This is a genomic window from Kitasatospora sp. NPDC001119 (assembly GCF_053598475.1).
Genome location: NZ_JBSFKI010000042.1, coordinates 1 through 56,299, shown reverse-complemented (window position 1 = coordinate 56,299; position 56,299 = coordinate 1). Strand labels below are relative to the sequence as shown.

The following is a 56,299-nucleotide window of genomic DNA, read 5'->3' as shown; positions in this document are numbered from 1 at the left end:
GCATACGGTAAGCCCACAACGCGCCTGCTGAGGAGAGCGGGAGGGGGAGCAGTTCGAGTGTTTACACAGTCTTCGCTCGCACAAAGGTTTCGAAAGTAGGAAAGACGGACATTCCGGCGACCGGTTCCGGACAACCTTGGCACCCCGTCAGTGGTCGAACGGCAGCCGGACGGAGGCCCCGGAAGGCCTTGCGGTGACCGGCCGGTGGACGGTCGGGGGCCCTGCGGAGAAACTTTTCCCGGACAGGGCGTGCGCGGGCGCATTCGAGCCCCCGCCGAGCAGGCGACGGGGGCTCGTGAATGTTTCGGGAATAAAATTCCCGTCAGCTCTCCGGGGCCCGGTTCAGGCCCGCGACCTGGGCCGTCGGCCCGATGGCCGGCCGCTGATCAGGCGGCGGCCCGTCGCTGGTCCGGGTGTCGGCGCTCAGTGCGACTGCAGGGCCTGGGCCTGTGCGGGCAGGGCCGGCTTGCCGATCTCGGAGGTGCAGAAGGAGCACCGGGTCGCGGCGGCCGGGATGCTGCTCAGGCACTCCGGGCAGTCCACCTTCGCGGCCGGCGCGGGCTTGGCCGATTCGAAGCGGGACTGGAGCTTGCCGACCGGCAGCACCACGGCGAAGTAGATGACGGCGGCGGTCAGGACGAAGCCGATGACCGCGTTGACGAAGAGGCCGTACGGGAACCGGGTGCCGGCCACGTCGAAGGTCTTCTGGGTGAAGTCGCCGACGGCGCCGGACGCGACGCCGACCAGCGGGGTGAGGAAGGCGCTGACGAACCCGGTGACGACGGCGGTGAAGGCAGCGCCGATCACGATGCCGACCGCGAGGTCCACCACGTTTCCGCGCAGCAGGAAGCTGCGGAATCCCTTGAACACCGGGTGACTCCAAATCCGTACGGGGGAGGGGGAGATGGGGCGGCACGGCGGGTGCCGCCCCAGGCCGGACATCCTGCCGAGCGGGCCGGGCCGAGGTCCAACCGCGTTCACCCGAATCGGGTAACCGCCGCGGCGCCACGCGTCCGTGGGCCCTGCGGGGCGGGGACGCTCCGCGTACCGGCCTTTCCCCGGTCGAACAGCCGAGCCAGTCGGTTGGTCGACCGCTCCAACTCGCCCCTGTGGCACCGCGTGTGGCGCCGCATGTGACACCGGCACACGCCGGTCCGGGGCGGCGCCGACCCGGCGCGACAGGGTGGACCGGAGCGCGGCAGGGGGCGAGACGGGGCGCACAGCGGTCGCGTACGGCGCACGACGGCGGCCCCGTGGCGCACATCCGGTGTACAAGCGCGGGCGGATGGGCCACCATCAGGTTGCGCGAAGGGGATGTACCGGGCGGAGCACTGTGCCAAGGTCGGTCCATGCCCGACCATTTGTCGGCCGATCCGGCCGGAAACCGTCCGCGTGTCCTGCACCTGATCAGCGACTCACGCCGGGGCGGCGCGCAGAACTTCGCCCGTGACCTCCACCGGGAACTGGGCCGTCGGGGGCAGTCCTCCGCGCTGTGCGCCCTCGCCCCGCACCCGGCCGTCCCCTCCGGCCCCGGCGGGGCGGGCCGGGACTCCACCGGCCCCGGTTCCGCAGGCCGGGGCCCCGATTCCGTAGGTCCGGGCTCCGGGTCCGCGAGCCCGGACCCCGAGGCCGCCGGCCGGTCCGCCGTCGACTGCTCCGCCGCCGGGCTGCGCTCCGCCGCCGTGCTGGGCCCCGGCCGGCTGCACCCGAGCACCCTGCGGGCGCTGCGCTCCGCGTCCCGCGCCGCCGACGTGGTGCTCGCCCACGGCTCGGACACCCTGGCCGCCTGCGCCCTCGCCCTGGCCGGGACCCGTACGCCCTTCGTCTACGTCTCGGTCGGCCACCCGCGCTACTGGACCGCCAACCGGTTGCGCCGGGTGCGCGGCGGCGCGCTGATGCACCGCGCGGCCGCCGTCACCACGCTCACCGACGAGGCGCGCGTCGTCCTGGAGGAGCAGTTCCGGCTGCCCGACGGCAAGGTGCACGTGATCCCCAACTCCCGTGCCGCCGAGAGCTATCCGCCCGCCGACGGCCGGGACGACCGGCGTGCCGCGCGGCACGCGCTGGGCCTGCCGGCCGACGTGCTGCTGGTCGCCTGGATCGGGGCGATAGCCCCGGAGAAGCGGCTCGACCTGGCCCTCGACGTGCTCGACCGGCTGCCCGACGTCCGGCTCGCCGTCGCCGGGGACGGACCGCTGCGCGAGTCGCTGGCCCGCCACCCGGCCGCCGCCCGCGCCCACTTCCTCGGCCCGCTGCCCGACCCGGCCCCGCTCTACCGCGCCGCCGACGCGCTGCTGCTGACCAGCGACAGCGAGGGCGTGCCCGGCGCGCTGATCGAGGCGGCGCTGGCCGGGGTGCCCGCCGTGGCCACCGACGTCGGCTGGGTGCGCGAGGTGGTCCGGGACGGCGCCACCGGCGCGCTGGTCGCCCCCGGGGACCCGCTCGCCCTCGCCGAGGCGCTGGGCAAGGTGCTCGCGGTCAACCGGGCGGGCCTCGGCGCGGCGGCCCGGGCGCACGCGCTGGAGCACTTCGAGCTGGGCGCCGTCGTGGACGCCTGGCAGCAACTGGTCGCCGAGGTATGGACGGCGGGTCCGGAGGCCGCCCGCTGACCGGGGCGGCCAGGCGGGCCAGGGGTGCCATGCCGACCGGGGTGGCCGGGCCGACCCCGTCGGGTGGCCGGCCCGTCCGCGCGCCCAGCCCGGCTACGCCGTCCGGGCGAATCCGGCGCGGCCCGTGCGCAGCAACCGGCCGGTAGCGAACCGCCGCCAGCACACTGCCCGGTGTGAAATCGAAGTCGCTGCTGCGGTCCACCGTCCTGCTCGCCGTCGCCGTCGGGATTGCCGCGTCCCCCGTCCAGGCCGGCGCGATCACCCACCAAATCCCGTTCGGGGGCGCCCAGTTCGTCAAGCTCGACCATCCGCAGCCGGTCCGTGAGAGCGTCCGGACCGAGGCGGTCGAGTTCTTCTGGTACGACTGCAGCCACTCCCAGGCGCTCGAACAGCCCCTGCAGGCCTGGGCGGAGAAGCACCGCGCCGATGTCGCGCTGCGCCGCATCCCGGCCGTCTGGCCCGGCAGTCCGGACGAGGCCGCGCAACGGAGCCACGCCCGGATCTTCTACACGCTGGAGCGCCTCGGCCAGGTCGACCGCCTCCAGGTCAGCGTCTTCCGCGCCGTGCACACCGAGCGGGTCGACCTCACCACCGAGGCCGCCGCCACCGACTGGGCCGCGCGGCAGGGCGTCGACGCCAAGGCGTTCGGCGAGACGTACCGCTCCGCCGAGGTGACGCGGTCGGTCGAGGAGGCCGCCGCCGACTTCACCCGCTACGGCGTCAACGAGCTGCCGACGGTCGTCGTCCAGGGTGAGTACCGCACCTCGCCGACCCAGGCCGGCGGGGTCGAGGCGATGCCCGAGGTGCTCGACCACCTGGTGCAGCAGGAGCAGGCGCGGGGTCACTGAGCCGGTGCTCCGGCCCTCGCGGTGACAGCGGATCAGCTCGCTCATGTGCCCTGCCCGGCAGGCGTCTTGTTCGAACAGCATCTTGCCTAACCATTCACATGCTGTTTAATGGTTAGCATGAGCGAGCTGATGATCCCTCACGTCCACCACCGCCACGTCGACGTCGACGGCCTGCGCGTCTTCTACCGCGAAACCGGACCGCTCGACGCCCCCGTGCTCCTGCTGCTGCACGGCTTCCCGTCCTCCTCCCACCAGTACGCCCGGCTGCTCGACGCGCTCGGCACCCGCTACCGCCTGATAGCCCCCGACTACCCGGGCTTCGGCCACAGCGACAGCCCCGCGCCCGACGCCTTCACGTACCGCTTCGACGCCCTCGCCGATGTGATCGAGGGCTTCTGCCTCGCCCTCGGCCTGGACCGCTTCGCGCTGTACGTCTTCGACTTCGGCGCCCCCGTCGGCCTGCGCCTGGCCACCCGGCACCCGGAGTGGATCACCGGCCTGGTGGTCCAGAACGGCAACGCCTACGAGGAGGGACTCTCCGACCAGGCAAGGGAGTTCATCGCGAACAGGCGTGGCGTGCCGGGCGCGGAGCAGGCCGCCCGCTCGATCCTCACCCCGGACGTCACCCGCGGCCAGTACGAGGGCGGCACCGGCGACCCGAGCCTGGTCGCCCCCGACGGCTGGACGCTCGACCAGCACTTCCTCGACCTGCCCGGCCGCAAGGACATCCAGGTCGAACTCGCCCTCGACTACTTCTCCAACGTCGAGCTCTACCCCGCCTGGCAGGCCTGGCTGCGCGCCGACCAGCCGCCCACGCTGGTGCTCTGGGGAGTGGGAGACCCGTTCTTCACCGAGGCCGGTGCGCGCGCCTACCTGCGCGACCTGCCCGGGGCCGAGCTGCACCTGTTCGACACCGGGCACTTCGCGCTGGAGGAGAATCTGCCCGAAATCGCCCCGCTGATCGACGACTTCCTCGCGCGGATCGGGAAGTAGCCGACCGGTGCGGGGTGTTCGGGGGCGGGAGGCTCAGGCGGTTCGGGCGTGTTCAGAGCCCTTCGGCGTGCTTCAGTCGCGGCGCAGCAGGTAGGTGACGAAGCCGAGCGTCCCCCGGTAGCCGTGCAGCCACCCGGTGCGGTGCCGGTCCGCCGCCTCCCGGGCGGCAGCCGCGTCCGGGTGGTCCGGGTGGTCCAGCGCCCACTCGGCCAGCGAGCCCGTCCAGGCGAACTCGTACTCGTCCCACTCCTGTTCGGTGCTGACAAGCCCGAACACCGGCGTCCAGCCCTCCGCGAGGACCCGCTCGGTGGTCGTCGCGAGATCCGCGAAGTCCTCCCGTGCCGCGCCCAGTCCGTCCAGCGCCGCCCCGGACGGCTCGCGCTGCCAGAACCCCTCGCCGACCAGCAACCGGCCGCCCGGGGCCAGGAGTTCGCGGGCCGCGGCGAGCGTCGGCAGCAGGCCGCCGAACGCGTGGGTGGCGCCGACGCACAGCACCAGGTCGAAGGGCTCCTCCGCGGTGAACTCCCGTGCGTCCAGGTGGTGCAGGCCGATCCGGCGGGCCACGCCCAGTGCGGCCGCGGACTCCCGGGCCCGGGTCAGCGCCGCCGCGTCCAGGTCCACGCCCGTCGCCCGCCAGCCCGGGCCGGCGGCCAGCGCCCGGAGCAGCCAGGCGCCCTCGCCGCAGCCCAGGTCCAGGGCCCGGCCCTGCTCCGTCCCGGCCATGGCACGGTCCAGCAACCGGGCCACCGAGCCGTCCGCCAGCGGGGCCGCGATCGGGTGGTGGGCATGGGCGAGGCGGGAGATCTGCTGACGGTCCATCCGAGCAGTATGGATCGGGGCGGTGCGGCGCGCAGCGGGTTTCTCAGGCCCGGGAGTACGTCCGTCCCTTCCACGCCGAGCCCCGGCCCCGCCAGTGCTGTACGGCCGAGTCCACCGTCATCAGCAGGTACAGCCCCGCGGTGAACGGCAGCAGCAGCACGGCCGCGGCCGGCTGCCCGTAGTACCGGACCATCGGCAGGTACGTGCCCGCCATCAGCGCCCACGCCGCCCCACCCGCCGCGGCCACCGCCGGCGAGCCCGCCACCAGCCCGGCCACCGTCGCCACCGGCGGCACCAGGTACACCAGCGCCAGCCCCAGCACCGTCCCGAGCAGCAGCGCCGGCGAATGCCTGAGCTGGGCGTACGCGCTGCGCGACACCATCCGCCACAGCTGCTCCAGCCGCGGGTACGGACGCACGCTGTCCACGTCGTCGGCCAGACCCAGCCAGGTCCGGCCGCCGGTCGACTTCACCGCCCGGGCCAGCGACACGTCGTCGATCACCGCGCCGCGGATCGCCGCCACCCCGCCCGCCCGCTCCAGCGCCTCCCGCCGCACCAGCGAACAGCCGCCGGCCGCGGCCGCGGTCCGGGCACCCGGACGGTTGCTCCGGCGGAACGGGTACAGCTGGGCGAAGAAGTACACGAAGGCCGGCACGATCAGCCGCTCCCAGCCGGTCTCCACCCGCAGCCGGGCCATCTGGGACACCAGGTCCAGGCCGTTGCTCTCGGCGGCAGCCACCAGCTCGGCCAGCGAATCCGGGCCGTGCGCGATGTCGGCGTCCGTCAGCAGCAGGTACTCGGCGTCCGGACCGGCCAGCTCCACGCCGTGCCGCAGCGCCCACAGCTTGCCGGTCCAGCCCGGCGGCAGCGGGGGAGGGGTGGTGACGGTGAGCTCCAGCCCGTCGATCGTCCGCAGCTCCGCCGCCAGCGCGCCGGTGTCGTCCGAACTGTGGTCGTCCACCAGGATCACCCGGGCCCGCCCCGGGTACTTCTGCGCCAGCAGCGTCGGCAGGCTCACCGGGACCACCGAGGCCTCGTCCCGGGCCGGCACCACGACCGCCACCTGCGGCCAGCGGACCGGCGGGCGACGCGGCGGCAACCGAACGTCGGTGCGCCAGAACGAGCCGTGGCAGCACGCCAGCCAGAGCCAGACCAGCAGGGAGAACGCGGCGATCCACAGCAGGACGGTCACCCCGGCAGTCTGCCGCAGAACCGGGCCCGACGGGCGGATCGACTAGAGTCTTGAGCCGTGAAGATCGCACTGATGGACTCCGGAATCGGCCTGCTGGCCGCCGCCGCCGCCCTTCGGAAGCAGCGCCCGGACGTGGATCTGGTGCTCTCTTCCAACCCGGCCTCGATGCCGTGGGGGCCCCGTACGCCGGAAGAGGTCACCGAGCTGGCCCTCGGCTGCTGCCGGGCCGCCGCCGCGCTCGAACCCGACGCGCTGGTGATCGCCTGCAACACCGCCTCCGTCCACGCGCTCGCCACCCTGCGGGCCGAGCTGGAGCCCGGGCTGCCGGTGGTCGGCACCGTCCCGGCGATCAAGCCCGCCGCCGTGCGGGGCGGCCGGGTCGCCATCTGGGCCACCCCGGCCACCACCGGCAGCGCGTACCAGCGCGGGCTGATCCGCGACTTCGGCGGTTCGGCGGACATCACCGAGGTCGCCTGCCCGGGCCTCGCGGACGCGGTCGAGCACGGCGACGACGAAGCCGTCACTGCCGCCATCGCCGACGCCGCCGCCCGGACGCCGGCCGGCACCGACGCCATCGTGCTCGGCTGCACCCACTACGAACTCGTCGACGACCGCATCCGCGCCGCCGTCGCCCCGACCGCTGCCCCGGGGCTCACCCTGCACGGCTCGGCCGACGCCGTCGCCGCCCAGGCCATCCGCCGCGTCGCCGACCCCACCCGCACCGGCACCGGCACCCTCACCGTCCTCCACGCCGGCACCCCCGCCCACCTTCCCCCGGCCGCCGCCCTCTACCCCCAGGGCAACGCCCTCGCCACCCTCATCGGCTGACCGCGCGAGAAGTCGGCCCGGCCGACTTCCCACGCAGCTCGCTCCCTGAAGGCCTTCTGGTCGGTCGCACGAGAAGTCGACCCGGCCGACTTCTGGTGCAACGACTGCCCCGAACCGCCCCGCCTCCCCAAGGTGAGCGTCTGGTCGCCATGGCCTCTACGCGCATAGAGCCGCTGGGCATGGGATCCGGCCCGCCGACAGTCGGCGCACGGGAAGTCGGTCTGGCCGACTTCCCGCGCAACGACCGCTTCGAGCGGCACCACCCCCGACTCAAGCGGCCAATCGCCCCTGGACTCTACGCGCATAGAGTCCCCGGATGCGGGCTCGTGCCCGGCTTGCTTGCATGGGAAGTCGGCCCAGTCGACTTCCTGCGCCATGCCTGGATGCAACGGCTGGGCAGCCCGGCTCCTGGAGTCTGTTGGTCGCTAGCCCTGGGCTTGCTGGTGCACAGGAAGTCGGCCCGGCCGACTTTTCGCGGAGTCGCTGCTTCGAATCGCGCAGAAAGTCGGCCGGCCCGACTTTTCGTGCAGCGAGCGTTCCGGGCTTCCCGGCGGCGTGCAAGAGGTTGGTCCGATCAAGCTTCGGTGCCGCGCTGGGATACTGCGGCTATACGGCCCGCGCCCCGAGTCGGTTGATTGCCAGCCCGGGTCCCGCCTGCGCGCGCGAGAAGTCGGCCAGGCCGACTTCTCGCGCAGTGGACGCGCCTGGTCCGGCCGCGCCTTCTTCGCGTGGCGAGCGGCCGGCCGTTGCGGCTTCTGTGTGAACGTGGCGGGGCGAGCCAGAAGTCGGGCGGGCCGACTTCCTGTGTGGCGGCCGGGCTCGCCCAGCCCGTTGAGCATGCACTCGCTGAAGCCTCTTGGGGCGAGCCAGAAGTCGGGCGGGCCGACTTCTGGGGTGGGTTTGTGTCGGAAGTCGAGTGGGTGGAGGGACTTTTTGCGGGGGCGGGGGTGGCATTCCGGGCGCCCGAAATGACTTGGCTGGGCACGTGAGAAGTCGGCCTGGCCGACTTTTGGTGCGGGATTGGCTCGAGTGATTGGTTGCTTTGGGGATGGGCTGCCGGGGTGCGCGCCGCACAGGAAGTCGACCCGGCCGACTTCCTGTGCGGCGTGATGGCGCTCGTTGCTAGGCGACGGCCTGGCGGCGCCAGCGGCGGTAGGCGGGTTCGAGGCCGGAGAGGATGGTGTCGAAGCGGCGGGTGCTGGTGGTGGAGTCGACCTGGAGGCGGCTGATCTGGAGGGGATGGGAGGGGAGCCGGGGGCCCAGGCGGTGGTCGGAGAGGAAGCCGAGTCGGTAGCCGAGCTCCTGCAGGACGGTTTCGGCGCGGACGTCGTGGCCGCCGTCCGGGTAGGCGAAGGCGATCGGCGGTTCGCCCAGCCATCGGGTGAGGGCCTCGTGGGCGCCGGTGATCTCGGCGCGCACGGTGTCGTCGTCGCAGCGCCCGAGGCACGGGTGCCCCTGGGTGTGGTTGCCGATCGCGACGCCGCCGTCCCGCAGGGCGAGCAGGTCGGCCGGGGTCAGCTGCTCCTGGCGGGGTGGCCGACGGTCGGCGCTGACCCGCAGTTCGTGCAGACTGCGCCGCCGGTCCGGGTCCGGCATGGCCTTGAGCCGCCGGAGCAGCTGGGACGGGTGTCCGCAGTCGAGCGAGCGGGCCCGGCCCCCGTGCCGGGCGAGGAAGTCGGCCTCGTGCCACCAGAACGGTCGTTCGGTGCCGATGAGCTCCGAGATGACGAACGCGGTGGCCGGAATGCCCCGGGCGTCGAGCGCGGGCAGGGCGTGGGTGAGGACGCTCCGGTCGGCGTCGTCGAAGGTGACCAGGACGCTCCGGGGCGGCAGTGGCCGCCGTTCGGTCACGGCCTGGAGGACCGCGCCGAGCGAGACCGGCGTGGCGAGCCGCTGGAGCCGGTCGAGCTGGGCGCCGAACGAGCGGTGGTCGGTCACCCCGTGGTACGCGAGCACCGCGAGCCGTTGGGCGGCCAGGGCCCGGAACAGCGGCTGGACGGGGGCGAACCGCAGCCATTCGCCCCGAGCGTCCTGCTGTTCCGTGTCGACGGCCGCCCGGTGACGGCCCCCGCCGTCCAGGTGCGTGCCGTGGCGGTGCTCCTCGCGCCGACGGTCGCCGTGCAGGAGATCGCCGCCGAGCTGATCGCCGTGCAGGTGGTCGCCGTGCGGACGGTCGGTGGGCCGGCCGGTGCCGTGCCGGTCCGCCGACCACCCGACGGTCAGGGGCAGCGCGCGCATGCGGGGTGCCGGCCGGGCGCGGGCCATGGAGATCGATGTACTGGACTGGGACTGCGGCACGGTTCCCCCTCGTTCGCCGAGCGGCGTGGCGGTACCGCCGGAGGACGGAGCCCGGCCTCCGACTCCAGGGGCGGCGGCTCCGCTCCTGGATATTCCTGTTCTCGGTGGGGGGTTCACACCCGTCCCTCGAACGGCTCCTGGATCACTCAATGCCATTGAGACCGCTGCACCGGACGGATGGTTGTACCGGGGGGACGAGGATTTTTCGTGGACTGATTGTGGAGCCGGAATGCACGCCCGGACGCCTCGGACACACTTCGGGGCGGGCCCGGCGTGCCGCTGACCAGCCCGGATCCCCCGGTTGCGCAGCGTGTCCGGACCTTCACTCCCTGCGGGCTGCCACCCGCGCCGCCCCGGGGTACCTTGGGCTCATGGCAGATGCGGACCGTGACCCCTTCCACCTCCACGGGGCCTCCCGGATGGCTCGCGCGTGCAGCGGCGGAGCCCTGGTCACCCACCAGGTCCCGCTGACGGTGGTGGGCCTGGCCTGCCTGGCGCTCGGCATCGTCGTGGCCGTGTTCGTGCCGGACAGTGACGGGCCGGCCTGGGCGATGGCGGTCGCCGGTTGTCTGGCCGCGGGCGTCCTGCTGCTCGGCCGGATCGCCTTCGGCGTGTTCCGCGACCGGCGCCGCGCCGCGCTCTGACGGCGCCCCGGCCGGCGTACCGGCCGTACGGTCGGCGGGTTCCGTCCGGGCGTTGCCCCCACCCGTAACGTCGATCGCTCTCGGAATTCCGAAACGGCCAATCGAGCGAAATTGGTCAGACCGACTGAATATCGTCCAGTCGGACAATCTCAGGCCCTCTTCTTTCACCATTCCCGGACGACAGCTTCATCCCGCCTCTACTGTGAAGGCGTTCTTCCGGCTCGAAGCGCCGTGGAGGTGGAGCGATGAGCGGTAGACCGGATCGCGCCGCGGCCGTCTCATGAGACGCGCCGGCGACCTCGCCGTCGCCGCCCTGGCCGCGGTCGTCGCACTGCCGCTGGCCCTGCTGATCGCCGTCCTGCTCCGCTGCGGCACCGGCGGCCCGGTCCTCCAGCGGCAGATCCGGACCGGCCGGCACGGCCGCGAGTTCCAGCTCCTGCGCTTCCGGACCGGAGGGGACGGCCGGCTCACCGCTCTCCTGCGGCAATCGGGCCTGGACGAGCTGCCGCGGCTGTGGAACGTGGCGCGCGGCGACATGGGGGTGATCGGGCCCCTGCCGGTCGGCCCGGACCAGGCGGCGCACTACTCCCGCCGGGAGCGCGGCCGGCTCGCCGTCCGGCCCGGCCTCACCGGCTGGGCCCAGCTGCAGGCCCTGAGCCGCGGCCGGACGCCCCGCCCGCTCAGCCGCCCCGAGTGGACGGAGCTCGACCTCTGGTACGTCGAGCACCGTTCGTTCGGGCTCGACCTGCGCATCCTCGGCCTCACCGTGCTCGCCCTGCTGCGGCCCGACACCGGCCGGGCGCACCGGGTCGGCCCGGAGCCGCCCCGATAGGCTGCGGCCCATGGCCATTCCCCCCTTCCTCGCCGAGCTCCGCGCCATCGTGGGAACCCGCCCGCTCTGGCTGAGCGCCGTCGTCGCCGTCGTGCTGGACGACCGCGACCGGGTGCTGCTCGCCCGCCGGGCCGACGACGGCCGGTGGGCGCCGGTCGGCGGCATCCTCGACCCCGGGGAGCAGCCCGCCGACGGCGTGGTGCGCGAGTGCGAGGAGGAGACGGGGGTGGTGGTCGTGCCCGAGCTGCTCGCCTCCGTCACGGTCTCGCCGCAGGTCACGTACCCGAACGGCGATGTGACGCAGTACCTGGTGCTGACCTTCCGCTGCCGCGCGGTCGGCGGCGAGGCGCGGGTGAACGACGACGAGTCGCTGGACGTCGGCTGGTTCGGGCTGGACGAGCTGCCGCCGATGATCGAGAGCGAGCACGAGCGGCTGCGCCACGCGCTGGAGTGCGAGGGCCCGGCGGTCTTCACCTGGGAGGGCAAGGAGCGCCCCTGAGCCCGGGGGCGGGCCCATCACGGCCCGCCGCAGGTCCTCAACCACCCGCCCGCGCCGGTCAGCCCTTGTACTGCCGGTAGGCCTCCTCCGCCGCGTCCAGCACCGCGGCCAGGTCCCCGCCCGCCGTGGCGGTGGCGGTCGCGGCCACCGCGCCCTCGACGAACGGGGCATTGGCGAACCGGACCGGGAAGGGCAGCCCGTGCTCGTCCGCGTCGGCCAGCAGCGCGCGGACGGTGGTGACGGCCCCGCCGAGGTCGGCGAGCACCACCACGCCGTGGCCCTGGTCCACCCGCCGGGTCGCGGCGGCCACCAGGACGGCGCTGATGCCCGGTCCGTCCGACGGGTCGCCGCCGGTCGCCGCGACCGGCGCGGGGGAGTCGGATCCGGTCAACGCGAGCGCGAGGGAGCGTACGGCGGTGGCCAGTTCCTGGCTGTGCGAGACCAGGACGATCCCGACCCGTCCGTGCGTGGCGGTCCGGGCGGGGGTCGGCCGGGGCAGCTGGGTGGGTGAGGGAGGCGTCCGGGGTGCCGGGGGATGGGCCGAGGGGGCGTCGGAGATGGGGATGACGTCGGCGCGGGTGCCGTCCCGGCGGCTCATCGGCTGCTCCCTCGAACGGGTCGGTCGGTGGATCGTTCTGGCAAGGCGCGCTCGGTCGAACCGGTTGTCCCGGTCGGTCAGGGCGGAGCGGCCCGGGCCCCGGCACCTCCCGGGCCGGGCCGGGGAAGCGGTCGTACGGCGCCCTGGCAGCACTCTGGCAGCTGCCCGCCGCCCCCGCCGGTCGGGACACGCCTCGACCCGTCCTCCGGCCGCACCCGTCCCCGCCCGGAGGAGTCCTCGTCAACCCGCTGACCGGGGCCGGGCGGTGTGGCTAGGCTGGCCCAGGAACGCCGTCGGGAGGAGATCGGTCAGTGGGATCCAACAGCGGGACGGACACGGAGGTCAGCGTGGTGCAGCCGGATCTGGCGCCGAACGGGAAGCCCAGGGTGGACTTCACCGGGGCGGAGTGGCTGTGCAGCAGCCAGGGCGTCGGCGACGTGCAGATCGCCTTCGTGGACGGCTACATCGGGATGCGGGACGGCCGCCAGGAGGACGGGCCGGTCCTGGTCTTCACGCCGGGCGAGTGGCGGGCCTTCGTGCTCGGCGCCCGGGACGGCGAGTTCGACCTCACCTGAGCCGAGGCGCGCGGAGCCCGTCGGCGCCGAGCCGGCGCCCGGCACCACGGGAGCGGACCCCCGGTCGACGGGGGTCCGCTCCGTAGACGATCTTTCGGGTCCGAAACATCACAACTGATGATCCATTGAGCGTGCCCCGTCAGAATTTCTGTTGACTGTTAGACAAGCGCAGCTCAGAGTAAGAGCACGGGCAGACGCCGTGCCCACCGCCCCCACGCGGCCAGACACGGCGCCTGCTGTGCGGCCCGGCAGTACTGCCAGGCCATCCTCCCAGTCATCCCCTGCGCACCGGGGTGCGTCGGCCGGTCCCGGCCCCGAGATGGGGCCGGCAGTCGCCGGGAGGTTGGCGCCGAAGCCGAGAGCGACTCGGATGACGGCACCGGTGCTCGGGACCCGCACGCCCCCACGCGGCGGCGTCCCGAGCAGATCCACGGGAGCGACGGGCCGGGGCCCCGCGGATCTGGCTTGTGAAACTTGGAACTGTTGGCTTGTGTGTTCGTGCTGTGTGCGACGACGAAGCTGGGTGCTCGGCGGTTCGGCACGACAAGTGCACAGTGAGGGAAACGCGTGTAGGGCCGCGTTGCGACATGCCGTCCCCCCGGAGGGTGAAACCCAGAACGGCTGTCGTGCTGAACCGAACGTAGCCCGGACGGTTGCTCAGAGTCAACATTGGTCTCTGAGCGTCGATCTCCCGGCCACCCCCCGGCGGTGCCCCACCCACCTCGCGAACGCGGTGTGCCGGACACGTACGATGTTCCCATGTCTTTTCTCCGCCGTCGCTCCGGACAGCCCGCCGGCCCGGACTTCGACGTGCTCGCGATGGACCCGGGCGACTGGCCCGGTGACTTCGGTGCGGCCATGATGACCGGCCCGGACGGCTCCTGCCAGGGGATTTTCCTGCGCTACGACCTGTTCGGCGGCAGAGGTCCGGCGATGTTCATCGGCAACCTCCCCGAGGGTTCGCCCGCCCGGGAGACCGGCGACGAGGTGCCCTTCGAGGTGCGGCAGCTGCTCGCGGCGCTGGAGAACGACGAGCCGGTCGAGTTCGTCTCGGCCGAGGACTTCCCGGTGATGCTCGGGGACGACCTGCTGATCGTGAAGAAGGTCAAGGTCAGCGAGGAGCGCGTGTTCTGCGCCCAGTTCGGCCGCAGCGACGGCGTCCTGGTCACCGTCGCGTCCTGGGACCGACCGATTTCGGACGACCTGTATCAGCTGCTGAAGCCGCTCCCCGCGGACATGTTCCAGCAGGGCTGATCCCGCCGGGGCCGGCCGGCTCCGCCCGGGGGTCGGACGCTGCTTGACGGTATCGATCAACGGTTCGTACAGTCGCGAACATGCCGTGCCGCCTTCCGCTGCTGACCCGTCGCAGGCATCTGGACCTGCGGCGCACCGCCAGCGCGGCGTGTCCGGGCCGCTGAGGGGGGATTCGTCCCCCGGCGGCGGGCGATCGGCCGGGTGTCCGGTCGGCGCCGGGACCAGGGGCGGGCCGTGAGCCGGCCTCCGGGGCCGCCGATCGCCACCGCGCGCCCGTACGGCGTGCCGCCCGCACCTGCCGAGCCCACGCTGCCGCCCGGAGGCACAGCATCATGACCACTCGCGCCGCCAACCGTTCGACCGCCGAGCGTTCGTCCGAGGACCACGCGTCCGACGACCGCCCCGCCGACAACCGTTCGCCTAGGAGCGCGTCCGCCGGACGCCGTTCGCGGACCGCCGCTCCGCCGGCGGGTTCCGAACCGACGGGTTCCGGCCATCTCGAATCCACCGGTTCCACACCCACAAGTTCGGCCCCCGTCGGCGCGGCACCCGACCGGAGCGCGGTCGAGACCGCCCTCGCCGGACTGCCCCGGGTGGTCGACCTGCTGGCCGCCCGCGCCGAGGAGCACGACCGCGACGCGACCTTCCCGTACCAGGGGATCGAGGCCGTCCACGAGGCCGGACTGCTCACCCTCACCGTCTCCGAGCGGTACGGCGGTCCGGGCGGAACGCTCGCCGACACCGTCCGGGTGCTGTCCCGACTCGGCCGCGGCGACGCCTCGGTGGCCGTGGTCACTGCCTTCACCCTGCTCCAGCACGCCGAGCAGGCCCGCCGGGCCGACTGGCCGACGGCGGGCTACCGGCGGCTGCTCACCGAGTCCCGGCGCGGCCCGGCGCTGGTCAACACGCTGCGGGCGGAGCCCGGTGCCGGGGCGGGCGAGCTGCCCGGCACGGTCGCCCGACGGGACGGCGACGGCTGGCTGCTGACGGGCCGGAAGACGTACTGCACCGGAGCCGAGGCGCTCGCCTGGATGGCGGTGACCGCGCGGACCGACGAGGAGGAGCCGCGGATCGGCACCTTCCTGGTCCGCGGCGAGAGCGAGGGCCTGGAGATCGACCCGACCTGGGACCAGCTCGGGCTGCGGGCCAGCGCCAGCCACGACGTGGTGCTGGACGGGGTCCGGGTGCCGGGCGACCTCGCGCTCGGCCTGACGAACGGTCGCCGGACGGCCCGTCAGAGTGCCGACGCCGACGCCGAGCTCTCGTCGGCCTGGCACGACCTGGCCCTCTCCGCCGTGGCGATCGGGGTCGCCCGGGCCGCCGAGGCGTGGCTGATCCGCTTCCTCAACCAGCGCACCCCGGCCAATCTGACCGAGCCGCTCGGCACCCTGCCCCGCTACCGGACCGCCCTCGGCGAGATCGAGGCCCAGCTGATCGGGGCCGAGGAACTGGTCGAGGGCCTGGCCTCCCGGGTGGACCGGGGCGACCAGGAGGCCGGCGCCCGGACCGGTCCGGCCCACCTGCTGGCCACCCGGGCCGCGACGGCGGTGGTCCAGCAGGCCGTCGCCCTCACCGGCAACCCCGGCCTGAGCCGACGTCACCCGCTGGAGCGCTACCTGCGGGACGTGCTCAGCAGCCGGGTGCACCTGGCCCCCGACGAGACCGTCCTGGAGGCCGCCGGCCGGGCCGCCCTGGAGCGGGGCGCCCGGCCGTAGGGCCCGTGGTCGAACTCCCGGGCCCGGCGGGTCCTGACGGTGGTCCGACGGGCCCCGACGGTGGCTCAGCGGGTCCCGACCGCGGCGCGGACGGCCCGGCGGGCGAGCGCCGCGTCGTCGTAGAGCCGGCGGATCATGATCCGCTGCTCTTCGCCGGCGCCCGGCACGTCGTACAGCCGGATCTCCCGCATCAGCACCAGCACCAGGTTCACCAGGAACGCGTCCCGGGCCAGCGTGCCGCCGCTCTGGGCGAGTTGGCTGATCTGGCGGCGTGCCGCGGTGTCCCCGGACAGGACGCTCCAGAGCACCGCCAGGTCGTAGCCGGGCAGGTACCAGCCGGCCTGCTCCCAGTCGACCAGCACCGGTCCGGACGGCGCCAGCAGCATGTTGCTGAGCAGGGCGTCGCCGTGGCAGAGCTGGAGCGGGGTGCTGCCGAGGCCGTGCAGCAGGCCGCGGAGGTCGCCGGCGTCCCGGTCGGTGAGCTGGCCCACCGAGTGGTAGCGGGAGATCTCCAACTGGTAGTCCAGGCGCGGCTGGAAGACGTCGGTCGGCGGCCGCCACAGGTTCAGCGTGCGGACCGCGGTGAGCAGCGCCCGCACCTCGCCCGGGGTGGGCGCGTTGACCGGGTGGCGCTCGCGGGCCGCCGGGCGCCCCGGGACGCGCTCCATGACCAGCACGCACCGGTCGTGGTCGGCCGCCACCAGCCGGGGCAGCCGCACCGGCGGACGGTGCCGGACGAACGCCCGGTAGACCGCCACCTCGTGGTGGAAGTCGGCCACCAGCTGCTCGAAGTACTCACTCCGCACCGCCTGCGGCGCCAGGCACTTGGCGACCACCGGGGCCCGCCCGATGGTGCCCGCCACCAGGATGTGGCGGCTGCCCTCGCGCAGGACCTGGCGCGGGGTGAACGCGGGACATATCCGCGAGACGCCCGCGAGCGCCGCCCGGACCGCCGGGGTCTGGAGCGCCGACGGGTCGATCCGCTCCGGGCCGCCGCCGACGGGCAGGCCGGGCCGCCGGGCCCGCAGCACCTGGCCGTCGGCCTGCCGGGCCAGCGGCATCCGGCCGCCGCTCGGCAGGGCGGTCTCGGGGGCCCGCAGGCCCAGCGCGGTACGGCCGGCGGGGCCCAGCGCCGTACGGCCGGTCGGGACGACCCGGGTGTCCGTGGCCCGGCCCTCGGCGCCGCGCGGGACCGCGGGACGGCTCGCCGGGGGCACGGCCCTGGGGCCGGTGCGGCCGGCGGCTGCGGTGGGGGGGCGCAGCGCTGGGCGGGTCGCGGTGGGCGTGGGGGTCGTCGCTGAGGAGTACATGGGCTGAGGGAGGTCCCTTCCGGTCCGTCGGCGGGTGCTTGCCCCGCGGGGGCGGGGGAGGGCCGGTGCCGTGTGCTTCCTGGCGTGACGGCGGCCCTGCGGGTGGTGCGGTACGTCGTGCGGTGCGCTGCTCCGCGCGGTACCCCGTAGCGGTGCGGTCGGTGGTGCGCGGGCGCCGGGCACGGACGCGGGGTCAGGAACCCCTGGTCGGCGGTGCTCCGGCCGTCCGCACCCTGGGGAATGCGGTCGGCCGGACTGCCGTGGCCGTGCCCGGCGCTCCCGCGCCACCCGGCCGCGCCACCCCCTCGGGTGAGGACCGGGAGCGCCCCGTGCCACCGTCGGGGGACAGCCCCGACGCTGGTGGGACACCGCCCGACCCGGGGGGCGAGGTGGCGCACCCCTACAACACACCCGTCGGGCACTGGCTTAGTAGTCTGGCGGGCCCTGGCGAACGGTGGCGAATGCTCGCCCGGCACTTGCCCGAGCCTCTAGCCTCGGATCAGCCGAGGAACCTGGGGGCTTCGTTGAGCAGGGAACCCAACACCCGACTGGCCGACCTGTTCGTCCTGACCGGATGGTCGAAGGGCGAGCTGGCGCGGCTGGTCAACCGTCGGGGTGCCGCGATGGGGCAGCTGCAGCTGTCCACCGACACGTCGAGGGTACGGCGTTGGATCGAGCAGGGGGAGATCCCGCGCGATCCGGTGCCGCGGGTGCTGGCGGCCGTGTTCACGGAGCGGCTCGGCCGTGTCGTCACCACTGAGGACCTCGGTCTGGAACGACACCGGCCCACCAGGTCCGGAGCGGACGCGTCCGCAGCAGTGCCATGGTCGCCGGATCGAACAGCCGCGGTCCTCACCGAGTTCACGGGAATGGACCTCATGCTGAACCGACGTGGATTGGTGGGCGCCGGAGCCGCGCTCACGGCCGGGGCGGTCATCGCCGACTCGCTGAAGGGCTGGCTGGGCGGGGACGCGGTCGCGTACGCGGCCTCCGTCCCCGGGCCGCGACAGGCGGTCGCCGGGGGCGGAGCGCACCCGGCGGCGGACGTGTACGACGCGGGCCCGGTCGGGCTCGACGAGGTGGAGTCGCTGGAGCACTCGGTACAGGTGTTCCGGGCCTGGGACGCGGCCCGCGGCGGCGGGTTGCAGCGCAAGGCGGTGGTCGGTCAACTGAACGAGGTCGGCGGCCTGTTGACGCACCGGCACGCACCCGCGGTGGAGCAGCGGCTGTGGCTGGTCGCGGCCAACCTGGCGGTGCTGGCGGGCTGGATGTCGCACGACGTGGGGCTGGAGCCCACCGCCCAGAAGTACTTCATGATCGCGGCCGACGCGGCCAAGGAGGCCGGCGACCGGCCACGGGCCGGCGAGGCGATCTCCCGGGCCGCGCGGCAGATGGTGCACCTGGGCCGGGCCGACGAGGCGCTGGACCTGATGTCGGCGGCCAAGGCGGCCGGCGGCCGGCTGCTGCCCAGAACGCGCGCCATGCTCAACACCGTCGAGGCGTGGGCGCACGCCTCGATCGGGCACTCCCAGGACACCTACCGGCTGCTCGGGGAGGCCGAGGACCTTTTCACCGAGGAGGCACCGGAGCCACCGCCCTCGTGGATGCAGGTGTTCGACGAGGCCGAACTGCGCGGCATGCAGGCCCTGGTGCTGCGCACGCTCTCCGAGCACGACCCGGGGGCGGCCCCCGAGGCCCGCCGGCACGCGGAGCGGGTGATCACCCTGCGGGAGGGGACCGGGCAGCTGCGGTCGGCGCTGTTCGACCGGATCACCCTGGCTTCGGTGCACCTGCTCACCGGCGAGCCGGACGCGGCGCGGTTCCAGGCCAAGATGGTGATGAACCTGATCGGCCAGAACTCCTCGCACCGGACCTGGGACCGGCTGCGCGAGATGTACCGGCTGACCGCGCAGTACCGGGGGCTGCCCGTGGTGGACGAGCTGCGGGAGGAGCTGGGCCGGGCGCTGCGGGCGGCGGACGCCAAGAACCGGCGCCGGTTGACCTGACGGGCCCGCGGACGTACGGGCCCGGGCCGGGCCTTCGGGCGCGGTACGGCGGGGCGGGGGTTGTGGGCTCGGGGTGAGAGGGGCCGTGCGCTCAGTGCGGCGGGGCCGGGCGGAGCAGCATGCGCAGCGCGACGACCGTGCCGTCGGTGCCGAGGACGGGCTCGCCCGCGCACTCGACGCCGTCGTACCGCCCGTCGGGCCGGCGGACCCGCAGGGTGCCGGCGGCGCAGCGGCCGTGCACCAGGGCGTCGGTCATCATCCGCCGCAGCAGTGGCCGGTCCGCCTCGGGCAGGCGGTCGGGCAGCCGGTCGAGGCTGAGCGGGCCGTGGCCCGGCTCGCAACCGAGGAGGAGGTAGGCCTCCGGGCTCCACTGGATCCCGTCGGTCAGCAGGTCCCATTCGGCGGAGCCGATCGGGCCGTCGTCGGTGATCGCGTCGTGGTCGCCGCCGGCGCCGAGGTACGGGCCGGTCGGCTCCTGGGCCGTGCCGTCCACTCTGCCGTCCGTTCCGCTGTCGGCGTCGCCCGCACTGTCGCCCGTGCCGTGTCCGCCCGGGCCGCCGGCGCCGACCGTGACGCCGTTCGCCGTGCCGCTCCCGGCGCTCGCCGTGCCGCCCCCGCCCGCCGGGGCGCCGTCCACGTGGGCGGCTCCCGGCGGGCGGGTGGCGCCTAATGGCATGTTCATGGCGGACCTATCGCTCGGTACACGGCCCGCGGTGTGCGGGCCGTTCGGACAGTGAGAAGACTGTCGCACAGCGTTGTCACCCCTGTGGGTGATTTCGACAGAACGCGGGCAAAATTTCCGCTGGCATATGCCACTGTGGCCGGAGCCGTCGTCGCCCTGTGTGCGGACGGGGGCCCGAGGCGGTAACCTTCGGTGATTCCGGCGCCCGGGCGCCCACCGCAGTACCGACCAGAGACCCCGGCGACGGAAATCCCGTTGCCACTCCGACCGCCGCAACGGATGCTGACCTCATGTTCGAGCCAGTGATAGCACCCAGTGCCAGCCTCCTAGGCCTCCTTCAGCGAGGCCGTGGTGACGGGCAGCTCCACGCGCTGGCCGCCGACCGTGCCGAGGCCATCGCCGCGCTGGAGGAGTGCGTCACCAGGGACCCGCGAGCCGACTGGCAGGTCGAGAGCCGCTCCCTCTACTACGCGCGCATCTACATGGACCTGGAAGCCCCCCTCGAGGGCATCGAGGACCACCTCCACTCCGCCGAGGACCTGGTCACCGACGACGAGAGCCGCACCGGCCTCGCCCTTTCCGTCCTGGGCCACCTCGCCGCGTACGGCCGGCGCGACGCGCTGCTGATGCTGCGCGAGTACGCCGCCACCGGCGCCAACTGGGCGTGGGCCCTCGACGAGCTGGCCCTGCGCGACGACGACCGCGGCCTGCTGCTGCTCGGCACCGCCGTACTGGACCACTTCGAGCCGGGCCCCGAGGGCGACGCCGAGCTGCGCGAGTTCATCCGCAACGCGTACGAGCCCCGGCCCTGGCGGCTCTGGGCGGCCTACCACCCCAGAGTGGCGGCGGCCAGCGAGCAGTCACCCTTCGACCTGTGGCAGCGCCAGATCAACCGCAGCGGGGTCACCCCCGGCTGGTCCACCGCCGACGTGCTGGCCTGGGCCGACCAGGGCGAGCTCGGCGGCCTCGGCGCCGGCGCCTTCCTCGGCCGGCCCGACGCCCGCCCGGAGCCCGTGCGCGGCCCCGACTCGCCGTCCGGCCCCGACGCGGTGGACCGCCGCGCCGCCGCGGCCGCCCGCTGCCTGACCGCCGTGGTCCGGCCGGAGGACCGCCCGCTGCTGCTGGAAGCGGCCCGCGACGGCCTGCCCGGCGCCCGCCGGGCCGCCCTGCGCCACCTGGTCGAACAGCGCGACCCGGCCGCCGTTGAACTGATCGAGGCCGCCGCCGCGGACGTGGACGACCGGATCGTCCGGGCCGCCCTGGAGCTGCTCGGCCGGATGCGCGGCCCCGAGGTGCTGACGCACGCGCGCCGCTGGGCCGACCCGGCCAGCGGCGGCGCCGACAGCGCGCTCGGCGAGGCCGCCGTCCAGCTGCTCGCCGACGCCGGGGAGCCGGCCGACGCGCCGCTGGTGGTGGCCGGGCTGCGCCGCTGGATCTCCGTGCGCGGGGTCAGCGGTACCGGGCTCGGGTCGCTGGTCGACGGTGCGGGGCGGCTGGCCGCCGCCGACGCCGTCCCGGTCCTGCGCCACGTCTACGGGGAGGCCGCCTCCTCCGAGCTGCGCGGACGCGCCGCCCAGGCGCTGGCCGCGACCGACGTGCACTTTCCCGAGGGGCCCGCCGTCGAGTGCCTCTGGGACTGCGAGGAGTCCACGCGTGAGCTCGCCGCGCGCCATGTCGCCACCACGGGCGACGCGCGTGTGCTGGAGCGGTTGCGCAGGCTCGCCGCCGACCCGGCCGAGGAGGCCGAGGTCCATGCCGCCGTACGCGGCCGACTGACCGCCGCCCGGGAGTTCGGGCGTTAGGGTCCACAACGTTCGGTGGGCCGGGACACCGTGTCGGTGTCCCGGCCCACTCGTTTCCGCGGGTCCTGGTTTGTGGAACCCGGTTCTACTTCACCGCGCCCGCGTCCGGAGTCAGGACGCCGCCGACAACCAGTCCGATGATCAGAACGCCGAGCAGCACCCGGTAGACGACGAACGGCAGGAAGCTGTGCGTCGAGATGTACTTCAGGAACCAGGCGATCGCCGCGTAGCCGACCAGGAAGGCGATCACGGTGGCCAGGATGGTCGGCCCCCAGGCCGGGGCCGGTCCCTCGCCGATCTTGAACAGCTCCAGCGCCCCGGAGGCGAGCACCGCCGGGATGGCGAGCAGGAACGAGTAGCGGGCCGCCGCCTCCCGGCTGTAGCCGAGCAGCAGACCCGCGCTGATCGTGCCGCCGGAACGGGAGACGCCCGGGATCAGCGCCAGTGCCTGGGCGAAGCCGTAGACACCCGCGTGCGGCAGCGTGAGGTCGGTGATCGGACGGGCGTGGCGGACGGCCCGGGTGCGGTCGGCGAAGGCCAGGATCAGGCCGAAGACGATCAGCGTGGTGCCGATGATCCGCAGGTCGCGCAGGTGGGTCTCGATGGTGTCCTGGAACAGCTTGCCCAGGATGCCGATCGGCAGGGTGCCGATGATCACGAACCAGCCCATCCGCGCGTCCGGGTCCGAGCGCAGCGCCGGCCGGAACAGGGACAGTGCCCAGGTCTTGATGATCGAGGCGATGTCCCGGCGGAAGTAGATCAGCACCGCCGTCTCGGTGCCGAGCTGGGTGACGGCCGTGAAGGCCGCACCCGGGTCGTCCCAGCCGAGCAGGGCCGAGAAGACCCGCAGGTGGGCGCTGGAGGAGACCGGCAGGAACTCGGTGAGCCCCTGGATCAGGCCGAGGACGGCCCCGTGGAACCAATCGATCACCGGGCACCCGCCGGGGGTATCCGTCGGGCGAGGGGCAGGGGCGGCATGGGCGGGTCCTTGCGGGTCGGATGGGCGTGCGGGACCACCGTGACCCGCCCGGCCCGCGGGCCGCGCGCGAGCCCGGCGCGCGGCTGATGGTACGGGGTGAAAGTGACAGTTCTTTGTTCACCCTTTGTTCCGGCTTTGCGCACAGGGCCCCTGCCGCTCCGGCGGTGGCCGGGAGCTACAGCACCGGCCGCGCCCGGACCCAGGTGCGGTCCGCCGTCAGGTAGCGCTCGACCACCAGACCGGCCTCCGCGAGCGCCCGCTCGAACGCCTCGGTGCTGAGCGGTCGGGACAGGAAGGTCTGGGTCCAGGTGCCGTCCGGGAAGACGTACTCGAACCGCACGGAGTTGACGCCGTCGCCGACCGGCGTGGCGGAGACCAGCCGGGCCCGCCCGTCCGGGCCGATCGAGCTCTCCCTCGGCACGTTCCGGTGCCAGTCCTCGCCCTCGCGCTGCACCAGTACGCAGCCGTCCTCGGCGACGTGCCGGCGGCAGGTCTCCAGCAGGCCCCGGCGGACCGTCACGTCACCGGCGTGCACCAGGAAGGAGGCGAGCATGACGACGTCGAAGCGCTCGCCGAGGTCCAGTCCCTCGATCGGGCTGCGCACCGTGCGGACGTCCGGGCGGACCCGGGCCAGCATGTCGGCGGACTCGTCCACGGCCGTCACGGTGAAGCCCCGGTCGGTCAGCGGGTGCGTCATCCGGCCCACGCCGCAGCCGAGTTCGAGGATGTGCGCGCCGGGCGGCACCGCCGCCTCGATCACGTCCGGGGCGTCGCCCGCGGGGAGGCGGGTCCACACTTCGACGGCGCAGCCGTCCGGGGTGATCGCACCCTCGCCCGTTCCGTCGTAGCCATCGCGTCGTTCGTCTGCCATGCCGTTCATCGGAACACGGAGGGGTGGGCGGGGGAAGAGGGCGTCGGCGGGTCCGCGCGGGCCGCGGCGCGTTCGGGGCCCGGGCTACCGGGGGCCGTCCTCCAGGTCGGCCAGGGTCGCGTGCAGCCAGGCGAGTTCGGCCTCGGTGGTGGCGCGGGCGACGAGCAGCAGGCCGCGCCGGAAGGGGTCGTCGAACTCCTCGGCGCCGATCGGGCGGTCGCCCTCGTAGAAGAAGCTGGCCGGCTCGGCGAGGAAGGCCAGTCGGCGGCGGAGCACGGCGGCCTGGGCGGCGGGGTCGGTGAGGTGCCGCAGGAAGGCGAGCAGGGTGAACCAGCGGTTCTCGTCGCTGACGTCGAGCGGTTCGGGCTCGCGCAGCCGGTCGAGCAGCGCGGCGCGGCCGGCCCCGGTGAGGTGCAGGGTGTGCCGCGGCGCGGCGGCGCTGCCCGGCTCGGTCTCGCGGACCAGCAGGCCGTCGGCCTCCAGACGCTTGATCGCGGGGTAGAGCGTGCCGTCGCTGATCGGTCGGACGTGCCCGGTGAGCGCGGCGAGGTGGCGGCGCAGCTCGTAGCCGTGCAGGGGGCGGTCGTACAGGAATCCGAGGATGGCGAGCTTCAGCATGGGGCCACTCTCTCAGATCCGTCCCTCGGGGCGTTGGTATCTCGCTATCGCGATACCTCGTGTTCGAGGTATGGTTCTGCTCGTCCGCCGGAAACCCCCGGGCCGGCACCCCGAGCCGGCCCCCAGGAATGAGGAGCGAGTGAGCATGCGCGAGGCCCCCGTCACCCCGAACGGCGACCGGATCCGCTGGGTCGAGCTGCCCGGCGCCGAGCCGGTCCGGCTCTACCTGCACGGGCTCGGCTCCAGCTCGCCGGCCTACTTCGCGGCCGCCGCCGCCCACCCGCTGCTGGCCGGGCGGCGCTCGCTGCTGCTGGACCTGCTCGGCTTCGGCCTCAGCGACCGGCCGACGGACTTCGGCTACACGCTGGAGGAGCACGCGGACGCGGTCGCGGCGGCGGTCGCGGCCGCCGGGCCGGACCGGGTCGAGGTGGTCGGCCACAGCATGGGCGGGGCGGTCGCGATCGTCCTCGCCCGGCGGCACCCGCACCTGGTCGAGCGGCTGCTCCTGGTGGACGCCAACCTGGACCGGATCGACCCCGACCGGCGCCGCCCCGGAAGCAGCGGCATCGCGGCCTACGGCGAGGAGGAGTTCCTGGCCGGCGGCCTGGGCGAATTCGCCGAGCGGGTCGGCCCGTTCTGGTGGTCCACCATGCGGCTGGCCGGCCCGGAGGCGCTCCACCGCAGCGCCCGCCACCTCGCCCGGGCGACCGAACCGACCATGCGCGAGCTGCTGCTCGGCCTCGACCTCCCGCGCACCTTCCTCCACCCGGCGGCGGACGGCGAGCCCACCGGCGCCGACGCCCTCCGCGCGGCCGGCGTCCGGGTGGTCGCGGTGCCGGACTGCGGGCACAACATCATGGTCGACAACCCGGACGGCTTCGCGGCCGCCGCGGCGGAGGCGCTCGAACAGGGGTGAGCGGGGTCGTGGGTCGCCCGGTGCTCCCGCTCAGCGCTCCCGCAGGGGCACGAAGCGCACCGGCGTCCCCGGCCGGGCCTGGGCGGCGGCCGCGAGGTCGGCGGCCGGCACGACGCCGATCACCGGGTAGCCGCCGGTGGTCGGGTGGTCGGCCAGGAACACCACCGGCCGGCCGTCCGGCGGAATCTGCACCGCACCCAACACCATTCCCTCGCTGGGCAGTTCGCCGTCCCGGGCGCGCGCGACCGGCGGGCCCTCGGTGCGCAGCCCGACCCGGTTGCCGGTCGGGGACACCAGGTACCGGTCGCGGCCGAGGCGGGCCACCGCCTCCGGGGTGAACCAGTCCGCGCGCGGTCCGAGCCGCAGCCGCAGCACCAGTTCGGCCGGGGGAGCGGGCAGCGGCACCAGCTCAGGCCGGGCCCGGTACGGCGGCGGGGTGCCGACCGGCAGGCGGTCCCCGGCGGCCAACGGGGCCGGCCCGAGCCCGGCGAGCAGGTCCGTCGAGCGGCTGCCGAGCACCGGCGGGACGTCGATCCCGCCCGCCACCGCGAGGTATCCGCGCACCCCGGCCGTCGCCGCCCCCACCTCCAGCAGCGCTCCGGCCGGCACCAGGACCGGTGCGCCCCAGGCGGCCGGCCGGCCGTCCACCCGGACGGGCGAGGGCGCACCGGTGACGGCGACCAGGACCGCCGCGACGGCCCGCAGCGCGACCCCGCCGAGCGTGGTCTCCAGCCCGGCGGCCCCGGGTTCGTTGCCCACCAGCCGGTTGGCCGCCCGCAGGGCCGGCTCGTCCAGCGCCCCGGCCCTCGGCACCCCGAGGTGGGCGACCCCGCGCCGCCCGAGGTCCTGGACCGTGGTCAGCGGTCCCGGCCGCTCCACCACCAGCTCGTTCAACTCGTCTCCCCCTCAGGCCCGTTCCGCGGTGAAGCGGACCCGGGTGCCCGGGGCCAGCAGGGCCGGGGGCTCGCGGTCGGCGTCCCAGAGGGCGAGCGCCGTGCGGCCGATCAGCTGCCAGCCGCCGGGGGAGGGGTGCGGGTAGACGCCGGTGTACGGGCCGGCCAGGGCGACCGAGCCGGCCGGGACGGAACTGCGCGGGGTGGCCCGGCGCGGCACCTCGTACGGCGCCGGGAGGCCGGTGAGGTAGCCGAAGCCGGGGGCGAAGCCGCAGAACGCGACGACGTACTCGGGCCCGGTGTGGATCCGGACGGCGGCCTCCACGGAGACCCCCCACAGTGCGGCGACCTCGGCCAGGTCGGCGCCGTCGTACACGGTCGGGACCTCCAGCAGCGGTCCGCGCGCCACCCCGGCCGCCGCCGCCGCCGTCGGACGGGCGGTGCGCAGCAGGGCCGCGACCGCGTCGACGTCCGCGACGCCGTCCAGCAGCAGGGTGCGCGCGGCCGGGACCAGTTCCTCCACCGCACCGAGCGCCCCCGACTCCCGGCGCTCGCTCAGCCAGCCGTACAGCGCGGCCACCTCGGCCGTCCCGGGCAGCTCGACCAGCAGCGCCCGCTCGCCGACCCGGCGCACCGTCCCCGGTGTCACGTGAAGGCCTCCACCCGGACCCCGGCGGAGGCCAGGGCGCCGCGGATCCGCCAGGCGAGCTGGGCGGCGCCGGGGGTGTCGCCGTGGACGCAGAGCGAGCGGGCCTCGACGGCGATCCGCTCGCCGCCGGCGGCCTCCACCGTGCCGTCCCGGGCGATGGCGACGGCGCGGGTGATCACCGACTCGGGGTCGTGCACCACGGCGTCCGGCTCGCGGCGCGGCACGAGGGTGCCGGTACGGGTGTACGTGCGGTCGGCGAAGGCCTCGGCGACCACCGGGAGCCCGACGCCCTCGGCCACCTCCAGCAGCAGCGAGCCCGGCAGGCCGAGCACGGGCAGCGGCCCGTCGCAGACCGCGCCCGCCCGCAGCACGCCGGCCACCACGGCCTCGGCCTGCTCGGAGTCGCCGACCACCCGGTTGTAGAGGGCGCCGTGCGGCTTGACGTAGGAGACCTTGGAGCCGGCCGCGCGGGCGAACACCTGGAGGGCGCCGATCTGGTACGCGATCTCGTCGGCGAGCTCCTCCGGGGGCACGTCCATCGCGCGGCGGCCGAAGCCGGCCAGGTCGCGGTAGGAGACCTGGGCGCCGATCCGGACGCCGCGCTCGGCCGCCAGCGCGCAGACCCGGCGCATCGTCGACGGATCCCCGGCGTGGAACCCGCAGGCGACGTTGGCGCTGGTCACCACCGACAGCAGGGCCTCGTCGTCGGTCAGGGTCCAGCGTCCGAACCCCTCTCCGAGGTCCGCATTGAGATCGATCACCGCATCGGCCACGCCCGTCCGCCTCCCAGCAGCTGTTGAGCCAGATGGTAGGGCCTGCGGATGAAGGCCGTTGCCCGTGACCCGGAGCCCCGCGGGCGCCGCGGCGTGTGCCCGGGGCCGCACGCCCCGGGGCGGCGCCGCGCGGGGTCGCGCCGGGGTGCGAGCCGGGCGCGCGGGCTGCCCGGGCTCAACCGGCGGTCGCCGGCCCCCGGAACGCGCGCTCCAGCGGGCGCAACGCCCGCAGCACGACCAGGAGCGGGATGACGCCGAAGACGCCGAACGACATGTCGATGAATCGCCATGCCAGCGGGATCCCGCGCAGCGGGCCGCAGATCAGCGCCAGCGGGATGACGGCCCCGCAGGCCAGCACGGCCCAGCGGATCACCCAGATGTTGCGGACCGGGTCCTTGAGCGGCCCCCAGAAGGCGGCGGCGATCACCAGGTGGGCGAAGGCCAGCCAGTCGGTGCCGTAGGCCAGGAAGGGGTACCGCGCGTTGGTCTCGGCGACGCCCGTGTGGACCCGGTCGATCCAGGCCGTCACGCCGGGGAGGTGATCGCTCAGCGGGGCGGCCGGGCCGGCGGCGAAGTCCGCCAGCCAGCGGGTCTCGGTCTCCAGCGGGAACGCGGTGAGACCGCTGAGCACCAGGCAGACCAGGAAGAACCAGAGCCACCGTCGGACCTTGCGAAGGATGACCGCCGAGTCGCCGTCCATCTCGCACACCTCCATGCCGAGCATGCCGAAGTGCAGGCGGAGCCTTGTCCCGCCTGCGCGGAACCGACTCTAGACCTATCTTTTGAACGTGTTCAACTAGCCTTCGGGGTGGGTGGGGCGAGGAGGGGAACGGGCGGGGTGGTCGGGGGCACGCGGGGGTGGGCCGGGGCCGGATCGGGGGCTGGAGGGGGACCGGCCGCGTCGGCGGGAAGGGTGGCCGGGGCCGGCCCCGGCCGGAGTCGTGCAGGGGACGCGGCGGCACTGCCCCGCTCCGAACGCAGCGGTGCCCGGGCTCCGTGGAACCCGGGCACCGACGGCGGCCAGCGCGCCGCGTACGGCCGCTACGCCGTGTAGGTGTACGTCACCGGCGCGCTGGTCCCGCCCGCCGTGGTGACCGTGACGTCCACCGGCCCGGGCTGGGCGCCCGCCGGGGCCGTGGCGGTGCAGGCGGCCGGGCCGCAGGAGACGTGGGTGGCCGGCACCCCGCCGAAGGCCACCGACCCGTACGTCAGGTTGCTGCCGAACAGGTACACCCGGGTACCGCCGGCGGCCGGGCCGGAGGTGGGAGAGACGCTGCTGAGCACCGGTGCGGCCGGGGCCGGCGGCGGGGCGCCGGTGTAGTCGAAGGTGACCGGAGCCGCGGCCGTGCCGCCGGGCGTCACCACGCTGACCGGGGCGCTGCCCGTGCCGCCCGGGGTGGTCACCGCGCAGGCGGTGTCGGTGCAGCGGCCGGGGGCGGGGACGCCGCCGACCAGCACCATGCCGTTGGCCAGATTGCTGCCGCTGACGGTCACCGCGGTGCCGCCGGTGCCCGGGCCGGTGGCCGTGTCGAGGCCGGTGACGGCGGGGGCGGCCTGGACGGTCGCCGGCAGGTAGCTCTTGCTGCGGAGGTCGTAGCCGGAAACGTGCCCGGTCGGGTCGGTGTCGTTCGGGTTGGCGACCGTCGCGGTGATCGCGCCGACGATCGGCACGCCGGGCGTGGTGGCCAGGTTGAGCTTCATGAAGTTGTAGCTCCCGACCGGCCGGGTGCCGGTGAACACGGCCTCCAGGTGGCGGTGGTCGGGGGAGAGGGCGGTGGTGAAGGTGTAGTCCGCCGGTGCGGGGAAGAACATCGCACCGTCGGTGGTGACGCCGGGCGGCAGGTCGAGGGTGATGTGGGTCGGCCCGGTCAGGTCCGTGGTGCCGGCGACGGTCCAGGACACCGACATGTTTCCGGTGGTGAAGAACCCGCCGGGGTAGTTCCCGCTCTGCGAGACGGTCACGTGCTGGGCGGAGGTCGGGACCGCCGGGGTCGCGGCCTCGGCGGTGGCACCGGTGGCGAGGACGGCGCCGGTGGTGAGGGTGGTCACGGACAGCGCGGCGGCGAGGCCCGCTTTGGCCAGTCGGGTGATCATGGGTCGATCATCACCGAACCGGTGCGCGACCCTCACGGTTTTCTCGAATACCGGTTCGGGAATGGCGGAATCCCGTCGAAACCACGTTCCGAATCCGTCACCCGAACCGCCGCCCACCTGCCGCTCCGCCCGCCCGCAAGGTCCGTTTCGGTCGAACTCGGTGCGAACCTCTAATCTTGTCCACCGTGACCGCCATCGCAGACCCGCCCATCGAGCCCGGCCTCCGACCCCCGGCCGGCCCGGCCGCCGCGCGCCCCGCGCCCGGCCCCGCCGCCGACGAGGGCCTGGCCCGCCGGCTCAAGGCGCTGGCCTGCACCGCCCCGCTGCACGACCTGGACAACCGCAAGGTCAACCTGGCCGGCGAGTACGGCGGCTACGCGATGGCCGAGGTCGGCCTCGCCGCGATCGACCTGGTCACCCTGCACATGGACTTCGACACCGGGGCCGACCGCGAGATAGTGCTCGCCCGGCTGCTGCCCCGGGTCGCCGCCCAGGCTGTCGGCCGTCCCGCCGTCGAGCACGAGCGGGTCGCCCGCTGGGTGCTGGAGTCGCTGATCAACGTCGGCAGCGTGGACCGCGGCTTCCGCGCCGTCTACGGCACCTTCGGCGCGGACGGCGAGTACGTCCGCCGCGACTACGACTTCAAGCTGATCGAGGAGGTCCCCGGCCCCGACGGCGGCGTCTACCTGCGCACCACCGACGAGGCGGTCAACGTCCTGGTCGGCGCGCTCGACACCGACGTCACCTCGGCCCAGATCGCCGCCGAGGTCAAGCTGGAGGTGCTGATCCGCCGCGGCCGCCTGGCCGACGCCCAGCTCGCCGCCGAGCAGGCCCGCTACCGCACCGTCCAGTACGCCGAGACGCTGCGCCGCGCCCTGGACGCCACCCGCCGCAACGTCCGGGCGGTGGACTGGATGCGCGCCATCCCCGATCTCATCGAGGAGGCGCTGGACCACATCGCGGACCGCTACCGGCACGAGAACGCGATTCTCACCAACATCCGCAAGGCCCGCGACGAGGCCGAGGACCCGGAGCACAAGCGCCGCGCCGCCGAGCTGGTCGACATCGTCAAGGACTGCATCCGCCGCCACACCCAGCTCCAGACCCGCCTGCTGGAGGCCGGCCCGCTGTTCCGCGCCGAGCAGGACCGCCAGGCCTTCGCCGCCCCCGGCGCCCGCAGCGGCATCGACCTCTACGGGCAGCTGCTCGCCCCCGTGCTGCGGCTGCCGATAGAGCAGGCCGTCCGCCCCACCGGCGCGTTCTTCGCCCGCGGCGCCGGTCTGCGCACCCCGGTCTCGGTGCGGGTCGCCGACCTGGTCGACCTGCTGCTCACCCCGCCGGTCGAGCGCGAGCACCTCGGCGCCGAACTGCCCGACCCGGACCTCGTCGCCACCCCGGATGACAGCCGGTTCTCCGAGGCCCAGCTGGAGTCCGCGATGCTCCTGCTCGACCTGCCCCCGGACGCCCCCCGTCGGCTCTCCGGCCTGCTCGCCGACGCCCGCAAGCAGGACCCGGACCTGCCGTACCTGGTCGCCCTGCTCGCCGTGCACGCGGCCAGCCCGCCGGTCGGCACCGCCTACCGCCAGGGCGAGGAGCGGCTGCTGTTCGCCGTGGACGACGGCACCCCGCTGCGCGACCGGGAGTTCGGCGGCGCCGACCTGATCGTCGGCAGCGCCCTGCTCGACGCGGTCGGCATGGCCGCCGACCGCAAGGACGCCGGCTGACCGGCCGGGAGCACACGTTGCCGGGACCAACCCCGCCGGGACCAACCATGACGAACCGTAACCACCGCGCCACCCCCGAGGAGCACCGCCCGTGACGACCCACCACGACACGTCCTGGGCGGCCGAGACCGAACCCGCGGCCCCCGCGCCGATCACCCCGGCCGACGTCGCGGACGCCGCCCGACTGGTCTCCTTCGGCCTCCAGGCCAAGCTGCTGCCCGCCCGCGACGCCGAGTACGCCGACCTGGTGCGCCGCCACCGCGAGGACCCGCCGTTCGCCCGGCTCGCCGACGCCATCGCGACCGGCATGGGCCTGGTCGTCCTGGAGGTCTCCCCGCGGGCCGGCATGGCCGTGGCCGCCGCCGAGGACTCGCTGTTCGCCGTCCGGATGGGCGACTACTCGCGCCGTGCCGCCTCCGAGTCCACCGACCGCTTCCTGCACGGCCTCGCCCACCTGGCCGTCGCCGCGATGGCCTTCCCGCGCCCCGAGGACCTCGCCGACGACGGCTACCTCGGCCGGATCACCGTCAACGGCGTCGACTCCTTCGTCCGCCAGGCCTGCCGCCGCCTGGAGGAGCAGGCCGACGCGGACGGCGCCAACACCGACCCGGCCTCCGACGCCCCCGGCCTGGAGGCCGCCTGGCGGGTCTGGGCCCGGCGCACCGCCACCGGCGCCACCAAGGACGCCCGCCGGCTCTCCGGCTCCACCATCGGCATCGTCGCCAAGGCCGTGCTGTTCCTGGTCGACTCCGGCTTCCTCCAGAAGGTCTCGGACGACTCCGGCGGCACCTACCGCACCACCGCCCGCTACCAGCTCCAGGTGCGCGACCTGGCGGGCAGCGCGGCCATGGCCGAACTGCTCGACCTCGGCATCGTCCCGGTCTCCGACGGCACCGCCAGCCTGCTGCCGCCGGACACCGGCGACGAACTGGTCGCCGACGCGGGGCTGCCGTTCCACTCCCTCTGAGCCCCGGCGCCCGGAGCCCACCCGCTCCGGGCCCACCGCGCCGGCCCCGGCCCACCCGCCCCGATCCGGCCCGCCGCCCATCCCTCACGCCACGCAAGCCACGGAGAACAGCCGCACATGTACGAGCTCAACCGGGTCCGCCTCTACTCGATCGGACCGGCCGGCGCCCGCTACGCCGACACGGTGCTCGACCTGCGCGGCGTCGGCGAGCCGGTCGCCGACCCGGCCCCGCAGCAGATCGGCCTGTTCGGCGAGGAACCCGACGGCCCGGTCCGCCGCCCCGCCCCGGCCGGCGTGCTCTTCCTGGAGAACGGCGGTGGCAAGTCCGTCCTGCTCAAGCTGATCTTCTCGGTCATGCTCCCCGGCCACCGCAACACCCTCGGCGGCGCCAGCTCCGGCGTGCTGCGCAAGTTCCTGCTCGCCGACGACTGCGGCCACGTCGCCCTGGAGTGGCAGCACACCGTCACCGGCGAGCCGATCGTGGTCGGCAAGGTCAGCGAGTGGCGCGGCCGCCAGGTCTCCTCCGACCCGCGCAAGTTCGCCGAGACCTGGTACTCCTTCCGCCCCGGCCCCGGCCTGACCCTCGACTCGCTGCCGGTCGCCGAACGGGTCAGCCTGGCCGGCGACCAGAAGGCCCGCGGCCGCCGCCGCACCATGAAGGGCTTCCGCGACGCCCTCACCGAGGCCGGCAAGGCCCACCCGCACCTCGACCTGGTCTTCGAGGACGGCCACGACCGCTGGACCGAGCACCTCGGAGAGCTCGGCCTCGACCCCGAACTCTTCCGCTACCAGCGCGAGATGAACGCCGACGAGGGCGAGGCGGCCGGCCTCTTCGCGGTCAAGCACGACAGCGACTTCACCGACCTCCTGCTGCGCGCCGTCACCGACACCCGGGACACCGACGGCCTCGCCGACCTCGTGCACGGCTTCGCCGCCAAGCTCGGCCGCCGCGCCGAACTCACCGCCGAACGCGACTTCACCGCCGGCTCGCTGGACCTCCTGGAGCGCATCGCCGAGGCCACCACCGCCCGCGAGACCGTCCGCGAGGCCCACCGCACCGCCGAGCGCCGCACCCGCCGCCTCGCCCACGCCCTCGCCTCCCGCGCCACCGCCGAACGCGACCGCGCCCAGGACCTCGCCATCGAGGTCGCCGCCGCCGCGAGCGCCGTCACCGCCGCCGAGGCCGACCGCACCCGGCACAGCCTGATCACCGACGAACTCACCCACCGGCACGCCACCCTGAGCCTCACCGCGGCCACCGCCGAGGCCGCCGCGCTGCGCCGCGAACTCATCGACGCCCGCACCCTGCACTCCGCCTGGCAGGCCGCCGAGGCGGTGCTGCGCCAGCGCGCCGCCGCCGACCGGGTCGCCCGGGTCGCCGCCGCCATCCGCGAGGCCGAGCTGGACGCCGCCCCCGCGCTCGCCGCCCGCGCCCGCGCCGCGACCGCCCTGGCCCGCGCCCTGGAGGCCGCCGCCGCGGCCGCCGAGTCCCGCGCCGACACCGAGGAGGAGCGCGCGGGCGAACTCCAGCAGGACGGCGGCAAGGCCCAGACCGACGCCACCGAGGCCGCCACCGCCGCCCAGAAGGCCCGCAGCGAGGCCGACCACCTGCGCCAGCGCCTCGCCGAGGTCGAGCAGGAGACCGAGGCCGCCGTCGCGGCCGGCTTCATCGACGCCGACGGCGACGTGGACCCGGCCCGCGCCGCCCTGTACGCCGCCGACGTCGAGAAGGCCGCCTCCGCCGCGCTCGCCCAGGCCCGTACCGCCGCCGAGTCCGCCGCTGCCCGGCTGCGCGAGGCCGCCGCCGCCACCTCGCGCGCCGAACTCGCCGCCGAGCGGGCCGGCGACGCGCGCAAGGACGCCGCCCGGTCCCTCGCCGCCGAGCAGCGCACCGCCGCCCTGCTCGCCACCGAACAGCGCCTCGCCGACCTGCTCTCCCTGACCCCCTACCAGGAGGGCGCCGAGGAGGACGCCGGCTTCCTCACCCCCGCCCTGCTCGACCGCAACGCCGAGTACCTGCGCGAACTCCTCGACGAGTCCATCGCCACCGCCGAACGCACCCTGTTCGACCTCCGCACGGCCGCCGCCGACGACTCCCGCATCCTCGCCGCCCTCGGCGACGGCGGCCTGCTGCCGCCCGGCCCGGACGTGCTCGCCACCGTCGAGTACCTCGCCGAGCACGGCATCCCGGCCCTGCCCGGCTGGCGCTACCTCGCCCAGTCCGTCGACCCGGCCGACCACGAGGCGATCCTCGCCGCCCGCCCCGAACTGGTCGACGGCGTCGTCGTCACCGACCCCTCCTCGCTGGAGCGCGCCCGCGAGGCCCTGCAGGCCGCCGCCCTGCTGCCGCGCTCCACCGTCGCCGTCGGCGCCGCCGCCTCGCTGATCGCCCCGATCACCGACGAGCCCGCCTTCTTCCTCGTGCCGCCGAACCCGGCCATGCACGACGAGTCCGCCGCCGACGGCGAGCGCCGCGAACTGCGCGCCCGGGCGAGCGCCCGCGAGGAGCACATCCGCGAACTGGCCGGCCGCCTCGGCGCCGACCGCGCCCTCGCCGCCCGCCTCGCCTCCTGGCACGCCAGCTGCCCGCCCGGCACCCTCGCCGAACTCGCCGCCGCCGCCGAGGCCGCCCGCGAGCACGCCGAGCAGGCCGCCGCCGCCCTGGCCACCCTGCGCGCCGACCACGACGAGGCCGAGACCGACCACACCGCGGCCGCCTCCGCCCACGAGGAGCACCGCGAGGCCGCCCAGCGCGCCCGCCGCCGCGCCGACGCCCTCTCCGGCCTCGCCTTCCGGCTGCGCGAGCGCGCCAACTGGGCCCGCCGCCAGCGCGAACTCGCCGAGGACGCCGCCGAGTGCGACCGCCGCCAGGCGCTGTGCGCCGAACGCGCCCGCACCTGCGACGAGGACCGCCGCGCCGCCCAGCGCGCCGCCGACGACGCCCGCCGGACGGCCCGCGCGCTGCGCGCCGAACGCGCCGAGATCCCCGCCGCCGAGCAGGCCGACGAACCCGCCGAGGCCGCCCCCGCCGCGCTGCCCGCCCTGCGCGAGGCCTACCGCGCCGCCTCCCAGCTGTACGAGAAGGTCGGCGTCGGCGCCGACCTGCGCGCCGAACAGGCCCGCGCCGAGGGCGACGAGGCCGCCGCCGCGACCGAACTCGACCGCCTCACCAACAAGGTGCGCACCCGCGCCGAGGAACTCCTCGGCAGCCCCGACGGCGCCGACGGCCCGGCCCGCCAGGCCGCCGCCGCCCGCGCCGAGGAACTGGTCGCCACCATCGAGGCCCGCTCCGCCACCGCCAGCGAGCAGCTCGGCCGGCTGCGCGGCGAGGCCGAGCGCTCCGCCCCCGCCGACGGCGAGGCGCACACCGAACTGCCCGAGGACCTCGTCCCCACCGATCCGGAGCACGCCCAGGCCCTGCTGCGCACCGCCACCAGCCGCCTGGCCGAGCGCCGCGAGGCCCTGGACGCCGCCCGCACCGCCCACGCCGACCTCCAGCGGACCTTCGACACCGCCCAGGCCTCCGCCGCCGACTTCGACGAGCTGGCCGGCCAGCTCCGCGACGGCCTGCGCGACCACCAGGAGGACCCGGACGACCCGGTCGAGCCGTACCTGGGCTCGCTGACCGAGGCCCGCACCGGCGCCACCGAGGCCCGCCGCGCCCTGCGCACCGCCGCCGGCGAACTGTCCTCCTCCGAACTCGCCGTCCGCGACACCGCCGACGCCCTGGTCCGGCACGCCAACGCGGCCCGCTACGAGGCCGTCCGCACCCCCGCCCGCCAGCAGATCCGCGAACTGCCCGCCTCCGCGCTGCCCGAGCACGCCGCCGCCTGGGCCACCGCCTTCGCGCCCCGGCTGCGGGTGCTCACCGACGAGCTCGCCCAGCTGGAGAAGAACCGCGGCTCGATCGTGGACCGGCTGCGCGGCCTGGTCGAGTCCTCGCTCACCACCCTGCGCGCCGCCCAGCGGCTCTCCCGGCTGCCCGAGGGCCTGGGGGAGTGGTCCGGCCAGGAGTTCCTCCGGATCCGCTTCGAGGACCCGGACCACGCCACCCTGGTCGAGCGCCTGGGCGAGGTCATCGACGAGGCCACCCGCGCCGCCGTCAGGAAGAACAGCGACCTGCGCCGCGACGGCATGTCCCTGCTGCTGCGCGGGGTCGCCGCCGCGATCGGCCCCAAGGGCGTCAGCGTCGAGATCCTCAAGCCCGACGCGGTGCTGCGCGCCGAGCGGGTCAGCGTCGGCCAGATGTCCGACGTCTTCTCCGGCGGCCAGCTGCTCACCGCCGCCATCGCGCTGTACTGCACGATGGCCGCGCTGCGCGCCAACGACCGCGGCCAGTCCCAACTGCGGCACGCCGGCACGCTGTTCCTGGACAACCCGATCGGCCGCGCCAACGCCACCTACCTGCTGGAGCTCCAGCGGGCCGTGGCCGACGCGCTCGGCGTCCAGCTGATCTACACCACCGGCCTGTTCGACACCACCGCGCTCGCCGAGTTCCCGCTGGTGATCCGCCTGCGCAACGACGCCGACCTGCGGGCCGGCCTCAAGTACATCTCGGTCGAGGAGCACCTGCGCCCGGGCCTGCCCGCCGCGCCGGACCCGGACGGCCCGACCATCCACGGCGAGATCACCGCCACCCGGATGTTCAAGCGCCCCGCGGAGGTTCCCGCCCAGCCGTGAACTCACTAGCGTGATCGCCATGCTGACGATTGCGCACCTCAGTGACATCCACCTCGGCCAGGACCACGGCCGGGACGACGGCAAGCGTGCCCGCCGGCGGGCCGAGCAGGTGATGGCGTACCTCGACGCCCTGCCCGGCCCGCTGGACGCGGTGCTGGTCACCGGCGACCTCGCCGACCAGGGCCTGCCGGAGGAGTACCGGCAGGTCGCCGAGGTCCTGGTCTCCCGGCACCCGGTGTTCACCTGTCCGGGCAACCACGACTCCAGGTCGCCGTACCGGGAGGTGCTGCTCGGCGAGGCGCCGGGGGAGGGGCCGGTCAACCGGCTGCACCGACTGCCGGGCGCCGACGTGCTGATGCTCGACTCCTCGATACCCGGGCAGCACGACGGCCTGTTGGACGAGCCGACGCTGGACTGGCTGGATACCGAACTCGCCTCCGGCCGCACCGAGTTGCCCGCCCTGGTGGCCTTCCACCACCCGCCCGTGGAACTGCACCTGCCGTACGTCGACCCGATCCGCCAGTTCGGCGAGGAGCGGCTGGAGCGGGTGCTGCGCCGCCACCCCCGGGTGGCCGCCCTGTTCTGCGGCCACGCGCACACCTCCGCGGCCACCGCCTTCGCCGGCCTGCCGCTGCTGATCGCGCCCGGCGTGGTCTCCACCGTCACGCTGCCCTTCGAGGGCGGGCCCGGCATCTCCTTCGACCACCCGCCGATGCTGGCCTTCCACGTCCTGGACGAGGACCGCCGGCTCACCACCCACTACCGGGCGCTGCCGCTCCGGGACTGACCGATCGGCCTGGTGCTACGGGTGGTTGGGCTGCACCCGGGCCTGGCGCGGCGGCTGCTGCGGTGGCTGCCGCGGCGGTTGGTAGGGCTGCTGGTACGGCGGTCGGGGCGGCTGCTGGTTCCCGTACGGCGGCTGCCCCGGCCCGTACGGCTGCGGCTGCTGCCGCCCCGGCCCGTACGGCTGCGGCTGCGGCGACTCGTACGGCTGCCGGTACACCGAGGACGAGCCGGGCCGGGGGAACGGCCGCGCGGCCAGCGGTTCGGAGGGCGCCCGGCTGCCCGCCATCGGATGCGCGGAGCCCGGCGACTGCATCCGCTGGGCCGCGACCTGGCGGGAGATCAGGATCTCCACCAGGCACCACATGGTGCCGAACACCCCCAGCCCCATCGCCAGCAGCGCGGGCGTCAGCAGCCAACTGTCCGCGTACGAGGCCAGCGTCGCCACCACGACGCCGACCAGGGTGAAGGACAGGCAGAGCACCGCCCGGACTGCGGCGGCGCGTACCTCGTCGGGTAGGCGGCGACGGCGGCGGCGTGGCACGGACATCGAGCGACCCCCAGGCGCGTGGCGCGTGTTCGGTGAAGCATACGGAACGGGCGCACACGAAACGCGCCCCCTCGGCTCACTCTGCCCCGCCGAACCAGGACTATGCCTCCATAACCGCCGAACTGCCGCCAAACCGTGCCATCCGGGCCGTCATTGCCGTCCCGGCAGGCCTGGCAGGCGCCCCCGGCGCCCCGGTTCAGTCCAGCTGGGCGTTGAGCTCCTCCAGCGCGCCGCTCACGATCGTCCGCATCGCCCGCTCGGCGTGGCCGGCGTCCTTGGCGCAGATCGCCTCCGCGACCTCGCGGTGCAGCCGGATCGCGTACGACTCCGGCTGATCGGGCATCAGATGGTACTCGGTCCGGCCGGTGAGCACCGCCGCGACGGTGTCCCCGAGGTGGGCGAACATCTCGTTGCCGGAGGCGCGCAGCACCAGGGAGTGGAAGGCGATGTCGTGTTCGAGGAAGGTGGCCAGGTCGGCGGCCCGCGCGGTGACCGTCAGATCCACGGCCAGTGAACTGAGTTCGCGCCGGTCGTCGTCGCTCGCGTGGGTGGCGGCGAGCGCGGCCGCGGCCGGTTCGACGGCCACCCGCAGGGAGCCGAGCGAGCGCAGCTGGGCGGGCCGGTCCGAGCCGGCCAGGCGCCAGCGGATCACCATCGGGTCGAAGACGTCCCAGACCGACTTCGGCTGCACGGTGATCCCGACCCGTCGCCGGGACGCCACCATGCGCATCCCCTCCAGGATCCGCACCGCCTCCCGGACCACTGTCCGGGAGACCCCGAACCGGTGCTCCAGCTCCTCGCCGCGCAGCACGGCCCCCTCGGGGACCTCCCCCGACGCGATCGCCGGTCCGAGCTCGTCAAGCAGCCGCCCGGGCAGCCCCTGGATCTCCATCCGCCCAGGGTAGACGCCCGCCCCGCGCGCGTTCACGTCGCCCTGTGGCGGTGGTCGTGCCGCCCCGCGGTCCGGGTCGTGCCGCCCCCGTGGTCCGGGTCATGCGTCCTGCGACCCAGACCACACCGCAAAAGTATGACGATTTGGTTTCCGCCACTTGAATACGTCATATCTTTGAGGCGATAGTGGCGGCCAGGCAACGAAGGAGCACCACCCCATGGCTCTCAGCGTCGAGAACCACGACTTCCCGCAGTCCCCCTTCACCATCGTGGTGATGGGCGTCTCGGGCGTCGGCAAGACCACCCTGGCCCGCCTGCTGGCAGACCGCCTCGCCCTCCCCTTCGCCGAGGCGGACGACTTCCACCCGCCGGCCAACATCGCCAAGATGTCGGCCGGCATCCCGCTGGACGACGAGGACCGCGCGCCCTGGCTGCGCGCCATCGGCGCCTGGCTCAAGGAGCGGACCGAGGCCGGTACCGGCGGCGTGGTGACCTGCTCGGCGCTGAAGCACCGCTACCGCGACATCCTGCGCGCGGACGCCCCGGGAGCCTTCTTCCTGCACCTCAGCGGTGGTCACGAGCTGGTCGAGGACCGGCTCTCCCACCGCACCGGCCACTTCATGCCGACGTCGCTGCTCGACTCCCAGTACGCCACCTTGGAGCCCCTGGGTGCGGACGAGCGCGGCGCCGCCCTGGACGTGGGCCCGTCCCCCGAAGAACTCGTCGAGATGGCCGTGGCGCTGCTGCGGCCCGTCAATGGAGACCTCGCGTGAGCATTGCCCCCACTCTGCTGGCGGCCGCCCCACCGGCCCTGCCGCACACCAGCAGCGACTCCCAGCTGCTGATCGCGGTGCTGCTCAGCATCGGTGCGATCGTCGTACTGATCACCAAGCTGAAGCTGCACCCGTTCCTCGCCCTCACGCTCGGCTCCGGTCTGCTGGCCGCCGTCGCGGGCGCCCCCTTCGACAAGCTGCTCAGCAGCTTCTCGACGGGCTTCGGCTCCACCGTCGCCAGCGTCGGCCTGCTGATCGGCCTCGGCGCGATGCTCGGCAAGCTGCTCGCCGACTCCGGCGGCGCCAACATCATCGCCGACACCGTGCTCTCCCGTACCGGCAACAAGGCGCTGCCCTGGGCGATGGCGCTGATCGCGGCCGTGCTCGGCCTGCCGCTGTTCTTCGAGGTCGGCGTCGTCCTGCTGATCCCGATCGTGCTGCTGGTCGCCCGCCGCGGCAACGTGCCGCTGATGCGGGTCGGCATCCCGGCCCTGGCCGGCCTGTCGGTGCTGCACGGCCTGGTGCCCCCGCACCCGGGCCCGCTGGTCGCCGTCGACGCGCTGAAGGCCGACCTCGGCATCACCCTGGCGCTCGGCCTGCTGATCGCCGTCCCGACCCTGATCATCGCCGGTCCGCTGTTCGCCCGGGTGGCCGAGCGCTGGGTCGGCCCGCTGGAGATCCCGGCGGCCACCGCCCCCGAGGAGACGGCCAAGCACGACCGCACCCCCTCCTTCGCCGCGGTGCTGGCCACCATCCTGCTGCCGGTCGTGCTGATGCTCGGCAAGGCGCTGGCCGACGTGGTGATCGACAACCCGAAGGCGCTGGGCCAGCGGGTGTTCGACTTCATCGGCTCCCCGCTGATCGCGCTGCTCGCCGCGACCCTGCTCGGCATGGTGACGCTCGGCAAGGCGGCCGGCTTCGACAAGGCCCGGATCTCCGACACCGTCGGCAAGTCGCTCGGCCCGATCGCCGGCATCGTGTTCATCGTCGGCGCGGGCGGCGGCTTCAAGCAGACCCTGATCGACGTGGGCGTCGGCAACGCGGTCAGCGAGTGGTCCGGCAAGTGGCACATCTCCGCGCTGCTGCTCGGCTGGCTGATCGCCGTGCTGATCCGCCTGGCCACCGGCTCGGCGACGGTCGCCACGATCACCGCGGCCGGCATCGTCTCCCCGCTCGCCGCGAACATGTCCTCGACCCACGCGGCCCTGCTGGTGCTCGCGATCGGTGCCGGCTCGCTGTTCCTCTCGCACGTCAACGACGCCGGCTTCTGGCTGGTGAAGGAGTACTTCGGGATGAGCGTCGGGCAGACGCTGAAGTCCTGGTCGGTGATGGAGACGGTCATCTCGGTGGTCGCCATCGCCCTGATCATGCCGCTCAGCCTGATCATCTAGCGCGCGAAGCAGCACCGCCGAGGGGCGGCACCCGTGACCGTACGGGTGCCGCCCCTCGGCGTTTCCGGACTTCCGGCCGTGCCAGGAGTCGGGTCAGCGCCCCGGCAGCCCCGACAGCACCGCCGCCGTCGCCGTCAGCAGTTCCTCCGCGGCCGCGCCGCCCGCCGCCGTCCGGGCCAGCACCCCCTCGCGCGCCGCCAGGACCACCGCCGCGGCCTGCCCGGCGCTCGCGCCCGGGGGCACCAGCTCCGGCAGGTTCCGCTCCAGGACCCCGGCCAGCGCGGCCGCGACCGCCCGGTCGTGCGCGGCGACCTGCTCGGCCAGCGCCGGGCTCCGGGCCGCGACCAGCCGGAACTCCAGGAACAGCAGGATCCACCCGGTCTCCGCCGGCTCGACCCGCAGCAGCGCCTCGACCAGCCGCCGGGCCCGCTCCCGCGGCGCCAGCGACTCGCAGGCGGCGGCCAGCTCCGCGAGCTCGGCCAGCCGCTGCCCCGCCTGGTCGTCGAAGAGGGCCAGCAGCAGGTCCTCCTTGCTGCCGAAGTTCGAGTAGAAGGCGCCGCGGGTGTAGCCGGCGGCGGCGCAGACGTCCTCGATGCTCGTCCGGGCGAAGCCGACGGAGAGGAACAGCTCGCTCGCCGCGGCCAGCAGCCGGGCCCGGGTGTGGATGCGGCGTCTGGGTGGTCGGGGGGCGGTGTCGGCGGGGGGCGGGTTCACGGGAGAACGATACATGGTGTATTCAGTACGAGTCGTATTCAATACGAGCCGTACTGAACGAGGAGCCGCTCCGTGAGTCGACTGCTGATCACCAACGCCCACCTGCTCCACCCCGAGGACGGCACCCGCACCGACCTCGGCTGGCTGGAGGCCGCCGACGGCCGGATCGCCGCCACCGGCACCGGCCGCCCGCCCGCCGCCGGCGAGGACGTCCGGGTCCTCGACGCGGCCGGCGGCACCGTGCTGCCCGGCCTGATCGACGCCCACGTCCACCTGCTGATCACCTCGCTCGACCTGCCCGACTTCGCGAACTGGACTGCCGGCTACGCCACCGTGCGCGCCCTCGCCGAGGCCGAGCGGATGCTGCGCCGCGGCTTCACCACCGTCCGCGACGTCGGGGGCGCCGACCACGGGATGGCCCGGGCCCTGGACGAGGGCCTGGTACCCGGCCCGCGGCTGCTGCACGGCGGCAAGGCGCTGTCCCAGACCGGCGGCCACGGCGACCTGCGCCCGCTCGGCGAGGACGTGCTGCCCTGCTGCGAGTCCCGCCCGAACTTCGCCCGGATCGCCGACGGCGTGGACGCGGTGCGCACCGCCGCCCGGGACGAGTTCCGCAAGGGCGCCCACCACCTCAAGGTGCTGCTCTCCGGCGGCGTCGCCTCCCCGCACGACGAGATCGGCGCCGTCCAGTACAGCGAGGAGGAGATCCGCGCGGTCGTCGAGGAGGCCGAGAACCACAACCGCTACGTCACCGTGCACGCCTACCACCCGCGCGCGATCGACCGTGCCCTGCGGGCCGGCGTGCGCTGCGTCGAGCACGGCAACCTGCTGGACGACGGCACGATCGCCCTGCTGCTGGAGAAGGACGCCTTCCTGGTGCCCACCCTGGTCGCCTATGAGGAGACCGCCAGGCTCGGTGCCGCCTCCGGCCTGCCGGCCGCCTCGCTGGGCAAGCTCGCCGAGGTCCGCGACCGGGGCCTGGAGGCCTTGGAACGCGCCCACCGCGCGGGCGTCGACCTGGTCTACGGCAGTGACCTGCTCGGACCGCTGCACCCGGCCCAGCTGGAGGAGTTCACGCTGCGCGCCCGGGTCCAGCCGGTCGCGGACGTGCTGCGCTCGGCGACCACCACGGCGGCCCGGCTGCTCGGCATGGCGGGGGAGATCGGCACCCTCGCCCCGGGCGCCCACGCGGACCTGCTGGTGCTCGACGGCGACCCGCTCGCCGACCTCACCGTCCTCACCCGGTCCGACCTCCACCCGAAGCGGGTGGTCAAGGCCGGCGTCCCGGTCTGACGGCCCGGCCGAACGGCCGTACGGCGAAACGGCCGTACGGCGAAACGGCGGGCGGGCGCCCGGGGAAGACCCCGAACGCCCGCCCGCCGCGGAGGACCCGCGCGCTACCGCGCTTCGCCCGGCCGTGCCTACTTGGTGCCGCGCTTCGCGAGGAAGGCCTCGACCTCGGCCCGGATCTCCGGCGTGTCCAGACCGCGCACCGTCATGGTGGTGCGGCGGCGCAGCACGTCGTCCGTGGTGTACGCCCACTCGTTGTCCGCCGCGTACGCGACCTGCGCCCAGACGTCCGGACCGTCCTCGTGGATCGGCCGGCCGAGCTCCGGGTTCTCGTCGATCATGCGGGCGATGTCGAAGGACAGGGTGCCGTAGTGGCTGGCCAGGTGCTTGGCCACCAGCGGCTCCATCCGCGAGCCCGGGTCGCGGTCGATCAGCAGGCGGTGCGCCACCGCGTTCGGCGCGCCGACGCCCGGCAGCGGGACGGTCGGGGCGATCGGGGACATGTCCTCGCCGAGGCTGGTGCCGGGCACGTGGGCCAGCTTCTCCAGCACGGTGCGGCCGATGTGCCGGTAGGTGGTCCACTTGCCGCCGGAGACCGACAGCATGCCGCCGCGGCCCTCGGTGACGACCGTCTCGCGCTTGGCGGCGGCGGTGTCGCCCGGGCCGCCCGGGAGCACCCGCAGGCCGGCGAAGGAGTAGGTGATCAGGTCGCGGTCGAGGTGCTCGTCGCGGATCGCGTGCGCGGCCTCGCCCATGATCTGGTCGATGTCCGCCTCGGTGGCCCGGACGTCCTTCGGGTCGCCGGTGTACTCCTCGTCGGTGGTGCCGAGCAGGACGTGGTCCTCCCACGGGATGGCGAAGGAGACGCGGTACTTGTCGATCGGGATGGTCAGCGCGGCGCGCCACGGCGCCCGGCGCTTGACGACCACGTGGGCGCCCTTGGAGAGGCGGATCGACGGCGCGGCGCCCGCGTCCTCCATCTTGCGCAGGTGGTCCACCCACGGGCCGGTGGCGTTCAGCACCAGGCGGGCGTCGATGCCGAACTCGCTGCCGTCCAGGCGGTCGCGCAGCTCGGCGCCGGTGACCCGGCCGCCGGTGAAGCGCAGGCCGGTGACCTCGGCGTGGTTGAGCACCACGGCGCCGGCGTCGACGGCGGCGCGCACGGTCATCACGGCGACGCGCGAGTCGTTCATCTGGTGGTCGCCGTAGACGGCCACCGAGCGCAGGCCCTCGGTGCGCAGCGCGGGCACCTGCTGGGCGGCGTGCGCGGCGGTGGAGACCCGGCCCATGCCGTCGCGGAAGGCGGACAGCGCCGAGTACAGGAAGACGCCGGCGCCGAGCTTGGCGGCGCCGTGCGGGCCGCCCTTGTAGACGGGCACGAAGAAGGTCAGCGGGTTGACCAGGTGCGGGGCCACGTCGGTGGAGAGCGCGCGGCGCTCCTTGTGGTTCTCCGCGACCAGCTTGACCGCGCCGGTCTGCAGGTAGCGCAGACCGCCGTGGACGAGCTTGGAGGAGGCGCTGGAGGTGGCACCGGCGAAGTCGCCGGCGTCGACCATGGCGACCTTCAGGCCGGCCTGGGACGCGGTCCAGGCGACGGCCGTGCCGAGGATGCCGCCCCCGATCACCAGCAGGTCGTAGGTGGCCTTGCCGAGCAGTTCGCGGGTCTCGGCGCGGGAGGCGGTGTGGCCGGCGGTGCGCTCGGCGCCCAGGGTCGGGATGGTTGCCATGGTGGTTGTGTACGGCGCGCGGGTCGGGCGGCGCCGTTACTCCTCTCGTGTGCGGTGCGGCCTCTGCGGGAGAGGCCGGTCGGCCCGGTGCGGCGGGCCGGTGAAACGCGGTGACACCCGCTGCCGGAACGGCGGGCGGCCGGTCGGGGCACGGGGCCCCGACCGGCTGTCGGTCAGTTGTTCTCTTCTTCCTCCACCCAGCCCATGGTGCGCTCCACGGCCTTGAGCCACTTCTTGTACTCACGCTCCCGGGTGGCCTCGTCCATGCGGGGGGTCCACTCGGCGGCGCGGTGCCAGTTGGCCCGCAGGGTGTCGAGGTCGTTCCAGAAGCCGACGGCGAGTCCGGCCGCGTAGGCGGCGCCGAGGGCGGTGGTCTCGGCCACGTAGGGCCGCTCGACCGGGGCGTCCAGGACGTCGGCGATGTTCTGCATGAGCAGGTTGTTGCTGGTCATGCCGCCGTCGACCTTGAGGGCGGTGAGCTCGACCCCGGAGTCCTTCTGCATGGCGTCGACGACCTCGCGGGTCTGCCAGGCGGTGGCCTCCAGGACGGCCCGGGCCAGGTGGCCCTTGGTGACGTACCGGGTCAGACCGGCGATCACACCGCGGGCGTCGGAGCGCCAGTACGGGGCGAACAGGCCGGAGAAGGCCGGGACGAAGTAGGCGCCGCCGTTGTCCTCGACGGTGTTGGCGAGGGTCTCGATCTCGGCGGCGGTCGAGATGATGCCGAGCTGGTCGCGCAGCCACTGGACGAGCGAGCCGGTGACGGCGATCGAGCCTTCCAGGGCGTACACCGGGGCCTGGTCGCCGATCCGGTAGCCGACGGTGGTCAGCAGGCCGTGGTACGAGTTGACGATCTTCTCGCCGGTGTTCAGCAGGAGGAAGGTGCCGGTGCCGTAGGTGGACTTGGCCTCGCCCTCGTCGAAGCAGGTCTGGCCGAACAGCGCGGCCTGCTGGTCGCCGAGCGCGGAGGCGACCGGGACGCCGGCCAGGTCGCCGACGGCCTCGCCGTACACCTCGGCGGAGGAGCGGATCTCCGGCAGGACGGACATCGGGACGCCCATCGACTCGGCGATCTTGTCGTCCCACTGCAGGGTGTGCAGGTTCATCAGCATGGTGCGGCTGGCGTTGGTGACGTCCGTGACGTGCTTGCCGCCGTCGACACCGCCGGTGAGGTTCCAGATCACCCAGGTGTCCATGGTGCCGAACAGGATGTCGCCGGCCTCGGCGCGCTCGCGCAGGCCCTCGACGTTGTCCAGCAGCCAGCGGATCTTCGGGCCGGCGAAGTAGCTGGCCAGCGGGAGGCCGGTCTCGCGGCGGAAGCGGTCCTGGCCGACGTTGCGGCCCAGCTCGCGGCAGAGGCCCTCGGTGCGGGTGTCCTGCCACACCAGCGCGTTGTGCACGGGCTCGCCGGTGTTCTTGTCCCACAGGACGGTGGTCTCGCGCTGGTTGGTGATGCCGATCGCGCGGATGTCGTCCTTGGTCAGGCCGGCCTTCTCCAGCGCGCCGCGGACGACCGACTGCACCCGGGTCCAGATCTCGGCGGCGTCGTGCTCGACGTAGCCGGGCTGGGGGAAGATCTGCCGGTGCTCCTGCTGGTCGACGGCGACGATCCGGCCGTCGGCGCCGAAGATGATGCAGCGGCTGGAGGTGGTGCCCTGGTCGATCGCGGCGATGTAGTTACCGGTGGAGGTCATGGGGAGGGTCCTCGGCTCGGGTTCGGGGGTTACGGGGTGGGTGGGCCTGACGCGTCGGTCGGTCAGTCCCCGTGTGCGGCGGGGTCGAACCCGTCCTTTAGAAGATGGCGTTGTAGAGGCCGCCGGCCGCGAGTCCGCCCAGGATCGGGCCGACGACCGGGATCCAGGCGTACGACCAGTCGGAGCCGCCCTTGTTCGGGATCGGCAGCAGGGCGTGCGCGATGCGCGGGCCGAGGTCACGGGCCGGGTTGATCGCGTAGCCGGTCGGGCCGCCCAGCGAGAGGCCGATGCCGACGACGGTGAAGGCGACCATCAGGGTGCCGGTGCCGGACTGGGAGAGGCCGCTGTTGGTGCCGATGGTGAGGATCGCGAAGCAGAGCACGAAGGTGCCGATGACCTCGGTGATCACGTTCTGGACCGGGTTCCGGATCTCGGGGCCGGTCGAGAAGATGCCGAGGGTGGGCTCCTTGTTCGCGTTGAACTGGCCCAGGTAGGTGGCCCAGACCAGGACGGCGCCGATGATCGCGCCGAGCAGCTGGGAGCCGAGGTAGAGCGGCACCTGGCTCCACTCGCCGCTCTTGACCGCGAGGGCGATGGTGACGGCCGGGTTGAGGTGGGCACCGGACTTCGGGGCCGACATGTAGGCGGCGATGAGGACCGCGAATCCCCAGCCGAAGGTGATCGCCAGCCAGCCGGCGTTGACGGCCTTCGACTTCTTGAGGGTCACGGCGGCGCAGACGCCACCGCCGAGAAGTATCAGGGCGGCGGTGCCGAGGGTTTCGCCGACGAAGACGTCGCCGTTGGAGAACGCGGACACAAAGACTCCCTTGTCCATATGGCCCGGAGGGTGGGTGGGGGCAGGCGGCCGGTCGATCGTTGTGCGGGTGAGCGCACTGTGGGAGTGATCTCTCCGGCCATCGTTCGACAATGTCGACCGTCATGCGGAAGCTTCCTCCCCAGGTCGCCCCCACGTCAAGGCAGGGTTACGGAGCTGTGACCCTGACCCCGACAGGTCCGTCGACGTTACCGAGCGGAGCGCCCCGAAACAGGACAAAACGCCAGAGGCGCGGACAGGCCTCCGCCCGTCCGCGCCTCAGCGTGACGAATCGACGGCCCTCCGCGAGCCGCCCGTGGATGTGCTCAGAACCGCCCGGCGCCCAGGTCGCGGGAGATCGCCCGCGCCGCGCTGCGCACCGAGGCCACCAGCGAGGGCTTCACGAAGCCGTCCTCGCAGACCCGCTCGACCGCCCCGCTGATGCAGACCGCGCCCACCGGGTTGCGCCGCCGGTCCTGGATCAGCGCGCCGATCGAGGCCACGCCCTCCCAGGTCTCCTCGATCGAGTCCGCCCAGCCGCGCTCCCGGACCAGCGCGCACTCGGCGTCCACGTCGGCCGCCTCGGTCAGCGTCCGCACGGTGTACGACTCGTACGGGCCGTCGCCCAACTCGCCGCGCGCGACCGGGTCGTAGGACACCAGCACCTTGCCCAGGGCGGTGCTGTGCAGCGGCTGCATGGAGCCCACCTCCAGCACTTGCCGGGTGTCGTCCGGCCGGAACACGTGGTGCACGATCAGCACGCCCTGCTGGTGCAGCACGCCCAGGTAGACCGTCTCCCCGGCCGCCCGGGCCAGGTCGTCCGCCCACACCAGCGCCCGCGCCCGCAGCTCGTGCACGTCCAGGTAGCTCTGGCCCAGCCGCAGCAGCTCGGCGCCCAGCTGGTACTTGCCGGTCTCCGGGTCCTGCTCGACGAACCCCTCCTGCTGCAGCGTGCGCAGGATGCCGTGCGCCGTGCCCTTGGCCAGGTCCAGTGCCGTCGAGACCTCGGACAGGCCGAGCCGGCGCTCGCCGCCGGCCAGCAGGCGCATGATCGCGGCGGCCCGGGAAAGCGACTGGATCGGGCCGGGCATGGGAACCTCCGCGCTGACAGGCGGTCGACATTGTCGACCACAGTGGTGACGGGACGAGTCTGCCAGGCCGCCCTGACTCCGTGCACCTTCCCCCCGGGTAACCCGCCCTCGACCCCGTGTTCACCTGCCGTGCGCCCAGGTCCGGGCCGGGGCGTGCACACGTGACCCCGCGCCGGTCCTCACCGCCCCGCGCCGGTCCTCACCGCCCCGCGCCGGGCCTCACCCCGCCCGCGAGGTCAGCCCACCGCCTCCGCGCACTGCGCCCGCAGCACCGTCACCTCCGCCGCCAGCGCCGCGATCCCGTCCGTCCCGACCCGGCAGCAGCCGCCCACCAGCCGCGCGCCGTCCGCGAGCCAGCCGCCCACCCGGGCCGAGCGGAAGGTCGGCTCGCCGCGCCAGCCCCGGCGGCCGGCGTCCCAGCTCTCCCCGCTGTTCGGGTAGACCACCACCGGCTTCCCGGTCACCTCGGCGGCCACCGCCACCGCCCGGTCCGCGTCCTGCGGCGTGCAGCAGTTGACGCCCACCGCGACCACCTCGTCCACGTCGGCGGCCAGCGCGAACGCCTCCGCCAGCGGCTGTCCGGCCCTGGTCCGGTCGCCCTCGATGCTGTACGACAGCCAGGCCGGCACCCCAAGCCCGCGCACCAGCCCCAGCAGCGCCCGCGCCTCGTCCACGTCCGGCACCGTCTCCAGCGCCAGCACGTCCGGCCGGGCCGCCGCCAGCACCTCCAACCGCGGCCGGTGGAAGTCCGCCAGCTCCGCGACGCCCAGCCCGTACCGGCCCCGGTACTCCGAGCCGTCCGCCAGCACCGCCCCGTACGGGCCCACCGAGGCCGCCACCCAGCGCCGCCGCCCGCCCGGCTCCGGGCGCGCCGCCTCCCGGGCCAGCTCCACGCTGCTCGCCAGCAGCCGGGCGGCCTGCGCCCGGCCGACCCCGCGGCGCGCGAAGCCCTCGAAGCTCGCCTGGTAGCTCGCGGTTATCGCGACGTCGGCGCCCGCCGCGAAGTACGCCCGGTGCGCCGCCACCACCGCCTGCGGGTCGTCCGCCAGCAGCCGCGCCGACCAGAGCCCGTCCGAGAGGTCGTGCCCGGCCGCCGCCAACTGGTTCGACATCCCTCCGTCGAGCACCAGCGGACCGGCGGCCAGCGCGGCGGCGAAGTCCGGCGGGGGAGCAGTGGGCATGGCGTCCTCCTCGGGCAGAGTTCCTGGTCACAGCCTAGAGGCGGAGACCCCCGCCGGGCAGGAAAACCATTTGCCGCCGGGGAACGCACTCGCTACGTTGTGCTCAGCCCGAGAAGAACGGCCTGATCACAACGGCCGGAACAGACCTCGGACGACGATCCAGCACCGGCACGGCAGGCCCGGTGGCACCGGCGACGACGGAAAGGAGCCCGGCGATGGCAGCGGACGACCAGCCGCCCCCCACCGGGCCCCGAGCCGAGGAGGAGTGGCTCGCCGCGTACGACCCGCGCGCCTACACCCCGGTCGCCGTCACCGTGGACGTGGTCGCCCTGACCTTGCGCCACGGCGGCCTGCACGTCCTGCTCGTCGAACGCGGCGCCCCGCCCTACCAGGGCTGCTGGGCGCTGCCCGGTGGCTTCCTGCGCGCTGGCGAGGAGGGCCTGGACGAGGCCGCCGCCCGCGAGCTCGCCGAGGAGACGGGCCTGCAGAGCGCCTCCGAAGCCGAGACCAGGCTCTGCCGCCTCCACCTGGAGCAACTCGGCACCTACGGCACCCCCGAGCGGGATCCGCGGATGCACGTCGTCTCGGTCGCCTACCTCGCCTTCGCCCCAGACCTGCCCGACCCCCAGGCCGGAACGGACGCCGCGGCCGCCGCCTGGCACCCCGTCTCCGACCTGGACCTCCGGCCCTGCGGCCGGTCCCGAACCGCCGGTGTGCCCGCCGACACCCACGGGGGTGGCGTCGACGGGCGCACCGGCCCCGGCCCGCTCACGCTGGCCTTCGACCACGCCCGCATCCTCGCCGACGGCCTCGACCGGGTGCGCGCCAAACTCGAGTACAGCCCGCTGGCCACCGCCTTCCTGCCGTACGACTTCACCATCCCCGACCTCCGCGCCGTCTACGAGGCGGTCTGGGACGAGAAGCTCCACCCCGGCAACTTCCACCGCAAGGTGCTGTCCGTGCCCGGCTTCGTCGAGAGCACCGGCACCACCACCGAGCGCGGCGGAGCCCGCGGCGGCCCCCGCGCCCGCACCTACCACGCCGGCGACGCCCGTCTGCTGCACCCCGCGCTGCTCCGCCCCGCCCGCGAAGGCACGGCCGACGACGACGCGACCGACAGCACGGCCGACGACGCGGGCTCCCACTGAGGGTCTGCGGCCCCCGGCGGCACCGTCGGCCGACCGGGCTACCATCCGGCCATGACCACTGACGAAGCGACGACCGCCGACGAAGCCCAGCAGACCGCCCACCGGCCCTTCTCGCACTGCCACTTCTGCGGTACGCCCTACCCGGTCGACACCCGCGCCTGGCCGCGTACCTGCCCCGGCTGCGCCGAGATCAGCTACCGCAACCCGCTGCCCGTCGCGATCACCGTTCTCCCCGTCACCCGCCCCGACGCCGACCCGGCCCTGGTCGTCATCCGTCGCACCATCGAGCCCGGCTACGGCGAACTCGCCTTCCCCGGCGGCTACATGGACTACGGCGAGAGCTGGCAGCAGGCCTGCGTGCGCGAGCTGCACGAGGAGACCGGCATCACCGCCGACCCGGCGGAGGTCACCCTGATCCACACCGCCTCCGACCCCGACGGCCGCTTCGTGATGCTCTGCGGACTGCTCCCGGCCCGCCCGCTCGCCGACCTCCCGCCCTCGCGCCCCACCGACGAGACCGACGGCTGGCTGCTCGCCACCGCCGAAACCCCGCTCGTCTGGGACTTCCACAACGGCGTCCTGCGCCGCTGGTTCAGCGGCGAGTTCACCCCCCGCTGACCCACCGGCCGACCCTGGCGCGGCGGGCGATCACATGGCATGGTCTGCACCGACAGCCCAACCGGACGGGTCTGCCACGAGCGCTCCCGTCCCCACCACCGGCCGGGAGACCACCACCGTGAGCACCCCACCGCAGGACCAGCCGCTCTGGCGCCCCAACCCCGCTCGCGCCGCCGCCACCACCCTGGTGGCCTTCCAGGCCTGGGCCGCCGAACACCACGGCGCCCCGGCCGCCCCGCTCGCCCCGGCCGCCGACGACCAGCAGGCCGCCGAGCGCTACGCGGACCTGCACGCCTGGTCCACCGAGGACCTCGACCGGTTCTGGACCGCGATCACCCAGTGGTTCGACGTCCGCTTCACCCGGGCCCCCGAAGCCGTCCTCGCCGACGCCGCCATGCCCGGCGCCCGCTGGTTCCCCGGCGCCCGCCTCAACTACGCCGAGCACGCCCTGCGCGCCGCCGACGACCCGGCCAACGCCGACCGCCCCGCGATCCTCCACCTCGACGAGACCACCGAGCAGCCGGCCGTCCTCACCTGGTCCGAGCTCCGCCGCCAGGTCGGCTCGCTCGCCGCCGCCCTGCGCGCCCGCGGCATCGGCCCCGGCGACCGGGTCAGCGCCTACCTGCCCAACGTCCCGCAGGCCGCCGTCGCCCTGCTCGCCACCGCCGCCGTCGGCGCGGTCTGGACCAGCTGCGCCCCCGACTTCGGCGCCCGCAGCGTCCTCGACCGCCTCCAGCAGATCGAGCCCGCCGTCCTCTTCGCCATCGACGGCTACCACTACGGCGGCAAGGACCACGACCGCACCGAGGTCGTCGCCGAGCTGCGCCGCGAACTCCCCAGCCTGCACACCGTCGTGCACGTCCCGCTGCTCGGCGCCCCCGCCCCCGAGGGCGCCCTGCACTGGGACGACCTGGTCGCCGACGACGTGGAGCCGGTCTTCGAGCCCGTCCCCTTCGACCACCCGCTCTGGGTCCTCTACTCCTCCGGCACCACCGGCCTGCCCAAGGCCATCGTCCAGAGCCAGGGCGGCATCCTGCTCGAACACCTCAAGCAGGCCGGCCTCCACCTCGACCTCGGCCCCCGGGACCGCTTCCTCTGGTACACCTCCACCGGCTGGATGATGTGGAACTTCCTGCTGGCCGGCCTCCTCGTCGGGTCCACGATCGTCACCTACGACGGCAGCCCGGGCCACCCCGACACCGGCGCCCTCTGGTCCGTGGCCGCCCGCACCGGCGCCACCGTCCTCGGCACCTCCGCCGCCTACGTGATCGCCAGCCGCAAGGCCGAGCTCCACCCCGGCCGCGACCTCGACCTCTCCGCCGTGCGCTGCATCGGCACCACCGGCTCCCCGCTCCCGCCGGACGGCTTCCGCTGGATCTACCAGGAGGTCAAGGAGGACGTCTGGCTCGCCTCCGTCAGCGGCGGCACCGACGTCTGCTCCTGCTTCGTCGGCGGCGTCCCCACCCTCCCGGTGCACCTCGGCGAGATCCAGGCCCCCTGCCTCGGCGCGGCCGTCGAGTCCTGGGACGTCCAGGGCCACCCGCACACCGACACCGTCGGCGAACTCGTCGTCACCAAGCCCATCCCCTCGATGCCCACCGGCTTCTGGAACGACCCCGAGGGCACCCGCTACCACGACAGCTACTTCGACATGTACCCCGGCGTCTGGCGCCACGGCGACTGGATCACCGTCACCTCCCGGGGCACCGTCGTGATCCACGGCCGCTCCGACTCCACCCTCAACCGCCAGGGCGTCCGGATGGGCTCCTCGGACATCTACGAGGTCGTCGAGCGCCTCCCCGAGATCGCCGAGTCCCTGGTCATCGGCCTGGAGGAGCCCGACGGCGGCTACTGGATGCCGCTGTTCGTCGTCCTCGCCCCCGGTGCGGAGCTGAACGACGACCTGATCGGCCGCATCCGCACCTCGCTGCGCACCGAGCTCTCCCCGCGCCACGTGCCCGACGAGGTCATCGCCGTCGACGGCCTCCCGCACACCCTCACCGGCAAGCGGATCGAGGTCCCGGTCAAGCGCATCCTCTCCGGCACCCCGCTGGAGCAGGCCGTCAACCCCGGCTCCGTCGACCGCATCGAGCACCTGCGCTTCTTCGAGCGGCTCCGCCTCGACCGCCAGGCCTGACCGGCCCTGACCGGCCCCGGGGCACACGAAAGGGGCGCCCCACCGTCCTGGTGGGAGCGCCCCTTCTCATGCCGCTATGTCGGCTGCTCGCCCTACTCGCCGGAGAGCACCTGCTGCGCGGCGGCCCGCGCCTCCTCGGCGCTGTCCGCGGCCCGGGCCGCCTCGGCCGCCCGGCGGCACTGCGCCAGCGTGTACTTGGCGAGCGTGGTCCGCACGTAGGGGATCGAGGCCGCGCCCATCGACAGGCTGGTGACGCCCAGACCGGTCAGCACCACGGCCAGCAGCGGGTCGGCGGCCGCCTCGCCGCAGACCCCGCAGCTCTTGCCGCTCACCCGCGCGGCGTCGGCCGCCGCGGCGACCAGGTCCAGCAGGGCCGGCTGCCACGGGTCCTGGAGCCGGGCCAGCGCACCGACCTGACGGTCGGCCGCGAAGGTGTACTGCGCGAGGTCGTTGGTCCCCAGCGACAGGAACTCGACCTCCTGGAGGATCGACCTGGCGCGCAGCGCGGCCGACGGGATCTCCACCATCGCGCCGAACTTGGCGTCCAGCCCGGCCTCCCGGCACGCGGCCGCGAAGTCCTTGGCGTCCTTGCGGTCGGCCACCATCGGGGCCATCACCTCGAGGTGCACCGGCAGGCCCTCGGCCGCCTTGGCCAGCGACCGGAGCTGGGTCCGCAGCACCTCGGGGTGCTCGAGCAGGGTGCGCAGACCGCGCACGCCCAGCGCCGGGTTCGGCTCGTCGGCCGGGGTCAGGAAGTCCAGCGGCTTGTCCGCGCCGGCGTCCAGCACCCGGACCACGACCCGGCCCTCGGGGAAGGCCTCCAGCACCTTGCGGTACGCCTCGCCCTGCTTCTCGGCGCTGGGCGCCTTCGCCGAGTCGTCCAGGAACAGGAACTCGGTGCGGAACAGGCCGACGCCCTCGGCGCCGTTCTCCAGCGCGGCCGGCACGTCGGCCGGGCCGCCCACGTTGGCGAGCAGCGGCACCCGGTGACCGTCCGAGGTCTGCCCCGGGCCGGAGGAGGCGGCCAGCGCGGCCTTGCGCGCGGCGGCGGCCGCCCGCAGCTCGTCCTGCTTCTCCTGGGACGGCTCCAGCAGGACATCACCGGAGCTGCCGTCCACCGCGACGACGGTGCCCTCGGCGACCTCGATCGCGCCGGGCAGCGCCACGACGGCGGGCACGCCCATCGCCCGGGCCAGGATGGCGCTGTGGCTGGTCGGCCCGCCCTCCTCGGTCACGAAGCCGAGCACCAGCGTCGGGTCGAGCAGCGCGGTGTCGGCCGGCGCCAGGTCCCGCGCGAACAGCACGTACGGCTCGTCGCTGTCCGGCACGCCCGGCATCGGCACGCCGAGCAGCCGGGCCACGATCCGGTTGCGCACGTCGTCCAGGTCGGCGACCCGCCCGGCCAGGTACTCCCCGGCGGAGGCGAGCAGCGCCCGGTAGGCCGCGAACGCGTCGTAGACGCCGCGCTCGGCGCTGCTGCCGACGGCGATCCGGCGGGACACGTCGGCCATCAGCTCGGGGTCCTGCGCCATCAGCGCCTGGGCCTCCAGCACGGCCTGGGCCTCGCCGCCCGCGAGGTTGCCGCGCGCGACGAGGTCGGCGGCGACCGCCTCGACGGCGGCCTGGGCGCGGGCCTGCTCGCGCGGGGCGTCCTCGGTCGGGATCTGGGTGGCCGGGGGCTCCAGCACCGCCGTCCCCATGTGCCGCACCTGGCCGATCGCGACCCCGTGGCTCACGCCCACGCCGCGCAGCGTCTTCTCCATGTCACTGTCTCCGCTGAGATGAGCGGCCCCGCCGGGAACCGCTGTGTGTGGGGGCCGCCCCGTCATCTCGTCCGGGGCGGGTGTCGGAAGGAAGGGGTCAGCTCCAGCTGAACAGCTGCTCGCCGGCCTTGGCCTCGCCGTCCTCCCGCAGGTCGCCGAGCGAGTCGGCGGTGGCCTCCAGTGCCACGATCGGCGAGATCGGCGACTTGCCGGCGGCCTCGACGGCGGCCGGGTCCCACTTGATGACGGCCTGACCACGGGTCACCGTGTCGCCCTTGTTGACGAGCAGTTCGAAGCCCTCGCCGTTGAGCTGAACGGTGTCGATCCCGAGGTGGGTCAGCACACCGTGGCCCTCGGCGTCCACGACGACGAACGCGTGCGGGTGCATGGAGACGACGACACCGTCCACCGGAGCGACCGCCGTGGTCTGCTCGCGGACGGGGTCGACCGCGGTGCCCGGGCCGACCATCGCACCAGAGAACACCGGGTCGGGCACGCCCGCGAGCCCCACGATCTTGCCGGTCAGCGGCGACGTCACAGTGGTCATGGTTGTGCCTCCCAAGTGCAGTACAGCGAGCGGCCGCGAGGAGCGGCGCGACGATCAACTGAAGCCTAATTCATGTCAACTTCGGACAACTGCTGACATTCCCGGGCGAAGACCCCGCCCTTGCCTACCTAGCCGGCCGGCGACTCACCGGCCCGCTAGTGGTCTAGTCCTCTGGCCGATGCGCCGCACTCTACAGGCATCTTGGCGAATCGAGACCATTGCTGTATATGCTCGCGAGAGCAACAAATCATGCCGCCGTCCGAGCGACCCCGGGTGCGCCCCGGTTCGCGCTCCGGCTGCCGACCCGCTATGGTTGGGCGAGTCGCCGCAACTCGGCGGTTAACGCCAGATTTCAGATGCAAAAACCCCCGGTAAACGGAACGGAAAGCATCTGGTAAGCTGGAAACACGAAAGAACGAAGCCTGGAGGGTCCGCTGGAAGGCGGTCCGAAGGAAGCGTCCGTTCCTTGAGAACTCAACAGCGTGCCAAAAGTCAACGCCAGATATGTTGACATCCCCG

General features: G+C 74.3%; 49 protein-coding genes. 24 read left to right on the top strand and 25 right to left on the bottom strand.

Annotated elements, in window-relative coordinates:
- Positions 1-423 precede the first annotated feature (423 nt).
- Positions 424-870 (bottom strand): large conductance mechanosensitive channel protein MscL, encoded by a 447-nt coding sequence (gene mscL, locus ACWDD9_RS36185; protein ID WP_049650971.1) that lies wholly within the window; start codon positions 868-870, stop codon positions 424-426.
- A gap of 479 nt (positions 871-1,349) precedes the next feature.
- On the opposite strand from mscL, the gene ACWDD9_RS36180 reads away from it, so the two are divergent.
- From ACWDD9_RS36180 to ACWDD9_RS36170, 3 genes are all read left to right on the top strand, one after another.
- Complete coding sequence (locus ACWDD9_RS36180) at positions 1,350-2,609, top strand: glycosyltransferase family 4 protein (protein ID WP_117492460.1); 1,260 nt, start codon at positions 1,350-1,352, stop codon at positions 2,607-2,609.
- A 173-nt stretch (positions 2,610-2,782) separates the two neighbouring features.
- Complete coding sequence (locus ACWDD9_RS36175; RefSeq protein WP_181970864.1) at positions 2,783-3,457, top strand: thiol:disulfide interchange protein DsbA/DsbL; 675 nt, start codon at positions 2,783-2,785, stop codon at positions 3,455-3,457.
- Positions 3,458-3,574: 117 nt separating this feature from the next.
- A complete protein-coding gene (locus ACWDD9_RS36170) occupies positions 3,575-4,450 on the top strand; it encodes an alpha/beta fold hydrolase (protein ID WP_449813946.1) in 876 nt (291 codons plus the stop codon).
- A gap of 72 nt (positions 4,451-4,522) precedes the next feature.
- On the opposite strand, the gene ACWDD9_RS36165 is transcribed toward ACWDD9_RS36170, so the two are convergent.
- On the bottom strand, positions 4,523-5,269 hold the full coding sequence (locus tag ACWDD9_RS36165; RefSeq protein WP_388051178.1) for an SAM-dependent methyltransferase: 747 nt from the start codon (positions 5,267-5,269) through the stop codon (positions 4,523-4,525).
- Between the two features lie 43 nt (positions 5,270-5,312).
- Positions 5,313-6,461, bottom strand: coding sequence for a glycosyltransferase (locus tag ACWDD9_RS36160; RefSeq protein WP_449813945.1), 1,149 nt, complete (start codon positions 6,459-6,461; stop codon positions 5,313-5,315).
- Between the two features lie 57 nt (positions 6,462-6,518).
- Here ACWDD9_RS36160 and ACWDD9_RS36155 point away from each other — a divergent pair, with 57 nt between their 5' ends.
- A complete protein-coding gene (locus ACWDD9_RS36155; protein WP_375876694.1) occupies positions 6,519-7,289 on the top strand; it encodes a glutamate racemase in 771 nt (256 codons plus the stop codon).
- A gap of 1,122 nt (positions 7,290-8,411) precedes the next feature.
- Here the strand turns inward: ACWDD9_RS36155 and ACWDD9_RS36150 are convergent.
- Positions 8,412-9,527 carry a polysaccharide deacetylase family protein gene (locus ACWDD9_RS36150; RefSeq protein WP_449813944.1) on the bottom strand — a complete coding sequence of 372 codons (1,116 nt, stop codon included), beginning with the start codon at positions 9,525-9,527 and terminating at the stop codon, positions 8,412-8,414.
- Positions 9,528-9,958: 431 nt separating this feature from the next.
- On the opposite strand from ACWDD9_RS36150, the gene ACWDD9_RS36145 reads away from it, so the two are divergent.
- From ACWDD9_RS36145 to ACWDD9_RS36135, 3 genes are all read left to right on the top strand, one after another.
- Positions 9,959-10,231 carry a hypothetical protein gene (locus tag ACWDD9_RS36145; protein ID WP_143204765.1) on the top strand — a complete coding sequence of 91 codons (273 nt, stop codon included), beginning with the start codon at positions 9,959-9,961 and terminating at the stop codon, positions 10,229-10,231.
- A 280-nt stretch (positions 10,232-10,511) separates the two neighbouring features.
- Positions 10,512-11,063 carry a sugar transferase gene (locus ACWDD9_RS36140; RefSeq protein ID WP_449813943.1) on the top strand — a complete coding sequence of 184 codons (552 nt, stop codon included), beginning with the start codon at positions 10,512-10,514 and terminating at the stop codon, positions 11,061-11,063.
- 10 nt (positions 11,064-11,073) lie between these two features.
- On the top strand, positions 11,074-11,562 hold the full coding sequence (locus tag ACWDD9_RS36135) for an NUDIX hydrolase (RefSeq protein ID WP_049656056.1): 489 nt from the start codon (positions 11,074-11,076) through the stop codon (positions 11,560-11,562).
- Positions 11,563-11,620: 58 nt separating this feature from the next.
- Here the strand turns inward: ACWDD9_RS36135 and ACWDD9_RS36130 are convergent, their stop codons facing one another.
- Positions 11,621-12,160: a PTS-dependent dihydroxyacetone kinase phosphotransferase subunit DhaM gene (locus ACWDD9_RS36130; RefSeq protein WP_082345992.1), complete on the bottom strand. Its 540-nt coding sequence runs from the start codon at positions 12,158-12,160 to the stop codon at positions 11,621-11,623.
- Positions 12,161-12,507: 347 nt separating this feature from the next.
- Here ACWDD9_RS36130 and ACWDD9_RS36125 point away from each other — a divergent pair, with 347 nt between their 5' ends.
- From ACWDD9_RS36125 to ACWDD9_RS36110, 4 genes are all read left to right on the top strand, one after another.
- Positions 12,508-12,735 carry a DUF397 domain-containing protein gene (locus tag ACWDD9_RS36125; RefSeq protein WP_234348556.1) on the top strand — a complete coding sequence of 76 codons (228 nt, stop codon included), beginning with the start codon at positions 12,508-12,510 and terminating at the stop codon, positions 12,733-12,735.
- Between the two features lie 759 nt (positions 12,736-13,494).
- Positions 13,495-13,989 carry a hypothetical protein gene (locus ACWDD9_RS36120; protein ID WP_049656052.1) on the top strand — a complete coding sequence of 165 codons (495 nt, stop codon included), beginning with the start codon at positions 13,495-13,497 and terminating at the stop codon, positions 13,987-13,989.
- Between the two features lie 80 nt (positions 13,990-14,069).
- On the top strand, positions 14,070-14,153 hold the full coding sequence (locus tag ACWDD9_RS36115; RefSeq protein ID WP_350526312.1) for a putative leader peptide: 84 nt from the start codon (positions 14,070-14,072) through the stop codon (positions 14,151-14,153).
- A 168-nt stretch (positions 14,154-14,321) separates the two neighbouring features.
- Positions 14,322-15,704, top strand: a complete 1,383-nt coding sequence (locus tag ACWDD9_RS36110; RefSeq protein ID WP_449813942.1) for an acyl-CoA dehydrogenase family protein — start codon at positions 14,322-14,324, stop codon at positions 15,702-15,704.
- A gap of 65 nt (positions 15,705-15,769) precedes the next feature.
- Here ACWDD9_RS36110 and ACWDD9_RS36105 read toward each other — a convergent pair whose 3' ends face one another.
- On the bottom strand, positions 15,770-16,765 hold the full coding sequence (locus ACWDD9_RS36105) for an aminoglycoside phosphotransferase family protein (protein WP_074006389.1): 996 nt from the start codon (positions 16,763-16,765) through the stop codon (positions 15,770-15,772).
- Positions 16,766-17,538: 773 nt separating this feature from the next.
- On the opposite strand from ACWDD9_RS36105, the gene ACWDD9_RS36100 reads away from it, so the two are divergent.
- Positions 17,539-19,020 (top strand): DNA-binding protein NsdB, encoded by a 1,482-nt coding sequence (locus ACWDD9_RS36100; RefSeq protein WP_049660292.1) that lies wholly within the window; start codon positions 17,539-17,541, stop codon positions 19,018-19,020.
- Between the two features lie 91 nt (positions 19,021-19,111).
- Here the strand turns inward: ACWDD9_RS36100 and ACWDD9_RS36095 are convergent, their stop codons facing one another.
- Positions 19,112-19,702: a PAS domain-containing protein gene (locus tag ACWDD9_RS36095; protein WP_449813941.1), complete on the bottom strand. Its 591-nt coding sequence runs from the start codon at positions 19,700-19,702 to the stop codon at positions 19,112-19,114.
- 290 nt (positions 19,703-19,992) lie between these two features.
- Between ACWDD9_RS36095 and ACWDD9_RS36090 the strand changes: the two genes are divergently transcribed.
- Complete coding sequence (locus ACWDD9_RS36090; protein ID WP_449813940.1) at positions 19,993-21,504, top strand: HEAT repeat domain-containing protein; 1,512 nt, start codon at positions 19,993-19,995, stop codon at positions 21,502-21,504.
- An 85-nt stretch (positions 21,505-21,589) separates the two neighbouring features.
- Here the strand turns inward: ACWDD9_RS36090 and ACWDD9_RS36085 are convergent, their stop codons facing one another.
- From ACWDD9_RS36085 to ACWDD9_RS36075, 3 genes are all read right to left on the bottom strand, one after another.
- On the bottom strand, positions 21,590-22,432 hold the full coding sequence (locus ACWDD9_RS36085) for an undecaprenyl-diphosphate phosphatase (protein WP_049659308.1): 843 nt from the start codon (positions 22,430-22,432) through the stop codon (positions 21,590-21,592).
- A 226-nt stretch (positions 22,433-22,658) separates the two neighbouring features.
- Entirely contained in the window at positions 22,659-23,354 is a 696-nt protein-coding gene (locus ACWDD9_RS36080) for a class I SAM-dependent methyltransferase (RefSeq protein ID WP_117492442.1), read from the bottom strand.
- Between the two features lie 84 nt (positions 23,355-23,438).
- Positions 23,439-23,972, bottom strand: a complete 534-nt coding sequence (locus ACWDD9_RS36075) for a PadR family transcriptional regulator (protein WP_449813939.1) — start codon at positions 23,970-23,972, stop codon at positions 23,439-23,441.
- Between the two features lie 145 nt (positions 23,973-24,117).
- Between ACWDD9_RS36075 and ACWDD9_RS36070 the strand changes: the two genes are divergently transcribed.
- Positions 24,118-24,888, top strand: coding sequence for an alpha/beta fold hydrolase (locus tag ACWDD9_RS36070; protein WP_449813938.1), 771 nt, complete (start codon positions 24,118-24,120; stop codon positions 24,886-24,888).
- A 30-nt stretch (positions 24,889-24,918) separates the two neighbouring features.
- Here the strand turns inward: ACWDD9_RS36070 and ACWDD9_RS36065 are convergent, their stop codons facing one another.
- From ACWDD9_RS36065 to ACWDD9_RS36045, 5 genes are all read right to left on the bottom strand, one after another.
- Positions 24,919-25,782, bottom strand: coding sequence for a 5-oxoprolinase subunit C family protein (locus ACWDD9_RS36065; protein WP_449813937.1), 864 nt, complete (start codon positions 25,780-25,782; stop codon positions 24,919-24,921).
- A gap of 12 nt (positions 25,783-25,794) precedes the next feature.
- On the bottom strand, positions 25,795-26,430 hold the full coding sequence (pxpB, locus tag ACWDD9_RS36060) for a 5-oxoprolinase subunit PxpB (RefSeq protein WP_449813936.1): 636 nt from the start codon (positions 26,428-26,430) through the stop codon (positions 25,795-25,797).
- Positions 26,427-27,203 carry a LamB/YcsF family protein gene (locus ACWDD9_RS36055; RefSeq protein ID WP_359911098.1) on the bottom strand — a complete coding sequence of 259 codons (777 nt, stop codon included), beginning with the start codon at positions 27,201-27,203 and terminating at the stop codon, positions 26,427-26,429. Before ACWDD9_RS36055 ends, pxpB begins: the two co-directional genes overlap by 4 nt.
- A gap of 175 nt (positions 27,204-27,378) precedes the next feature.
- Positions 27,379-27,918, bottom strand: a complete 540-nt coding sequence (locus tag ACWDD9_RS36050) for a hypothetical protein (protein WP_449813960.1) — start codon at positions 27,916-27,918, stop codon at positions 27,379-27,381.
- Between the two features lie 326 nt (positions 27,919-28,244).
- A complete protein-coding gene (locus ACWDD9_RS36045; protein WP_449813935.1) occupies positions 28,245-29,297 on the bottom strand; it encodes an IPT/TIG domain-containing protein in 1,053 nt (350 codons plus the stop codon).
- Positions 29,298-29,482: 185 nt separating this feature from the next.
- Here ACWDD9_RS36045 and ACWDD9_RS36040 point away from each other — a divergent pair, with 185 nt between their 5' ends.
- From ACWDD9_RS36040 to ACWDD9_RS36025, 4 genes are all read left to right on the top strand, one after another.
- Positions 29,483-31,021 (top strand): hypothetical protein, encoded by a 1,539-nt coding sequence (locus ACWDD9_RS36040; RefSeq protein WP_369808353.1) that lies wholly within the window; start codon positions 29,483-29,485, stop codon positions 31,019-31,021.
- A 91-nt stretch (positions 31,022-31,112) separates the two neighbouring features.
- Positions 31,113-31,988, top strand: a complete 876-nt coding sequence (locus ACWDD9_RS36035) for a hypothetical protein (RefSeq protein ID WP_049658421.1) — start codon at positions 31,113-31,115, stop codon at positions 31,986-31,988.
- Between the two features lie 117 nt (positions 31,989-32,105).
- Complete coding sequence (locus ACWDD9_RS36030; protein WP_074006353.1) at positions 32,106-36,668, top strand: hypothetical protein; 4,563 nt, start codon at positions 32,106-32,108, stop codon at positions 36,666-36,668.
- A gap of 19 nt (positions 36,669-36,687) precedes the next feature.
- Positions 36,688-37,455, top strand: a complete 768-nt coding sequence (locus ACWDD9_RS36025; RefSeq protein ID WP_449813934.1) for a metallophosphoesterase — start codon at positions 36,688-36,690, stop codon at positions 37,453-37,455.
- 15 nt (positions 37,456-37,470) lie between these two features.
- Here ACWDD9_RS36025 and ACWDD9_RS36020 read toward each other — a convergent pair whose 3' ends face one another.
- Positions 37,471-38,001, bottom strand: a complete 531-nt coding sequence (locus ACWDD9_RS36020) for a hypothetical protein (RefSeq protein ID WP_449813933.1) — start codon at positions 37,999-38,001, stop codon at positions 37,471-37,473.
- Between the two features lie 196 nt (positions 38,002-38,197).
- Positions 38,198-38,893, bottom strand: coding sequence for a FadR/GntR family transcriptional regulator (locus ACWDD9_RS36015; protein WP_049658539.1), 696 nt, complete (start codon positions 38,891-38,893; stop codon positions 38,198-38,200).
- A 217-nt stretch (positions 38,894-39,110) separates the two neighbouring features.
- On the opposite strand from ACWDD9_RS36015, the gene ACWDD9_RS36010 reads away from it, so the two are divergent.
- Positions 39,111-39,665 (top strand): gluconokinase, encoded by a 555-nt coding sequence (locus ACWDD9_RS36010; protein ID WP_449813932.1) that lies wholly within the window; start codon positions 39,111-39,113, stop codon positions 39,663-39,665.
- Between the two features lie 2 nt (positions 39,666-39,667).
- The gene (locus tag ACWDD9_RS36005; protein ID WP_074006385.1) at positions 39,668-41,056 is read left to right on the top strand and encodes a GntT/GntP/DsdX family permease; all 1,389 of its coding nucleotides are present in this window, start codon (positions 39,668-39,670) and stop codon (positions 41,054-41,056) included.
- 93 nt (positions 41,057-41,149) lie between these two features.
- Here ACWDD9_RS36005 and ACWDD9_RS36000 read toward each other — a convergent pair whose 3' ends face one another.
- Positions 41,150-41,770, bottom strand: coding sequence for a TetR/AcrR family transcriptional regulator (locus tag ACWDD9_RS36000; RefSeq protein ID WP_387830676.1), 621 nt, complete (start codon positions 41,768-41,770; stop codon positions 41,150-41,152).
- Positions 41,771-41,842: 72 nt separating this feature from the next.
- Here ACWDD9_RS36000 and ACWDD9_RS35995 point away from each other — a divergent pair, with 72 nt between their 5' ends.
- Positions 41,843-43,063 carry a metal-dependent hydrolase family protein gene (locus ACWDD9_RS35995; protein ID WP_049657372.1) on the top strand — a complete coding sequence of 407 codons (1,221 nt, stop codon included), beginning with the start codon at positions 41,843-41,845 and terminating at the stop codon, positions 43,061-43,063.
- A gap of 128 nt (positions 43,064-43,191) precedes the next feature.
- Here the strand turns inward: ACWDD9_RS35995 and ACWDD9_RS35990 are convergent, their stop codons facing one another.
- The 5 genes from ACWDD9_RS35990 to mmuM form a co-directional block, all read right to left on the bottom strand.
- Positions 43,192-44,787 (bottom strand): glycerol-3-phosphate dehydrogenase/oxidase, encoded by a 1,596-nt coding sequence (locus tag ACWDD9_RS35990; RefSeq protein WP_049657374.1) that lies wholly within the window; start codon positions 44,785-44,787, stop codon positions 43,192-43,194.
- Positions 44,788-44,960: 173 nt separating this feature from the next.
- Positions 44,961-46,481 (bottom strand): glycerol kinase GlpK, encoded by a 1,521-nt coding sequence (glpK, locus tag ACWDD9_RS35985; protein ID WP_049657375.1) that lies wholly within the window; start codon positions 46,479-46,481, stop codon positions 44,961-44,963.
- A gap of 97 nt (positions 46,482-46,578) precedes the next feature.
- Entirely contained in the window at positions 46,579-47,298 is a 720-nt protein-coding gene (locus ACWDD9_RS35980) for an MIP/aquaporin family protein (protein ID WP_234348595.1), read from the bottom strand.
- Between the two features lie 323 nt (positions 47,299-47,621).
- Complete coding sequence (locus ACWDD9_RS35975) at positions 47,622-48,386, bottom strand: IclR family transcriptional regulator (RefSeq protein WP_049657378.1); 765 nt, start codon at positions 48,384-48,386, stop codon at positions 47,622-47,624.
- A 236-nt stretch (positions 48,387-48,622) separates the two neighbouring features.
- Positions 48,623-49,567 (bottom strand): homocysteine S-methyltransferase, encoded by a 945-nt coding sequence (mmuM, locus tag ACWDD9_RS35970; protein WP_074006349.1) that lies wholly within the window; start codon positions 49,565-49,567, stop codon positions 48,623-48,625.
- Positions 49,568-49,782: 215 nt separating this feature from the next.
- Here mmuM and ACWDD9_RS35965 point away from each other — a divergent pair, with 215 nt between their 5' ends.
- The 3 genes from ACWDD9_RS35965 to ACWDD9_RS35955 all read left to right on the top strand — a co-directional run bounded on the left by ACWDD9_RS35965 (position 49,783) and on the right by ACWDD9_RS35955 (position 53,470).
- A complete protein-coding gene (locus tag ACWDD9_RS35965; protein ID WP_449813931.1) occupies positions 49,783-50,715 on the top strand; it encodes an NUDIX hydrolase in 933 nt (310 codons plus the stop codon).
- Between the two features lie 51 nt (positions 50,716-50,766).
- The gene (locus ACWDD9_RS35960; RefSeq protein ID WP_117492414.1) at positions 50,767-51,333 is read left to right on the top strand and encodes an NUDIX domain-containing protein; all 567 of its coding nucleotides are present in this window, start codon (positions 50,767-50,769) and stop codon (positions 51,331-51,333) included.
- Between the two features lie 118 nt (positions 51,334-51,451).
- Positions 51,452-53,470: an acetoacetate--CoA ligase gene (locus ACWDD9_RS35955; RefSeq protein ID WP_074006346.1), complete on the top strand. Its 2,019-nt coding sequence runs from the start codon at positions 51,452-51,454 to the stop codon at positions 53,468-53,470.
- A 92-nt stretch (positions 53,471-53,562) separates the two neighbouring features.
- On the opposite strand, the gene ptsP is transcribed toward ACWDD9_RS35955, so the two are convergent.
- A complete protein-coding gene (ptsP, locus tag ACWDD9_RS35950; protein WP_449813930.1) occupies positions 53,563-55,233 on the bottom strand; it encodes a phosphoenolpyruvate--protein phosphotransferase in 1,671 nt (556 codons plus the stop codon).
- 97 nt (positions 55,234-55,330) lie between these two features.
- Positions 55,331-55,780 carry a PTS sugar transporter subunit IIA gene (locus ACWDD9_RS35945; protein WP_049657699.1) on the bottom strand — a complete coding sequence of 150 codons (450 nt, stop codon included), beginning with the start codon at positions 55,778-55,780 and terminating at the stop codon, positions 55,331-55,333.
- Between the last annotated feature and the right edge of the window lie 519 nt (positions 55,781-56,299).

What these genes read in the sequence shown, in the direction of transcription:
- ACWDD9_RS36180 (WP_117492460.1), top strand. Translation starts at nt 1,350, where the DNA reads ATGCCCGACCATTTGTCGGCCGATCCGGCCGGAAACCGTCCGCGTGTC.
- ACWDD9_RS36170 (WP_449813946.1), top strand. Translation starts at nt 3,575, where the DNA reads ATGAGCGAGCTGATGATCCCTCACGTCCACCACCGCCACGTCGACGTC.
- ACWDD9_RS36165 (WP_388051178.1), bottom strand. Translation starts at nt 5,269, where the DNA reads ATGGACCGTCAGCAGATCTCCCGCCTCGCCCATGCCCACCACCCGATC.
- ACWDD9_RS36150 (WP_449813944.1), bottom strand. Translation starts at nt 9,527, where the DNA reads ATGCGCGCGCTGCCCCTGACCGTCGGGTGGTCGGCGGACCGGCACGGC.
- ACWDD9_RS36145 (WP_143204765.1), top strand. Translation starts at nt 9,959, where the DNA reads ATGGCAGATGCGGACCGTGACCCCTTCCACCTCCACGGGGCCTCCCGG.
- ACWDD9_RS36140 (WP_449813943.1), top strand. Translation starts at nt 10,512, where the DNA reads ATGAGACGCGCCGGCGACCTCGCCGTCGCCGCCCTGGCCGCGGTCGTC.
- ACWDD9_RS36135 (WP_049656056.1), top strand. Translation starts at nt 11,074, where the DNA reads ATGGCCATTCCCCCCTTCCTCGCCGAGCTCCGCGCCATCGTGGGAACC.
- ACWDD9_RS36130 (WP_082345992.1), bottom strand. Translation starts at nt 12,160, where the DNA reads ATGAGCCGCCGGGACGGCACCCGCGCCGACGTCATCCCCATCTCCGAC.
- ACWDD9_RS36120 (WP_049656052.1), top strand. Translation starts at nt 13,495, where the DNA reads ATGTCTTTTCTCCGCCGTCGCTCCGGACAGCCCGCCGGCCCGGACTTC.
- ACWDD9_RS36115 (WP_350526312.1), top strand. Translation starts at nt 14,070, where the DNA reads ATGCCGTGCCGCCTTCCGCTGCTGACCCGTCGCAGGCATCTGGACCTG.
- ACWDD9_RS36110 (WP_449813942.1), top strand. Translation starts at nt 14,322, where the DNA reads ATGACCACTCGCGCCGCCAACCGTTCGACCGCCGAGCGTTCGTCCGAG.
- ACWDD9_RS36105 (WP_074006389.1), bottom strand. Translation starts at nt 16,765, where the DNA reads ATGCCGCTGGCCCGGCAGGCCGACGGCCAGGTGCTGCGGGCCCGGCGG.
- ACWDD9_RS36095 (WP_449813941.1), bottom strand. Translation starts at nt 19,702, where the DNA reads ATGAACATGCCATTAGGCGCCACCCGCCCGCCGGGAGCCGCCCACGTG.
- ACWDD9_RS36090 (WP_449813940.1), top strand. Translation starts at nt 19,993, where the DNA reads ATGTTCGAGCCAGTGATAGCACCCAGTGCCAGCCTCCTAGGCCTCCTT.
- ACWDD9_RS36080 (WP_117492442.1), bottom strand. Translation starts at nt 23,354, where the DNA reads ATGGCAGACGAACGACGCGATGGCTACGACGGAACGGGCGAGGGTGCG.
- ACWDD9_RS36075 (WP_449813939.1), bottom strand. Translation starts at nt 23,972, where the DNA reads ATGCTGAAGCTCGCCATCCTCGGATTCCTGTACGACCGCCCCCTGCAC.
- ACWDD9_RS36070 (WP_449813938.1), top strand. Translation starts at nt 24,118, where the DNA reads ATGCGCGAGGCCCCCGTCACCCCGAACGGCGACCGGATCCGCTGGGTC.
- ACWDD9_RS36050 (WP_449813960.1), bottom strand. Translation starts at nt 27,918, where the DNA reads ATGGAGGTGTGCGAGATGGACGGCGACTCGGCGGTCATCCTTCGCAAG.
- ACWDD9_RS36045 (WP_449813935.1), bottom strand. Translation starts at nt 29,297, where the DNA reads ATGATCACCCGACTGGCCAAAGCGGGCCTCGCCGCCGCGCTGTCCGTG.
- ACWDD9_RS36030 (WP_074006353.1), top strand. Translation starts at nt 32,106, where the DNA reads ATGTACGAGCTCAACCGGGTCCGCCTCTACTCGATCGGACCGGCCGGC.
- ACWDD9_RS36025 (WP_449813934.1), top strand. Translation starts at nt 36,688, where the DNA reads ATGCTGACGATTGCGCACCTCAGTGACATCCACCTCGGCCAGGACCAC.
- ACWDD9_RS36020 (WP_449813933.1), bottom strand. Translation starts at nt 38,001, where the DNA reads ATGTCCGTGCCACGCCGCCGCCGTCGCCGCCTACCCGACGAGGTACGC.
- ACWDD9_RS36015 (WP_049658539.1), bottom strand. Translation starts at nt 38,893, where the DNA reads ATGGAGATCCAGGGGCTGCCCGGGCGGCTGCTTGACGAGCTCGGACCG.
- ACWDD9_RS36010 (WP_449813932.1), top strand. Translation starts at nt 39,111, where the DNA reads ATGGCTCTCAGCGTCGAGAACCACGACTTCCCGCAGTCCCCCTTCACC.
- ACWDD9_RS35990 (WP_049657374.1), bottom strand. Translation starts at nt 44,787, where the DNA reads ATGGCAACCATCCCGACCCTGGGCGCCGAGCGCACCGCCGGCCACACC.
- glpK (WP_049657375.1), bottom strand. Translation starts at nt 46,481, where the DNA reads ATGACCTCCACCGGTAACTACATCGCCGCGATCGACCAGGGCACCACC.
- ACWDD9_RS35975 (WP_049657378.1), bottom strand. Translation starts at nt 48,386, where the DNA reads ATGCCCGGCCCGATCCAGTCGCTTTCCCGGGCCGCCGCGATCATGCGC.
- mmuM (WP_074006349.1), bottom strand. Translation starts at nt 49,567, where the DNA reads ATGCCCACTGCTCCCCCGCCGGACTTCGCCGCCGCGCTGGCCGCCGGT.
- ACWDD9_RS35965 (WP_449813931.1), top strand. Translation starts at nt 49,783, where the DNA reads ATGGCAGCGGACGACCAGCCGCCCCCCACCGGGCCCCGAGCCGAGGAG.
- ACWDD9_RS35960 (WP_117492414.1), top strand. Translation starts at nt 50,767, where the DNA reads ATGACCACTGACGAAGCGACGACCGCCGACGAAGCCCAGCAGACCGCC.
- ptsP (WP_449813930.1), bottom strand. Translation starts at nt 55,233, where the DNA reads ATGGAGAAGACGCTGCGCGGCGTGGGCGTGAGCCACGGGGTCGCGATC.
- ACWDD9_RS35945 (WP_049657699.1), bottom strand. Translation starts at nt 55,780, where the DNA reads ATGACCACTGTGACGTCGCCGCTGACCGGCAAGATCGTGGGGCTCGCG.